Genomic DNA, 42,803 nt, shown 5'->3' with positions numbered 1-42,803 from the left:
AGGACTAGAGCGAGGAAAACTAGAGGCTAAACTGGAATCTATTCCCCGTTTGCTGGCTTTGGGTTTAAGTGTGGAACAAATCGCTCAAGCTTTGGATTTAGACTTAGAACAAGTCCGACAAGTGGCGCGAGAGTAAAGGTGGAGAGTTAAAACGCAAAAATGCCACAATGGATAAAATAGGCATTTTCTGACTAACTGACATCTTCTATGAGTAACCACCTAAGCGGAAGCGAGATTCGCCAGCGATTTTTAGACTTTTTTGCGGCCAGAAACCATAAAATTCTCCCTAGTGCCTCCCTAGTTCCAGAAGATCCCACCGTTTTGCTGACTATTGCGGGAATGCTCCCTTTTAAACCGATTTTCTTAGGGCAAAAGACCCCAGAATTTACCCGCGCTACCACTTCCCAAAAATGTATTCGCACCAACGACATCGAAAATGTCGGCCGGACTGCCAGACATCATACTTTTTTTGAGATGTTGGGCAATTTTAGCTTTGGTGATTATTTTAAAGAACAAGCGATCGCCTGGGCCTGGGAATTGTCCACAGAAGTTTTTAACCTTCCCCCCGAAAGATTAGTCGTTAGTGTCTTTAGGGAGGATGAGGAAGCTTTCGCTATCTGGCGCGATAAAATCGGTATTCCTGCCCATCGTATCCAAAAAATGGGCGAAGCGGATAACTTTTGGGTATCGGGTCCCACGGGTCCCTGTGGTCCCTGTTCGGAAATTTACTACGATTTTCACCCGGAATTAGGGGATAAAACCATCGATTTAGAGGATGATAGCCGTTTTATCGAGTTTTATAACCTCGTCTTCATGCAGTATAACCGCGACGCGGATGGCAATCTGACACCCCTGGCCAATAAAAATATCGATACGGGGATGGGTTTGGAACGGATGGCGCAAATCCTGCAAAAAGTCGCCAATAACTACGAAACTGACCTAATTTTCCCGATTGTCGCTGAAGCGGCCCGGTTAGCAGCCATAGACTACCAGAAAGCGGACGAAAAAACGAAAGTTTCCCTGAAAGTCATCGGCGATCATGTGCGTTCGGTAGTACACATGATAGCGGATGGTATCTCAGCATCGAATACTGACAGAGGTTACGTCCTGCGTCGTCTGATTCGCAGAGTAGTACGGCACGGGCGTTTAATCGGTATTGAAGGTCAATTTATCACCAAAGTGGCGGAAGTTGCGATCGCTCTTTCCGAGTCCGTCTATGGCAATGTTCGGGAACGAGAAACGGTGATCAAGGCAGAATTAGAGCGAGAGGAAGCGAGATTTTTAGAAACCCTAGAAAGAGGCGAGAAACTGCTCGAATCGATTCTAGAAAAAGAAAAAAGCCAGATTTCGGGAGTCGATGCCTTTACCCTTTATGATACCTATGGCTTCCCCCTGGAACTCACTCAAGAAATCGCCGAGGAGCAGGGTTTAAGCGTCGATACGGCGGGTTTCGAGCAGGAAATGAAAAAACAGCAGCAAAGATCAAAAGCCGCCCACGAAACCATAGATTTGACGGTACAGGGCAGTTTAGATAAGCTGGCGGAACATATTCACCCGACGGAATTTCTCGGTTATACGGATTTGCAAGCAACCGCAACAGTAACAGCGGTTTTAGTCGCCGGTAAAACGGTGGAATCAGCCGCAGCAGGCACTGAGGTGCAGGTAGTTCTCGATAAAACCCCTTTTTATGCCGAATCGGGTGGACAAATCGGTGACAAGGGTTATTTAACCGGCGATAATCTGCTTATCCGCGTGGAGGATGTGCAGAAAGAATCGGGGATTTTTATCCATTTTGGTCGGATTGAGCGGGGAATTGTCACCACCAGCGATACAATTAATGCACAGATCGATCGCTCCTGTCGTCGTCGCGCTCAAGCTAATCATACCGCCACCCATCTGCTACAATCGGCCTTGAAAAAGCTTGTCGATGGGGGGATTTCCCAAGCAGGTTCCCTCGTCAGTTTTGAGCGCCTCCGTTTTGATTTTAACTGTCCTCGTCCCCTGACTAGCTCTGAATTGCAACAGGTGGAAGAACAGATTAACACTTGGATTGCCGAAGCGCATGACACCGAGATAGCGGTGATGGGATTGGAAGAAGCGAAGCAAAAGGGAGCTATTGCCATGTTTGGCGAGAAATACGGCTCAGAAGTGCGCGTCATCGATATTCCTAGCGTTTCTATGGAATTATGCGGGGGAACTCACGTTAAAAATACCGCCGAGATCGGTTTATTTAAAATCATCTCCGAGACGGGAATCGCCGCGGGAATTCGTCGCATCGAAGCGGTGGCCGGCCCTGCCGTGTTAGCATACCTGAATGAACGGGATCAGGTGGTGCGGGATCTTTGCGATCGCTTTAAGGTCAAACCTCTGGAAATTCCTGATCGCATCACGGCCCTACAATCGGAGTTAAAAGGCACACAAAAGCAGTTAGAAGCGGTTAAACAGGAGTTAGCCCTAAATAAATCGGACGCTTTGCTATCTCAAGCCGAATCTATCGGCGAATTTAAGCTATTAGTCGCTTCTTTGGGCGATATTGATGCTAATGCTTTGATGGCCGCAGCCGAAAGACTACAGCAAAAATTAGGGGAAGGGGCAGTGGTTTTGGCCTCGACTCCCGCAGCTGATAAAGTGAGTTTAGTGGCCGCTTTTAGTCCCCGGGTGATTAAAGATCGGGGTTTACAAGCGGGTAAATTTATCGGTGCGATCGCTAAAATCTGCGCTGGTGGTGGTGGTGGTCGTCCCAATTTAGCTCAAGCTGGGGGACGGGATGCTAGTAAGTTAAACGAAGCTTTAGCTAAGGCCAAAAGTCAATTAACTAGCAGTTTGCAATAGTTTTAAAGGTGGGCATTTTGTCCACCTTTAAAAAATTAGTTATCCTCTCGGTGCGATTGGTAAAAATAATATGGAACTACTGATCAAGAATTTGGGATCAATTAGAAATAATAATCAAACTATAGATTTAACCAAGAATTTTTATACTTTTATTGACTACAATAATAGTGGCAAAACCCTATTTTCTCAGCTTTTATGGACAATTTTTAATCATGACAATATTAGAAAGTTTTCCGAAAAGACCCAAATTGATTCTTTAGTAATTGACTCTGAAAAACCTATTAAAACAACTACGATCAATCAAGAATTAATCGATGAGATTCTCAATAAATTTAGCCAGTTTATTGAAAAAGAAGTGGAATGGCATTTAAAACAGTCCTTAGCTCCTTTATTATTTGAGGATGAAGAAATTGATGATAGTTCTCTGGATGTGATTAAAGCGAGTCGCAGTGAATCGGTGCAGTCTAAAGAGAGAAAAAAACGGAATCAAGAGAACATCCCTGTGCATAGTTTTCGGACTTTGTTGGAAGACCTGGGGACAATTTGCTTGAATACAGTAGAATGTACGATTAGAGAGGGAAGTTATCGTTTTTCTAAGATAACTCGACCGACCCAACTGCAACAATCATGCGTTAGATTTATTAGGGGTTTCCCTGATTTGTACCCAGTAACGGGGCATCAGAAATTCTCTTAATCCCTCCTACAGCATAGGTTATGGCCTTTTGTCAACGGGGAAGTCCAGTTATTAAGCTGACGTGGAGATGCTTAAAGGGAGCATCTTGCTTTTCCAAATAAGTTTTTGGACAATTCACAGTAAATATCTACAGATTTGACCGTTGGGCGGGTCTAGGCTTAACCATAGTCTCTGTATCGGTTTCAGGCTTTTCTTCTCATTTTAACTCTCTTAGATTGATGAAAGAGAGATAAGTTGTGTTGAGAAATGTGTAGAGTTGCGGCCGACCCTTGACTGGAACCCAAGCTCTCGTGATAACTTGTAAAGGAGTTATCGACAAGACACCATCAGCTAGACAACCCTTCCAGTTTCTCTATGTTTCATCCTAACCAATCGGAAACCCGTGAAGATATCCGCGAGTATGTAGCTCAACTACAGCTTCACATGGCTTTACAAGCTCGTAATCTCGTGCCTAGTCTGACTAATACTAGCGATAGTCGCGAGAAACTGCTGCAGGATACCCAAGCAACCATCGAAAAAATCGTTTCCCGTCATTTCTAGTTGACCGATTTTACCATAGTCAATTGAGCGGCAGGACAGGCAATACAATTGCCACTGCGCCAAGGGATTATCTAATGCAACCTGGGGAGTATTTTCGCCTCTCTTGGGTTTATGGTGATGGGCAAATCTTATGCAAGAGGGGGATTATAGGCCCCCACCAATCATAGCAGCCGCAGTGCAGGGTCGCAAAGTGGTCAGTGCTTGCGCCCATAATGTGATGCGGTCAACATTTTTCACCCAAGGACCCAGAGGGCCATCTTTTCTTGATTAGGTAAAAATTTCCCGACTGTCCCCTCAATTCTAGTCTCAACTTTACCATCGCTCTCGGGAATCTTATCTTTAGAATGACTGCCTAGCTAAACGGCTGCCCATTTATTGACTTAAATCTGTAATATGCCAGCAATTTTTTTCATTATTAACCACATGACAAAGTGGCCACTGCTGTGGTATTAATTTAGGATAGGAAGTTTTCGGGAGTCAGTCGTCGGTCGTTCATACCAAATTAGCCTACACTTCATCTTGATAAGAAAGGCTAGGTTTTTTGCAGCTTCTTAGGGAAATTATGACCACTAATCCTCTTAACTCGCTCATTTTAGAGCAGATTATAGCGTTTTTCAGTCGGCTGAGGTACAAAAGTTATGGTTTTTAGGCAAAAGGCAAGGGGCAAAAGGCTTCGGCCGTTAGCTCAGCATTCGACTTAGCTCGCCGAACGTCCGAAGTCTCACGCCGAAGTCCGAACGGCAAAAGGGAAGAAAAATAGGCGTACCTCACTAGCTTAGGAAACGCTATAAGATTTTTTTTAAAGGTCTAAAAAAACTATTTACCAACGATATATTATAGATAGAAAAACTGCGTGGATATTAGAAAGTAAAATGGAAGAGCTAGATGAGGATCGGCTTGAACTTTTAGAACGACGGCTTGCTGATCGGGTGACGGAGCGAGTTCGTTCAGACTTGTTCAGTTGGTATGCGGCTATCGGGACAGCAGTGATTACCGTATGCGGTATCTTAGGCGTGAATGTTGTCCTGAGTATTAGGACAGAGATTAAGTCGGAAATTAAGCAAGAATTTGAGCAAGAGCTTCAGGTAAAGCGTGATGAAGTTAGAGAGCTTATTAGCGAGACACGATTGAAAGCAAAAGAGGCAAAGGTTATAATTGAGCAAGTGCAGCGAGAATTAAGAGCTTTCCGTCCCCAAGCTAAGGGACTAAATGATAACATTCAAAAGGTAAAAATACTGGATGACAAAATACAAAAGCTCGATAAAATCTCGACAAGTTTGGACATCGCAAGTCAAAGACAGCCGCTCGACTCAAGCGTAAAGTCTCTTCAACGCCAACTGATAGAGTTAGCTATACAGGTAGATAAACTGAATACTATCGTCACAGTTAGTGTACAAAAACCGGGGGGCGAATCAGCACAGGCTGCCCAGCAAAGGAAAGCTGCTATTCAGTCCGTGATTTCAGCAACCCAGAAAGCAGAGCAAAGTTTAGCAAAAAAACGTGAAAGGACAACGGTGTTCTTCCAGTTCGCAGGGGGGAAACGTGAGCAGGCAGAGGCTCTATCGGAGGACCTCAAAAAAGCAGACTATATTGTTCCTGGAGAAGATAGGGAGGGTGGAGCCGCTGGTAAGCACCAAGTTCGATACTTCTACACTCAAGATAGGGTGGCAGCAGAAAGTCTCGCCCAAGATGCGACCCGTGCTTTGCGGAATCTCGGATATTCTATTAGTCAAGTTCCTAATATTGAAGCAAAACCTTTTGTATCTTATAGCGGGAAAAAGCCTAGTCAGGGAACTGTTGAATTATGGTTAGAAATTCCTTCAAGGTAGATTATTTATCGACGATAGGATATTCCTCTTTGCTGATAAGCATATTGTGTTGTTTGTCAACGAATCGGGCTATTTTCACTTAATGCGGCGTGCAGTGCCATTGTAAGGACTCTTAACCACAGGTAGGAAAGCGATCGCTTCTTATTGGGCGATCTGGCTCTGAGGTTGGGGAGGGCGAGTGCCAACGCAGTCAGACTGGCAATGCTACAGTCAGGAGGTTGGCAAAGTTCATGGCATAGGCGAGATGCTGAGAGGTTTATATCATTTCTCTAAATGAAAACTACATATCGAATTTAAGTCCCCCTAAATCCCCCTTAAAAAGGGGGATTTAGGGGGATTAAACTTCTGTAGTCAGACTTTGGAGAATTGGTATAAGAAAAAACTGGAAAAATTAGCTAAATAATCATTCAATTTCGGGGGGTGAATAGCTCCAAAGTGATTATCCATTTTTTTAGGGAAAGAACGACCAAATTTCATCCCGATCGATAATTAATTTATCTTGAGGTTTTGCCAAAACCTCGATCTGACGAGGAACAGCTGCATCTAAATCATTGGCAACTATTGTCAACTCCGCCCATAGTATATATGATAGTTGAACTCTAATTTAGGATCTAGCTGGGTCTAGAGAGGATAACATGGATAAGATCAAGGTAGGATTGTTGTTTGGTGGTCGATCGGGAGAACACGAGGTATCTATCAATTCGGCTCGATCGATCCTGCAAGCTTTTAATTATCCCGAAAATCTTGACAAATACGCAGTTATCCCCTTCTATATCGATAAAAATGGCTGTTGGCATTCGGCAGCAACTGCTAGACAAATTTTAACCTCTGGGCAACCCCTAGCTATTGAGAGTAATATAAAAGTCAATATCTGGCAATTTCCCCCGGAAGTGAGGGAAATGGAGGTTTGGTTTCCAATTCTCCACGGACCGAATGGAGAAGACGGCACTTTACAAGGATTACTCACTCTCATGCGGGTTGCTTTTGTGGGTAGTGGGGTACTGGGTTCATGCCTAGGCATGGATAAAATTGCCATGAAAACTGCTTTTGCAGCCGCTGGATTACCCCAAGTTAAGTATAAGGCCATAACCCGCTCGCAAGTGTGGTCAAATGCCTGTGTTTTTCCGCAATTGTGCGATCAAATCGCCGAGGAAATAGGTTATCCTTGTTTTATTAAACCGGCTAATTTAGGTTCTTCGGTGGGTATTAGTAAAGCACGCAACCGGCAAGAATTAGAGGCTGCTTTAGATAGTGCTGCTAGTTATGATCGACGGATTATTGTTGAAGCAGGAGTAACCGCAAGGGAGATCGAATGTGCGGTTTTAGGTAATGATAATCCCCAAGCTTCTTTGGTGGGAGAAATTACTTTTGATAGTGATTTTTATGACTATGAAACTAAATATACTGACGGGCGATCGAGTATGGTGATTCCCGCTAATATTCCTGATAAAATTGCTAATCAAGTGCGAGAAATGGCTGTAGAAGCATTTAAAGCTGTGGATGCTGCGGGATTGTCGCGGGTGGATTTTTTCTATGTGGAAAAGACTGGGGAAGTGTTGATCAATGAAATTAATACTCTGCCGGGGTTTACTAATTTTAGTATGTATCCCCAACTCTGGAAAGCCACCGGTTTAGAGTTTGATAAATTGGTCGATAAGTTAGTACAATTAGCCTTAGAAAGACAGGAAACATAAGGTTAAATTACCAACATTTCTAGGATAGGAATTACCTATCCTAGAGATATTTATCAATTAGATAGTTTCGGGATCAATGCCCAATTCTCGTAATTTTTGGCCTAATTTTTCCTTTTCTAAGATAGCTTGTTCTTTTTCGAGGATAGCCTGTTCCTTCGCTTCTCGTTCCTGTTCCCTTTCTAAAAGAATCTGTTCCTTTGCTTGTCTTTGCTCTAATTCAGCTTCTTGGGGAGTGGGAACCAATTGACCATCGGTGGTAAAATAACGTAATTTCCTCTCAAATATGCCTAAATATAGTTCTAATTGTTCACTCCATAGATAACCCTGGTCATTAGCAGCAATAGCCTGATATTGTCCCGCAATTAGTCTAAATCCTTGCAGTTCTAAGGTATTAGGATCAAACCAAAAATAATTAGGAGTGCGAAAGGTATTTTGATAGAGAATTTTCTTGTTAGTGCGGTCAATATTGGCCGTAGAATCGGAAAGAATCTCCACGATCACATTGGGATATTTACCCTGTTCTCCCCAGACTACCCAACTTTTGCGGGGACGTTTTTCTGTATCTAAAACCACAAAAAAATCAGGACCACAAAAATCACGTTTTTTCAGTTGTTCTTCGTTATAGTAGATAGTCAGATTACCAGAAGCGTAGTAATCGTTTTTCTCTTGCCATAATAATTCTAGACAACTGAGGAGAATTATGATCTGTTGCAGGTGTAAATCACTTTCCAAGGGTGGTTCATCACTCCATAAATCGGTGGGGGGACAGGTAACTTCCGGTAAAATGTCGAGAGTTGTCATAGTTTTTCCCCGTTATACTAGCTTTGTTTAATTATAACTGTTACGCTCTTTTCTGGTCATAAAAAACTAATTTTTTGCTGACTCACGAGTAAAACTGTAGATAATTTGGGTAGCTAATTGTGGTAATTGTGAGAAATCTTCATCGGACATTTTTTGACGATCGAGTTTCATTTGTAATCCCGTCATCGAATCGTCTCCGTCGGAAATTAAAAATTCTAGGCGTTCAATTTCCGACCAATCTTTAATGTCATTTAATATCTTGTCAATAACCAGAAGATAAGGATGGGAAGGATTTTTATACCAATTACTGCTAACACCCTGACGAATATCTAAACCTAAATGTACGATCAAAGGGGCGCGATCAAAAAGGGCATTGGCTACCGGTCGGGTTTCTTCTTGGAGAGATAATTGATTAGCGCGACTTAACTGCCGTAATTTCTCTAATTGATGATATCTTTGGGAAATTGACGGCGGATTTTCCCCCCAACTGAGAGCGATGGTGACTAGATAGGTTTGTAGGAATAGATGTCCTAACTTTTCCGCTTTTGTGGCCAGATAATTGGAATTATAATCATTAGCCTCGATCAGCAAAGGTACTCGCTCGACTATTTCCAAACCATAGCCTTTTAATCCGGCAATTTTACGGGGATTATTGGTAATTAAACGAATATTTCTCACCCCCAAATCGTTGAGCATTTGCGCTCCCATGCCGTAATCGCGCAAATCGGCGGGAAATCCTAACCTTTCGTTGGCTTCCACCGTATCTAGTCCCATATCCTGTAAAGAATAGGCTTTTAGCTTATTAATTAAGCCAATTCCCCGTCCTTCCTGTCGCAGGTAAACCACCACCCCCAAACCGTTTTTTTCGATCATTTTTAGGGCAGTTTGTAACTGTTGGCGACAATCGCAACGCAAGGATCCCAAAGCATCCCCGGTCAGACATTCTGAGTGCATTCGTACCATTACAGGTTGATCGCCAAAGAGAGCGGGATCGCCTTTCACAATAGCGATGTGTTCGGTTTGATCTAATAAATTTCGGTAGGCATAAAGCTGAAAAGTGCCGAATTGACTGGGAAAATCACAGACCGTTTCCCGATGGACAAAGCGATCGTGTTTTAAGCGATAACCGATCAGATCGGCAATGCTAATTAACCTGAGATTATGTTGACGAGCGTATTCAAATAGTTGCGGTAAACGGGCCATGGAACCATCGGGATTTTGGATCTCACAGATAACTCCCGCCGGATACAACCCGGCTAACCGAGCTAGATCCACGGCCGCCTCCGTATGACCGGCACGTTTTAAGACCCCACCGGCTTTAGCACGAATCGGGAAGACATGACCGGGACGGGTGAGATCGTCGGGACGAGTGACCGGATTAATGGCAACTTGCACGGTTTTCGCCCGATCTTCTGCCGAAATGCCAGTTTTAACCCCTAAATGGGGAGCGGCATCGATGCTAACAGTAAAAGCGGTTTGATTGCTATCGGTGTTTTTTGTCACCATCAAGGGTAATTCGAGAGCATCAAGACGCTCTCCTGTCATGGCCAGACAGATTAAACCGCGAGCTTGCACTGCCATGAAGTTAATCAGATCGGGGGTGGCAAATTGGGCCGCACAGATTAGATCTCCTTCATTTTCGCGATTCTCATCATCAACTACGACAATGGCACGTCCGGCTTTGATTTCCGCTAAGGCAGTATCGATAGAGTCAAAAGCGATCGAAGTGACAGTCACAGGCATTAAAACGAGGGAATTATTTTCATTCTACAGGTTTGCTCGATCTGCTGAGGGTCAATTTCTGCCAGTTCCCTAGAAAAAAGTCTCCCGGTGAACCTGACGGCTGCCCGGGAGACTTTTAGTTATCTTAAGCTAGAAAATTAGTTCAAACTAGCGGGGGTGATGCTGGCAACTTTGCCACCGAGACGGTTGATCTGTTGCAGGGTGTTATTTAACTGTTCAAAGGGGACGATAACCGCTTTGCTACTGCGACGGACACTGGGATAACCCGGTTTGCTGATGGCGGCAATTTCCACGCGATAGAGCTTACCCACATTACCATAGGCCACACTACCACCAAGAGCTTTACTGGGGGTGTTGCGTTGACCGGAGGGACGATAGGCCCAACCATCGCTGCCACCAGAGGGACCGACCACTGCCGAAGCGCCGTTTTGAGCTAATTCCACCGCTAAACGGGAGGTTTTGCCGGCAATCTGAGAGCGATCGCTGTTGGCATAACCGCGATAGAGTTGGAACATCCGGGTAAATCCCACGGTTTTTTGACCGGGTTGGCTGGCAAAACCGCGATAGTAGGGAACGATGCTATCGCCGAAGTTTTCGGTATATTCGGCGGAATCGATGTAGGAGTCGATATCGGCCTCGAATCCTTTGTTTTCGTAGAGATCGAGGTGATAGACCACTTCCGACTCATCGTAGGGAGCGCGACCTAAAAGATGTTTGATATTAAGTTCGATGACGCGGGTTTGGAAGTTACCGTAGAAGAATTTGTTCTTATACAGTTCCGATTTGGCCACGGCGCGGACGAATTCCCGCACGGTGATCGAACCATTGCAGAGTAACGATTCGGCACTGGTAAGGCGCTCGGAACGCATGATATAGTCATTGCCTAGCACCTGACGATAGACAGCGCGAATAACCGCCTGTGCGTCGTCACGGGACCAATCGGGACGTAATTCCACGGGAGCAACCTCGCTAAAAGCGGTTGTCCCTAAACGGGAAGCTGAGGTAGTAATTGCCACTAAAGTTCTCCTACAAAAAAATGATCATTTTCTGACCGCTCAAAGCTAGGCGAGGATCAGTTCGATTACCTGGCCGCCTTGACGGTTGATTTCTTGCAATTTGTTCGATAGTTGCTCGTAGGCAACGAGATACTCGCTCACACTGCGACGCACACGGGTTTTTCGTCCCGCTTTTGCGCCACTCACCACGCGCAAGCGATAGAATTTGCCCCGATCGCCCCCAGCTAATCCGGTTAAGGATTGACCAGTTCCGTTAATATAAACGGGGGAAGCACTGTTATAGGCTAGTTCCCTGGTCAGTTTTCCCTCTTTTAACGGCGCCCGATCGCTGGTCGCATAACCGCGATAGACTTGGAACAGCCGACTAAAACCGACGGTTTTCTGACCGGTTTGGCTGGCGAAACCGCGATAGTAGGGGACAATGTTCTCACCGAAATGTTGGTTGTATTCGGGGGAATCGAAATAGGAATTAATTTCTGCTTCGTAACCCTGTTGATTGTAGAGATCGGTGTGGAAAGCGATCTCAGCTTGATCGTAGGGAGCGCGACCGAGCAGGTGTTTATAATTCAACTCGATCAAGCGATTTTGGGGATTGCTGTGGAAAAATTTCTGCCGATATAATTCTGATTGAGCGATCGCCCGAACAAAATCCCTGACGCTAATCGAACGATTGCGTAAGAGGGATTCTAGGCTGATCAGGCGCTCGCTGGACATCAGATGCTCGTTGCCCAAGATCTGTCGATAGGCCCCGCGGATCACCACTTCTACCTGTTCATCACTGTCGGTGGAGCGTAATTCCAAGCGGGGGGAACCGTTGTAGGGTTCAAATCCCAGTCTTTGGGCCGCTATCAAGCTAGTCATCGTCGATCCTCCTGAAACTAACCTTTAATGGATATAACAAGGTCTGGAAGAACAGGTGATTGCTAACCCTTTTGCTAACAACCTCCTGTCTTTCCAGACCAGCAGTTTTTTCGATCGGACTAGCTGAGAGCGTTGATAGCGTAGTCGATATAGGAGTTGGCTTCTACCGCAGGGTCGCCACTTAAACCATGGTTGGCTTTGATGTATTTGAGGGCTTCGATGTACCAGCTAGGAGACAGGTCGAAGGTGCGGTTGATTTCGTCGATACCAGCGATGAGGTACTCGTCCATCGGACCGGTTCCACCAGCAACTAAGCAGTAGGTCACCATGCGGAGGTAGTAACCGATGTCACGAGCGCATTTGTCTTTACCGCGTTGATCCGCCGCAAAGTTAGCCCCTTGCATTTGGGTGGTGTAGGGGTACTTGTTGTACACGGCTTGAGCAGCACCAGAGATCAAAGAACTGGCTCTTTCGGTCAACACTTTAGCGGCGCTGAGGCTGGCAGAAGCTTGACGAAAACGACCGAAAGCAACTTGGATTTCGGTGCTGCTTAAGAAACGTCCTTGAGAATCAGCGGCTGCTACGGCTTCGGTAAGGGGGGTTTTCATTGTTTGGTATCTCCCAATAATCTTGCAATAAGTTTCCTACGGTTCAATTGAGACTAGCCCCAGGGACTAGGCGACAGCAGCGGCGGCGCGGTCGAAGTAGCTGGCAATTTCAGACATTAAAGCACTGCAATCGCCGGGGGTGACACCGTTGCGATCGTTAGCGATGGACAAAGCAGCTTCTTTCATTTTGCTTACGCCAGCAGCTACGGAAGCTCCTGGTACTCCTAAAGCTACATAGGTTTCGCGCAGACCATTTAAGCAACGATCATCGAGAACACTGCCGTCGCCAGAGAAGGTAGCGTAGGTGACATAGCGCAAGATGATTTCCATGTCCCGTAAGCAAGCGGCCATACGACGGCTGGTGTAGGCATTACCACCGGGGGTGATCAGTTGGGGCTGTTCAGCGAACAGGCTACGAGCGGCGTTGGCAACGATGGTGGAAGCGTTACTGGTGATCCGGTTAACAGAGTCCATCCGTTTGTTGCTGTCGGCAACCATGGCGCTGAGAGCGTCTAGTTGGGAAGAGCTTAAATATTCGCCGCGAGCATCAGCTTGGGATACTACCCGGGTGAATGCGTCAAACATTGTGACAATCTCCTAAATTTAAATGGGATTTGCTTGCAATTAAAAGGTTTTCCCTCTTAAGGGATTTCACGGTGAGCCTAGACTAGCCTTGACCGCGATTGTTGCGACCTACTTTAAGAAACCTGAAAAAACTTCATGGCTCTCTCATAAATCACCTAAGGAGGTTAAACAAGTATCCAGCTTAACTTTTGTCTGTTATCTTGGCCCCTCAAATTAAATTTATACACTGCTGTCGAAACTTTGTTTGTTACATATTATTAAGTTTTTTGCTGTCTTTTTGTAACAGTCACTTAACAATAACTCGATCGAGTTGGTCATCAATTCCTGACCATGGCTCAAAGCCTCTCACCGTCGGGAAATCAGAGACAGCAAGGCTTTAAGGGTATAAAGGGCAGCAAGATAAAAATTTTAAGTTTTTTTTAATATTTCCCCGCTTTCCCTTCCCCTATTGCCCAAGGATTGCCCTTTCCGGCGCTCAAATTACGATGAAGTTTTGTAAAGAAGGGTGTGGGGAGTGGGGAGTGGGGGAGTGGGGAAGTGGGGAGCGGGGAAGTGGGGGTGTGGGGAAGTGGGGAGCGGGGAAGTGGGGGTGTGGGGAAGTGGGGAAGCTGTCTCATCACCCTATCACCCCAAAACCCTATCACCCCAAAACCCTATCACCCTATCTCCTGACGACCAACGACCGACGACCGACGTTAAACTAGAAATCGGTGCTCAAAAAATCTAGCCGTCCGAACCCGATGATTTCCTCCTTTCCCGTTCCTAATAGCTTAAATTGCCCTCAAATTCGCCTTGCCATTCGTTGCCTGCAGCCGCAATTAGTCCACTGGCGCCGACAAATACACCAAAAACCAGAACTAGGCTTTCAAGAACATCTCACCGCCTCCTTAATCAGTCAAACCCTGACTAAATACGGAATTGAGCATCAAACCGGCATCGCCGGCACCGGAATTGTCGCCACCATCGAAGGCAGTCAACCGGGGCCAGTTTTAGCCCTGCGGGCCGATATGGATGCACTACCGATCGCCGAAGAAAACCAAGTCCCCTATCGTTCCCAACATCCGGGCCAAATGCACGCCTGTGGTCACGATGGCCACACAGCGATCGCCCTCGGCACAGCAGTTTACATAGCACAAAACCGTCACGATGTCAAGGGGACAGTAAAAATTATTTTCCAACCCGCCGAAGAGGGGCCGGGGGGGGCGAAACCGATGATCGAAGCGGGAGTGCTGAAAAATCCCGACGTGGAGGGAATTATCGGGCTGCATCTCTGGAATAATCTGCCTTTAGGGACAGTGGGCGTGAAAAATGGTCCGTTAATGGCGGCGGTGGAATGTTTCGATCTCCAGATTCAAGGCCGGGGCGGCCACGGGGCAATTCCCCATCAAACCGTCGATTCACTACTGGTGGCGGCCCAAATCGTCAACGCCTTGCAAACCATCGTCGCCCGCAACCTCAACCCCCTCGATGCTGCCGTGGTGACTGTGGGTAAATTAGCAGCGGGAACCGCTAGAAACGTGATCGCCGATAGTGCTAATCTCAGTGGGACGGTGCGCTATTTCAATCCCCAGTTAGGGGGCTATTTCCGACAACGGATGGCAGAAATTATCGCGGGCATCTGCCAAAGTCAGGGGGCTAGTTATCAATTCGATTACTGGCAATTGTATCCCCCGGTAATCAATCATGATCAGATGGCGGAATTAGTGCGCTCAATCGCCGCACAAGTGGTGGAAACCCCGGCCGGAATCGTTCCCGAATGTCAAACCATGGGAGGGGAAGATATGTCATTCTTTTTACAGGAAGTACCAGGCTGTTATTTCTTCTTGGGGTCTGCCAATCCCGAATTAGGATTAGCCTATCCCCACCATCATCCCCGCTTTGATTTTGATGAATCGGTGTTAGCGATGGGAGTCGAGATTTTTGTCCGTTGCGTCGAAAAATTCGGCAACTCTAGGACTTTCTAGAAATCCGTTCAAGGTGAACAGTTTTTGTCAAACCTGAAACCGCTAAACTGATCACTGAATCAGACGAGTAAAAAAACGCATGAATAATAATATCCAGGAAAACGATGCCCAACGGGTGAAAATCCTCAGCGAGGCCCTACCCTATATACAAGAATTTCGCGGTCGTACCGTAGTGGTTAAATACGGTGGTGCGGCCATGAATAACAGCGATATCAAAGACACGGTCATGCGAGATATCGTTTTTCTCTCCTGTGTGGGGGTTCGTCCCGTTATTGTCCACGGCGGCGGTCCAGAAATCAATAGTTGGCTGGATAAATTAGGCATTGAACCCCAATTTAAAGACGGTTTACGCGTCACCGATGCCGACACCATGGATGTGGTAGAAATGGTGCTGGTGGGACGCGTCAATAAAGAAATTGTTGCCCTGATCAATCAAGCCGGCGGTAAAGCGGTAGGATTATGCGGTAAGGATGGCAATCTGATCACTGCTCGTCCCGTGGGTAAAGAGGGCATTGGTTTTGTTGGAGAAGTCAGCAGTGTCGATACTAGCGTCGTCGAATCCTTGGTCAATAGTGGCTATATTCCCGTGATTTCCAGTGTGGCCGCCGATGAAACCGGCCAAGCTCATAATATCAATGCCGATACGGTAGCCGGAGAAATAGCGGCGGCTTTAGGGGCAGCTAAACTGATTTTGATGACCGATACAGCCGGAATTTTAGAGAATTACAAGGATCCTTCCACTTTATTGGCTAAATTAGATATCCAACAGGCCCGGGAGTTGATTCAAAAAGGCATCGTTGCCGGCGGGATGATTCCCAAAGTTGGCTGCTGCGTGCGATCGCTAGCCCAGGGAGTTCAGGCTGCTCATATTATCGATGGTCGTCTTCCCCACGCCCTTTTACTGGAAATTTTCACCGATCAAGGCATCGGTTCCATGATTGTGGCCTCCAGTTATACTAATCTATAGTAGTAATTACCGTACTTTTGGTTAAAAAGACTTGCCTAAAACCAGAGATCTGGTGTACAAGTAAGTTAATAAACGCGCTTCTCGCTCCTTTGTAATGGCAAAAGTCTTAGTCTTGAGTTAGTTTAGCTGGGAAGCGCAAAATCCGAAGTTTTCATAGCAATTGAATTTATGACCAAACAAGCTGTAGCTCACCCGATGGTGAAGTTTCAACGCAAGGTTAGCAAGTGGATAGATGCAAAAGTAGTCAAACCTAGCGATAGTATCTGGAAACTGGCTCTTTTATACGGAGATGAGTGGGGATACTGGAAGCAAGAGTTGCTCGATTTCGGTTTCTCCATGCAAGACCCTCTCAGCGAAGTGGTAGCGGTAGAAGCTTGGGACGAGGAATAAGCGACCATCGACTCAAAAGCCGCTTTCTACCAAGATTATCGCCATGGGATCGACTCCGATTATCCTTTCCGCTCTGGTTATCTTATCCTTAAGCGCGAGTTGTTCTCCCGGGACCGAAACCCAACCACCGCCACCGGCGGCCCGTACTACTACCGTCAACGTCACCAGGGCTAAACCAGCAACCATCGAACGCAATCTCGATTACACAGGAACCACCCGACCTTTAAAAGTCGTTTCTCTGCGATCGCAAGCCACGGGTCAGTTACTCAATCTCCTCGTCGATGTGGGAGATGAGGTGCAATTAGGGCAAATCCTCGCCCGTGTTGATGATCGTCTCCTCGCCACCGTTGTCCTGCAAGAAAAAGCCGCCTTGTCGGCCTTAGAAGCGGAATTAGCCCGGGCGAGAATTGAAGTCAGTAACGCTGAAATTGAAGTGGAGCGCCTACAACTACAATACCAACAGACCAAAAATGATGCCGAGCGCCTGCAAAAATTAGCCCTAGAAGGGGCGATTCCCCTGCAACAGGGCGAAACAGCCCAAACCACGGCGGCAGTAGCTTTAAAAGCCGTTAATAGCGGGCGATCAAGAATTAAAGTCGAGGAGCAGGTAGTGGCGGCAATTATCGGGAGAATTGCCGCCCAAAAATCGGTCATCGCTCAGGAACAACAACGTCAGGCCTACGCTATTCTTAAATCACCAGCGACGGGGATAGTTATCGAAAAACTGAAAGAGCCGGGGGATTTAGTCAGTATCGGCGATGAAGTCCTCAAAATTGGCGATTTTCAACAGGTCAAGGTGGTAGTATTATTATCGGAATTGGATTTAAAAACGATTAATTTAGGACAAAAGGTTAATGTCAGCCTTGATGCTTTCGGTGAGAGAAATTTTTCCGGTCGCATCACCAGGATTTTTCCCCTCAGCCAAGGCACGGCCCGGCGGATTCCCGTGGAGATTGCTCTACCCAATGGGGATGGTTTAATCAAAGGGGGATTATTGGCCCGGGTACGGTTTAATAATAATTCTGCCCCTCAGGTGATTGTTCCCGAAACAGCAATTGTCAGTCAAGGGGAATCCTCGGCCATTTTCGTCCTTTCCGAGGAGAACTCGCAAGTAGAAAAACGTCCCGTTCGTCTCGGTCAAGCGCTTGACGGTCAAGTAGAAATTATCACTGGACTCGAACCGGGGGAGCGTTTCGTCGTTAATAGTAGTAAACCTTTGCAAAATGGTGAAAAAGTCCGGGTCAGTATCCTGAGTAATCCTTGAGCAAACCATTGGAGATACCTTTGAAGAGGTTCAGGAAAATATTAAAGAAGCGATTGAACTTTACCTTGAGGTTTTGCAAGAACGCGGGGAAACCATTCCAGAACCCACAACTAAAGTCGGTGGTTGGAGTGGCTGCAGGAGGGTTCTTGCCGACTACCCAAAAACTGCTGGGGTTTCACTGACGAAGAACAAGGGCGACCTGATCAGCTACGATTGACAGGGCAATCGCACGGGTTGTCTTGCTCTTTTTTCTCACAAATTTAATTTTCGCACAGGTCTAAGTAGGGAGGCACAATTATTTGTAGGATGGGTTAGCGGTAGCGTAACATGAGCAGGCGTTGGGTTTCATGCTTCAACCCAACCTACGTTCATCTTATATTTAATTCCACCCACCCACTTAATTGGTCTATAGTAGTGATTGTGGCTGTCCTTCTAGGTTGAGCCAAAATGGGGGGGGTCTTTTTGGCGCCAAAAATGTCCTTAAAGATGATAACCATCTCCCTTGATCTTTAGGGTCAATTATTGCCAGAAATAACCAAAATAAAGTAATTTCTTGCCATCCCCTTGCATATTTTCTCGATCGAGCGGCTTTTCAGTCCCGAAAATCCTTACAATAGGAGATGAAGATAGCCTGAAAAGTTGGAGAATATGAATTATCTCATTGCCGTGTTAGCTGATCGCATAGAAGCAGAAGAAGCTGCCGTTGCCCTCGAAAAAGCGGGAATTCCCCAATCTCAAGTGACCATTCTCGGTCGCGGCTATAAAAGTGCCGATGAGTTCGGTTTGATCGATCCCTTCCAACAGGCCAAAAAACGGGCTACTCTCATGGCTTTTTGGCTAATTCCCTTCGGTTTTGCCGGTGGCTACCTTTTTAACCTGATTACGGGATTGCATACCTTTGATTGGGCCGGAGAACCGGGGAATCATATTGTTGGCGGCATTGCTGGGGCGATTGGGGGGGCGATGGGTAGTATTTTCGTCGGTGGTGGCGTGGGTTTGTCGTCCGGCAGTGGCGATGCACTTCCCTATCGCAATCGTCTCGGCGCCGGAAAATATATTATTGTCGTGCAGGGTTCCGAAAACTTGAAAAATCAAGCGACTCTTATCCTCCGTCAATTTAACCCCGAAAATCTGCAAGGATACGCCCTAGAACAGTGAACGGTTATCGGGAATAAGTTATCGGTCATTTGATTTTTTCCTAAGAATTTTTGATTAATTACCAGAAAACAATGTCACCAAGAGAAGAATTACTAAAGGGTGTCGAGAATCGCGAGGAGATAGCGAAAGTTATTGATAAAGCCGAACAAGCGATCAAGACTTGGGAAGTGACGGTGACAGACTTTCTTTCTCCCGCGGTTTTAGCGGAAGTAGAACGGGTTTTTCAGCGTTTAACCGATGTGTCAATGCAAAAATGGGGCGGTTATCCCCAAGCAGAAAGACAGCGCCTCGGTATTGCTAGAGTTGATCTACCTTTGACAGTAACAGATATTCCCCTATCTGCCCTTGATATTGCCGGTAATTTTCTTTTTGATACCGCTAACCACCGGGATTTTTTAGGGGCGATGTTGGGGACGGGTATCGTCCGGGAAAAAGTCGGCGATATAATCGTTTTAGGTGAGCGAGGAGCGCAGGCGATTGTAGTGCCTGAATTGGCAGATTTTTTATGTGCTAATTTACTACAAGTGCGTTCAGTTCCCGTGAAAACTAGCCCGATTCCTTTGACGGAATTAAAAGTTAGACCACCGCAAAAAAAAGAAATTAATACGGTGGAAGCTTCCTTGCGTTTAGATGCGATCGCCTCGGCGGGTTTTGGCATTTCTCGCAGTAAAATGGCCGAAGCAATTAGCGCTGGGGATGTGCGAGTTAACTGGAAAGATATCAGTCAATCTAGTTATAATGTTAAAACCGGTGATTTGATTTCTTTTCGGGGAAAAGGTCGTCTAGAAGTGGGTGAGGTTACTGTGACAAAAAAAGAGCGCTATCGGGTTCATTTAACTAGATTTATTTAGTTTTTTCTGTCTCTAGAATTTGTGATTAGACAGATTAATTGCCATGGCTGAGAATTTCGCCGTAATCGTGCAACTGTGTCAAGTTAGTCCCATCGGTAAACTATTACCGGGGGCGCTTTATGTTCATCGAGAAGCATTACATCAACTGGATCCTATCCTCCAGAATTACGAACAAAAAGCAAGAATTAATCAGCATTTATCCGAGGCAACAATAATTAAATTTAGCACCGATAAACCGAAAATATCCTATCTTTTTTATCCCGATTTTGATCGGGAACCTCACCCAGCTTTAACTAAAAGTTTAGTGGTAGATATGGGGACATTAATCTTAAGTGAATGGAATTATCAAAATGCCGATAATCCGCCCATTTTACACCGAAAAGAAACTTTTGTTACTAGGGACTATCCCCTTTATCAAGAATTCGAGCATCTCACAAAAATCGAGAGTGCTTTAGGACTTTTAAACAGTTCTTATCCCATCGGTACTAAACAGGAATGGCAACGGCTTTTAAGAAAGCATAACCTTGATTTTGCAGGAGATTATTTAGTTTGTAATCTAGAGGGAAAAAAGGAAAAATCGATAATAATTGATCGCCACAAAGCCGCTCTTGTTCGCAAAACCCTTTCTCGTCCGACAAGATTAGCATTAGCGGCGGGATTATTCCTTCCTGAAACCACTTTTTTTGATTACGGTTGTGGTTATGGAGGTGATATAGAACGCATAGCCGAACAGGGTTATCAAAGTGAAGGTTGGGATCCTTATTATCGTCCCGATAGTCCTTTAATTGAATCTGATATTGTTAATTTAGGCTATGTAATTAATGTTATTGAATCCGCCGAAGAACGGCAGGAAGCCTTATTAAAAGCTTGGCAACTAACCCGTCAAGTTTTAATTGTTTCGGCACAGATCCTAATTGATGATAGCGAACGGGGTTTAATGGCTTATGAAGATGGAATTATAACCCGTCGTAATACTTTTCAAAAATACTATCAACAGGAAGAACTAAAACAGTATATTGATAGCACTTTGGGGGTTGATTCTATTCCGATAACTTTGGGAGTTTATCTAGTTTTTCGAGAGGAAGAAAAAGCGGAAGCTTTTCGTTTATCCAGATGGCGTTCCCGCGCTACCACTCCTAAAATTAAAACCCATCTCAAATGCTTTGAAGATTACGAAGATTTATTGACTCCCCTGATGGAATTTTACACCCAGCAGGGACGTTTACCCGTCGCGGGAGAATTATTACAAGAGGAAGAAATTAAGGCAGAATTTGGCACTTTTAGACGAGCTTTTCAAGTGATTTTACAAGTAACAGAAGCGGAAGAATGGGAGATAATTGCCGATAAAAGACGCGCCGATCTTTTACTTTATTTAGCTTTAAGTCAATTTAGCCACTGTCCGAAAGTACGGGAATTATCTCCCGCTACCCGTGCCGATTTTAAAGCTTTATTTGGCAGTTATCGCAATGCTTGCGCTTTAGCAGAAGAAGTGTTAATAAGTGCGGGAAATCTGCCAGCGATCGCTTGTACTTGTGAAAATAGTTCTTTAGGCAAACTTTCCCGTTATTCCCTAACTATTCATATTAGCATTCTGGAAAAATTACCGATGTTATTACGCTTATATGAAGGTTGTGCTAGTCAAACTATCGGACGGTTAGAAAATGCTAATGTTATTCGTTTATCCTTTCGTCAACCCAAAATTTCCTATCTCTATTACCCCAATTTTGATACAGAAATACATCCGATTTTAGCCACTAGCATGGATGTATATTTAGGTTCGGCTGATTTTAGTTTTCGGGATTATCGGGATAGTCCTAATCCGCCAATTCTACACGAAAAAGAGCTTTTAGTAACGGCGGATTATCCTAACTATGATAAATTGCTTCGCTTAACTAAATTAGAAAAGGATTGGGGATTGTTAGAAGATCGAAAAGCGATCGAACGTTTACAGGGTTGGCAAAAATGTTTAGAGGATCATTGTGCTACAATCAAGGGCCATCAGATCCTGTGGCGAAAAGATGCTGATCCCTATAAAGTTAGGATTTTACGCGCTAAAATTCAGACCAGAAGAAATCAAAATAAGTCTTCCTGAGTAATTAAGTAAAATAGATGAGGTAATTAATTTTATGATGACTACGATTCGGTTACAAGGATTAGAAGGTTTCGAGTTAAAAGCTAATGATCCTGAACAAAGAATCTTTATTTCTGGGGTGAATTGGCAACAGTACGAAACCCTCTTAAAACATTTAGAAGATAGTTCCAGTTATCGCATTACTTACTTAGATGGAATGGTAGAAATTATGGCTCCTAGTCGTCGTCACGAAGTTAGCAAAAAAAATATCGGTAGATTGGTAGAAGTTTATTTAGAATATGCTGAAATTGATTTCTGGGGATTAGGTTCCACCACTTTGCGAAAACAGGAAAAAGAAGCGGGAAAAGAACCAGATGAATGTTTTTGTTTATTCACAGAAAAAGAGTTTCCTGATTTGGCGATCGAAATAATTTTAACCAGTGGCAGCCTGAAAGTCTTGGAAGTTTATAAAAGATTGGGAACTCAAGAGGTTTGGTTTTGGCAAGATAATCAGTTAAAAATCTATTCTTTGCAAGAGAATGGCGAATATATTTTAATCCCTAAAAGTGCTTTATTACCGGATTTAAATTTAGAATTATTAGCCGAATATGTCAACCATCCTAATCCCCGTCTTGCTGTCAAAGAATTTCGCTCGCGTTTACCAGAAAATTCCTAGTTATAATAACTATTATCTTGCCGTGAATTCTCAAGTAAAATTTAACCTATCTATCCTAGCAATATTTTTATTTTCTCTGGTGATAAGATTCTGGAATCTCAGTCAGTTTAATACTCTTGTTTTCGATGAAGTTTATTATGCTAAATACGGCAATGAATATCTAATCGGTAAAGAATTTTTCCAGTCTCATCCACCGTTAAGTCAATATTTAATTGCTATTAGTATCTGGATTGGTTCCCATTTTCCTGCCGATCCTGAAACCATTAATAATTTAACAGGTTCCCCGCGCTCAACTTTTAGTTATCGCTGGTTAAATGCTTTCACTGGTTCTTTTATTCCCCTAATTATTGGCGCAATTGCTTATCAATTAACCCAGAGAAAAACTGTATTTTTAATCACAACTTTTCTGGCTAGTTTAGACGGATTATTTCTGGTGGAATCCCGCTATGCTCTCAATAATATTTACTTAATTTTATTCGGTTTGTCTGGACAATTATTTTTTTTATTAGCGCTCCAGAAAAATCAAAAACTCAATTGGTTATTATTATCGGGGGTTTGTTTCGGTTTAGCGGCAAATATTAAATGGAATGGCTTAGGATTTTTACTGGGAATATTTATTTTTATCGGTATTGCTTGGTTAATAAAATTATTGAAGCAAGAGCAGTCAAAAGATAATCTTTGGACAAAGGCAACTAACCTGAGATTAGAGGACATTTTTATCGCCTTAATTGTCTTTCCCCTAGTCACCTATAGTTTGCTGTGGATACCGCATCTTCTCGTCAACCATCAATATAATTTTTGGCAAGTACATCAAGAAATTTGGTCATTTCATCAGAGAATAAAAGGTAATCAATCTGATGTTCACCCCTATTGTTCTCCCTGGTATAGTTGGTTAGTAATGGGGCGACCTGTGGCTTATTATTTTGAGAGAGTAGGTGATAAAATTTATGATGTTCACGCTATGGGAAATCCGTTTTTATGGTGGTTTTCTACGGGAGCAATTCTAGTAGTTTTTAGTCGATTATTTAACCGAAAAGAGCGAGTAATTTCCGCCTATCTTATCTGTAACTATATTGCTAATCTGCTGCCTTGGTTAAAAATTAGTCGCTGTACCTTTCTCTATCATTATATGGCTGCCTATAGCTTCACTTGGATTGCCCTAGCTTGGCTCTTAGCCGATGGTTTAGAAAGTTCCAGTCCTATTTATAAAAATTGCTCGCGCTACCTCATAATTTTGATAATTTTTGCTTTTATCCATTGGCTACCAATTTATTTAGGCATTCCCCTGTCAGTGCGGGATTATTATCTGAGAATGATTTTTCCCAATTGGATTTAGGATGAAATTAGCGGCAAAAACTGATACAATAAAATCATGAAAAAAAGCGATCGCAAGAGTTATGGGTAAACAAAGAATCTTATCTGGTGTGCAACCAACCGGCAATTTACATTTAGGCAATTATCTCGGTGCGATCCGCAATTGGGTGGAGGGACAAAAAGACTACGATAATTTCTTTTGTGTGGTCGATTTACACGCGATCACCGTTCCCCATAATCCCGCCACTCTTGCGGAGGATACTTTAGCAATTGCCGCTTTATATTTAGCCTGCGGAATTGATTTAGAATACGCGACTATCTTTGTCCAATCCCACGTTAAAGCTCATACAGAATTAACTTGGTTATTGAATTGTATCACCCCTTTAAATTGGTTAACTGATATGATTCAATTTAAAGAAAAAGCGATTAAACAGGGGGAAAATGTTGGCACGGGTTTACTCGATTATCCCGTGCTGATGGCTGCCGATATCCTACTCTACGATGCCGATAAAGTACCCGTGGGAGAAGATCAAAAACAACATTTAGAATTAACCCGCGATATAGCCGTTAGAATTAATCATCTTTTTGGGCAACCGAAACAACCAATTTTAAAACTGCCTGATCCGATGATCCGCAAGGAAGGAGCGCGGGTGATGAGTTTAACCGATGGCCGGAATAAAATGTCTAAATCCGATCCTTCCGAGATGAGTCGGATTAATATTCTCGATAGTCCCGATGTCATTGCCAAGAAAATTAAACGCTGTAAAACCGATCTAGTTAAGGGTTTAACTTTCGATGATCCGGAACGTCCGGAATGCCATAATTTATTAACTCTCTATAGCATTTTATCGGGAAAAAGTCAAGACGTGGTTGCGGGAGAATGTGCCGAGTTAGGTTGGGGACAATTTAAACCGATGTTAACAGAAGTCACCATAGAATCTCTGCAACCTATTCAGGAAAAATACACCGAAATTAGAGATGATAAAGATTATTTAGGCACAGTTTTGCGGCAAGGTCGTCTCAAAGCAGAAGCGGTGGCCAATCAAACTCTCGATCGAGTCAAAAATGCCATGGGTTATTTACCACCATTTTAGGGATAATTTTCGGGTGCATCCCCTAATTATCAATCTACTCAGTTGAGATTTTTCAAGGAAAACTCGCTGCTTTATCAGTCAATCTTTAACTCTTGGTGGGGTTCTACCTCCCCATCCAGGGTAAGGGAAGGAGAATGATTACAAAAGTTATTAAATTAAGCACAACTCCAGTGATATTTTGGTAAAATAAGGGCATAATTGAAACTATCAAAATACTTACCTGTCCTTTGAGATTATGGTTGTAGAGTCCCAGGGGAAACAAAAAAAACTATCGTCTAGGGAAGATGAGTCTCGTCCAATTGCCAGCAAGGAACAAAACTCTTATCTAGCAGAGGGAATTGTTGATCATCAATCAACTCAGATTGCTCCTTCCTCCTTACTACAGCCATTTTCTCCAGAGTTAGAAAAAGATAGAGCCAACAAATTTAATTCTCTTAAAGAAATTCTGGTTAGTCATCTTGGTCAACCTTTTTACTCGGACAACGGCTTTATTCTTTATCAAGGAGATGCCACAGACTTTTTGTCTAAACTATCTCATAGTGACATAAAAATTGACCTCACTGTTACATCACCACCTTATAATATTGGCAAAGAATATGAACGAGTTCTTTCAATCAATGACTATGTTGATTGGTGTGCTAATTGGCTAGGGCAAATTTATCAAATTACTCAAGATAACGGTGCTTTGTGGCTAAATGTTGGTTATTTAGAAGTACCAGAAAAGGGATTATGTGTTCCGATTCCCTATCTTCTTTGGGATAAGTCTCCCTTTTATCTTTTACAAGAAATTGTCTGGAAATATGGGGCAGGTGTTTCTACAAAAAATCGTCTTAGTCCTCGCAATGAAAAATGGCTTTTTTATCTCAAAAATTGCCAAGAATATACTTTTAACTTAGATAATATTCGTGACCCTAACGTTAAGTATCCCAATCAAAAGAAGATCGGTAAAAATCCTTCTGATGTGTGGGAAGTTCCTAAAGTCACTACAGGAGAAACGCGCAGTTCTAAGGAAAGAACTGGACATCCCGCACAATTTCCTTTAGCAATTGTCGAGAGAATTATACAAGCTTCATCTAACCCCGTAGAAATAATTCTTGATCCCTTTGCTGGTTCTTGTTCTACAGGAATAGCGGCCTTGGGATTAGGAAGAATTTTTGTGGGTTTTGAAATTCGACCAGACTATTGCGAGATAGCTGCAGAGAGATTTAAAAGATTTAAAAAAGAAAGAAGCAATACTTATATTCAAGGATCATTATTATAGTATTAAAAACGGATTTAGTATGATTAGCCTTTTTAAACTTGTTTTCGCAGTTGCAATCCTTGGCAATGCGATCGCCAATAAAAATAGCAGAGTCCGGCAGTTACCCCAAGACTAAGAATTGTTATCCCCGTGAGAATTTACCACATCCCCGACTCGGTTGCTAATATGTTGTACTATTGTAATAAGAGGATTTTTTTCCTGAAAAATTGTCATATTTGAGGTTTTGATTATGCCTTATACAAACGAAGAAGGTGGACGCTTAAATAATTTCGCCGCCGAACCGAAAGTTTATCAAGCGGCTCCCCCGACTAAATCGCAACAACGTAATTATCTTGTCTGGGGCGTTGCTGCGATCACACTTGTGGGTGGACTGTTAGCCGTCGCTTTTTACGCATCTCAAGCTGGCTAAAATTTAGTCCCTCGTAGTTGCGATTTAGCCCCTTTCACTCCTCTTTACCGCTAATATCACAACTACTCCCTATTTTAAGGCTTTTGACCCTGAATTAATGCCACTGCTGACTGAGACTTAGCCGCAGTCCCCTGTTTACCCTGAGATAACGCTAGACGGGCTGCTTCCTCTAAATCAGCGATCGCTTTTTCCCTGTTTCCCAATTTATAATAGGTCAAACCCCGATTGTGGTACGCTTCGGCAAAATTAGCATTGATTTTCAGACTCTCATTATAGTCCCTTAAAGCCATTTCCTGCTGTCCGGCTCGGTTATAGGACAGGGCGCGATTATAGAAAATGCGATCCTGTCCTCTAGTTCCCTGTAAACTCAAAGCTTTTGTGTAATCCTCGATCGCTTCTAGGTGTCTTCCCAAGTCATCCTTAGCATTACCGCGATAAATAAAGAAATCAGCAAAATTTCCGTTTAAAGCGATCGCTTTTGTGCAATCTTCCACCGCTACCTCGTATTTTTTCGTCAGATAATGCACATAACAACGATTACCGAGAGCATTAACATAATTGGGGTTGATTGTCAAGGCCTGGGTATAATCTGCGATCGCTCGCTCGTACTGGCCGAGAACTAATTCCGCGTAGCCGCGATTATAATAAGCATCGGCATCCTTCGGTTCTAATTGTAGAGCTTGAGTAAAATCAGCGATCGCCCCTGAGTAATCCCCTGCGGTTAAACGATCCACCCCCCGATTATAAAATTCTACAGCTTTCACGGGGTTAGCGGTAGTTTGAGCGCTTAGGGGAGAGATAGTCAGTAAAAAAGTCGCTATAGCTATAATAATTGTCAATTTTTTCTTAATTTTCATAATCCGTTCACCTAAACAATTCAAGGTAAAATTAAACAGCCCTACTTACAGGTCAAAATATCATGATTAAATCTCTTTTGGCGACTTTCCTCCTAATTACCACCCTTCTCTTAACCGGTTGTGCAACTCCCATCGCTGGACTGCAAGGATACACCAGTGGCAGCCAAGGCTATCAATTTTTATATCCTAAGGGTTGGACGCAGGTGGATGTGAAAAAAGTTGCAGGAGTAGATGTGGTTTTTCATGACCTGATCGAAACGAGCGAAAATTTAAGCGTTATTATCAACCCCGTCCCCGACAATAAAACCTTAACAGATTTAGGGACTCCCTCGGAAGTTGGCTATCGTCTCCTGAAAAATAACAGTCTTAACCCCAATCTCGATAAGGAAGTAGAATTAATTCGCTCAGAATCCCATCAAATCGACGGTCAAGATTATTATATCCTCGAATATCAAGTTAAATTAGCCAACGGCCAAGAACGTCATAATCTGGCCAGCGTCACGGTTAATAATAATAAACTCTATTCTTTTAATCTTTCCACTTCCCAAAAACGTTGGACGCAAATTCAAGAACTCTTTGAAACTATCGTTGATTCTTTCTCGGTTAGTTAGGGAAACTGGCAACAGGCAATAGTAAAACGTAGGGTGCGTTAGACGGCAAAAATTCCTGTTTTGACTTCAAGGTAAAAATCCGTCGTAACGCACCACTGGCAATAGGCAATAGTAAAACGTAGGGTGCGTTAGACGGCAAAAATTCCTGCTTTGACTTAAAGCTAACAATCCGTCGTAACGCACCACCTATCATCAACTAGCTAGTAAAATGTAGGGTGCGTTAGACGGCAAAAATTCCTGTTTTGACTTAAAGGTAAAAATCCGTCGTAACGCACCACTGGCAATAGGCAATAGTAAAATGTAGGGTGCGTTAGACGGCAAAAATTCCTGTTTTGACTTAAAGGTAAAAATCCGTCGTAACGCACCACCTATCATCAACTAGGTAGCCGGTCACAATTAAAGATAAAATACTTACTTAATCAGTAATCAGTAATCAGTAAACAGTGAAAAGACAGTAGGAAACTTCTATTTAATACTGTCACCTAAAACTCAAATCTAATAACTGGTAACTGATAACTGATAACTGATAACTGATAACCGGTAAATGAATATGAGTAACTCGGAAGAAAATAGACTAGATAGACTCGAATCTCTTGCTGAAAATACCCTAACAGAACTACGGGAGATTAGATTAGGATTACAGGAGATTAAATTAGGACTACAGGAAACCAATCAGGGATTAAAAGAAACTAGAGCGATCGCTAATTCTAACGCCACATCGATCGAAGCGTTAACTAATAGTCTTGCTGAGTCTAAAAAAGAATGGGAAAAAGATAGACGGGGACTTTATCAACTGCTAGGACAATTAACTCGATCGAGGTCGGATTTTTATGAGGTTCAGTCGGATTTTTACAATCGATTTGACAAGGAAGAAAGACAATCCCGCATGGTTGAGATTTTAGATCGTTATTTTCCCCCCTAAAATCCTGCCAATTCCTAGCAGAAATAGCTAAAAATCTGATAACTGATGGTGGGTTACGGCAAATAGATAAATTGATAATTAAGTCTAATAATTTGCCATTGCCTAACCCACCCTACCTAACTTTTATCCTTTTGACTTTTTACTTTAAAAATTATGTCCATTCCCTTGATTCTTGCTTCCGCTTCTCCTGCGCGTAAAAAACTATTACAAATGGTCGGAATCGATCCGATTGTGCGGGTGAGTAACTTTGATGAATCGACAATTAATGCTGATGATACTCTCCATCTTGTCCAAACTTTAGCCCAATGTAAAGCACAAACGATCGCCCCCCAATTTGATTCAGGATTAATTCTTGGTTGTGATTCCGTCTTAGAAGTAGCGGGGGAAGTCTATGGCAAACCCAAGGATAAATCAGAAGCGATCGATCGTTGGCAAAAAATGCGCGGTCAGGTGGGTACACTCTATACAGGTCATGCTTTAATCGATCGAGTTAATAATCGAACTTTGACTCGTTGTGGGATCACTAAAGTTCACTTTGCCAATATCAGCGATGAAACAATTATTGCCTATGTTGACAGCGAAGAACCCCTCAAATGTGCTGGCTGTTTTGCCCTAGAAGGAAAGGGGGGTCTATTCGTGGAAAGATTGGAGGGATGTCACAGTAATGTTATCGGTTTAAGTTTGCCCCTATTTAGGCAGATGTTAACGGATTTTGGCTACCAAATCACTGACTTTTGGTGATCTTTTTGCCGATGATTTCCCCAAATTTATTGACAAAAAGACTTGACAAATTCTCAGATTTGTGTTAACCTTTTATTATAATGGGAATCCGTGTCGCCCTGCGAACCCCTCTTTTTTCTATCCGATAGCTCCAAAATTTTTAACCCTTTCCTTGTCACTTTTTCCCGAAAAAACTATGTCTTGCTTGCGCGTGGGAATTGCCGGTCCGGTGGGTTCAGGAAAAACAGCCCTGCTCGATGCCCTGTGTAAAAATTTGCGGGATCAATATCCGATCGCCGTAGTCACCAATGACATTTATACTCAAGAAGATGCCCAATTTTTAGTGCGATCGCAAGCTTTAGCTCCGGAAAGAATTTTAGGAGTAGAAACGGGAGGATGTCCCCATACAGCTATTCGCGAAGATGCCTCAATTAACTTAGTTGCCATTGAACAGTTAGAGAGAAAATTTACTAACTTAAAGCTAATTTTTCTGGAAAGTGGTGGTGATAATTTAGCGGCAACCTTTAGCCCCGAATTAGTAGATTTAACCATCTATGTGATTGACGTGGCAGCCGGAGATAAAATCCCTCGCAAAGGAGGACCAGGTATCACCAAATCGGATTTATTGGTAATTAATAAAATAGATTTAGCCCCGATGGTGGGGGCAGATTTAGGAGTGATGGATAGAGATGCAAAAAAAATGCGCGGGGATAAACCCTTTATCTTCACCAACTTGAAAACACGGGAAGGATTAGAGCGAGTGATTGCCTTTATCGAAAAGAATTTATAATAACTATTACTAGGAATAAAAAAGAGAGCGCCAGAAAAATTTAGGTAAAGCTAACATTCTTTTCCAACGCCAAGGTTCCTGATAGAGTCGATACAACCACTCTAAATTATTGTCACAGAAAAAGCGAGGGGCGCGGATTTTTGTCCCAGACCAGATATCAAAACTACCCCCCACACCTACCCAGATAGCTTGGGGACAGAGATGGCGATGTTCCCTAATCCAATATTCTTGTCGGGGTACTCCTAAACCAACTAAAATTAACCGCGGTTGTTGATCTTTTAATACCTCGATCCAATCGGACATTTCCTGGGAGGATAGATAACCGTGGTTAGACAGAATACGGATATTAGGTATCTTTTTTTGCCAATTACTTGCCGCTTTTTCCGTAATCCCCGGTTGACCACCAAAAAAAGCAATAGGAAAACTCTCTCCCTGCATTCCTAACTCAGTAATTAAGGATTCTGATAGTTCAATACCGGGGCAGCGGGTTTGTTTTCTGCCCCTTAATTTTAAGTAAATAACAATCCCCGCGCCGTCGGGAATAACTAAATCTGCTTCCCGAATAACTTGGGCTACTTTAGCATCATTTTCCCCTAACATTGCCATTTCTGCATTGAGAGTGACAACGTGGGAACCAAAACCTTGATAGAGGCGATCAATTAGCCAACGACTGTAGTTATCGAGGAGATGAACTGGTAAACCAAGAACAGAATATTTGGGGGGAGTTTCTAACATATAAGTCATCTTGATTTAGTTGTCATTTTATCGAGAAATTGGCACAAAATCCACCCCAAAACTAGAACGAGAACCGGGTTGAACTACCACTAATTGCACGGATTGATTGCGATCGCCAGAGGGTAAAAATCGCACGGGATTAGTCGCCCCAGGCACAGAAAAATCACTGCTTCTTAACGCCTGTTGAACTCCCTCTCGGCTAGATTCTGCCTTAATTCCAGCGATTAAAGCCTGGGTAGCGTCATAGGCGGTGGCAGTGCGCCAATTTACGTCTCCTTGCCACAATTGGCGGGAATTATTCACAAAAGTACTGTTCGGATTAGCCCCTAAATGCCAAGCGACAGCGACAATCATGCCAAGGGCATTTTTTCGGCCTAGATCCAGAGTTTTGGGGCTATAAACGTCATCACCCGCCACAATCGGTAATTTTTGACCATTGATTTGAACCACCTGCAAAGCCTTATCTAGGGTACCACTATCCCCAAGAAGGGCGATTAGATTTGCTCCCTCCTGTTGAGCTTGTTGGAGGCTTTTAGAAGGGGTAAAAGTGAGGGAAGATAGATCAAATTCACTCACCGCTTGACCTCCTCCTAATCCTAAAGCGGTGATAAATTCAGATTTTAGGGATTGACTATAATTACTTTGGGAGTTAAAAAATACCACTGCCTTGACGTTAGGAATTTTTTGCAAGCTGGATTCGGCTAATGCCCGTGCCGCCACAAAATCACTGGGAACAGAACGAAAGATATAGTCACCAAAATTGGAGAGTTTAACTGAGGTACTGATGGGGGAAATCATTACTAATCCTGCTTTTTGATAGATAGCGGCCGCCGCTAAAGAGGTGTCACTGCTAGTGTGTCCTACTACTCCTAAAATGCTGTTGTCAGCCGTTAATTTTTGGGCAATTTGAGCGGCAATTTCGGGACTATCAGCATCATCAGCAATGAGAACTTTTAAAGGAATGCCATTAATTCCCCCAGCTTGATTGATTTGATTTTGAGATTGGGCGACTCCTCGTAAAACTTCTAGGGCAGTGTTGACATCGCTCCCAATTGGCACGGAAACGGCGATAGTATAGGACTTAGCTTCACCAATACGGGCGTTATTTAAGTAGATGAGAGCTTCCGGATCATTTTGATTAGCTCGCAGGGATTTTTCTAGGAGGTAAACTGCTTGCTGAAAGTCTCCTTTTCCGAGGGCCTGTATAGCAGCTTGTTTGTCAGAAGAAGCCCCGTCAACTATTAATAAGTTTTCCCCTTGACTAAATTTTGCTTGTGCCGATACCGATTTTTGCTCTGGTGATATTTTCTCGATTTCAGAACGATTGATTGGGTTATTTTTTCCTTGAAAACGATTGTATAACCACCAACTACCTACCCCAAAAAATAATAGGGTAATCAGCAGGGATAAAAGCAGGGTAACTGTATCATTTTTCTGGCTCATGGGCTGATCAACTAAGATTAAATTAATGGTTTAATCGAGATTGATAGTTAATAAAAACACCAATTCAATTCTGAATTGCACCACTATCCGATCTACCTTGATAGAATACCTCATTTGGGGTCTGATAGTCAAGACATTGTTTAAATGTGTCTTAGCTTATTAGCCATATTTTACCTTTTTGTTTGGGATTGTTCAAAATGTTTTATTAAAACATTCGAGGATAAAGGACCGTGTAAATGACTCCAGGGTAAAACCTGTTCTAAACGCCATTGCTGATGGACGTAATAATCTAGAGGGGGAATTTGTCCTTTTAGTTCCTTAAAAGCCCGTTTATAACTGCCTAAAGAATCACCGTAGCCACGGGTTAATTCTAACAGGGAAGTTAAGCGGCGATCGCCTCTAGATAATAAAGCTTGAATCACTGACCAATTATAACTTTCTGGTCGAAATTCTATGCCCTGTTTACCTAATTGTTTCTCTAGATATTTTAATCTTTTTTCGGCCATTTTATTAACGCCAAACCACTGAAAAGGAGTATGGGATTTAGGCACAAAGGTGCTGCAACCGAAAGAGATTCGCAGTCCAGAGGCGGCTTTTTTTAAGGCTATTAACATTTCCACAGTTGCCCCAATATCTTCAGTTTCTTCTCCCGGTATTCCCACCATACCATAGAGTTTTATCCCTTTTAAACCGCCAGCTTTGGCATTAATAGCAGCTTGGATAATTTCATCATTGGCTAACTTTTTGTTGATAATTTCCCGCAAGCGATCGGAACCACTTTCTACGGCAATAGTAATTGATTTGGTGTCTCTTTGGGATAAAATTCTAGCTAATTTTTCCGTGACGGTATTAGTTCTAACTGAAGCAATCGAGAGTCTAACTCCCTCAAATTTTGGTTGAAAAAGATAATCGAGTAAGGTGTCAAATTCGGGATGTTGACTGACGGAAGCACCTAATAAACCCAGGCGATCGGTCACTTTTAAACCTTTTTCAATGGCAGGGATTAAAGATTCTAAACTAGCGGTACGAAAGGGTAAAGTTAGATAACTAGCTAAACAAAAACGGCACATTTCTGGACAACTTCGCACCACCTCTACCATATAAATATTCTCCCATGCCGCTTGTTTTGTTACCACCGTAGAAGCAGAAAGGGTATTACTGCGATAGGTTTGTTTACTAACAAAGGTAGGAACATTATTATCTATGGGTAGAATTGCTGTAATTTCACCTTCAGAACTATCATAATTAACGGTATATAAACTAGGAACATACACCCCCGGAACCTGGGCCAAATGACGGAGTTTGGTCGGTCGATCGGCGTTTCTCACCTCTTGATAGGCATTAATAAAATCGGCAATTAAATTTTCACCATCTCCCAATAAAATTACATCAAAAAAAGCGGCAAAAGGTTCGGGATTAGCAGTTAAAACTGGTCCCCCTCCAAAAATTATCGCTTGCCGATCTTGCCGTTGATGACTGTGGCAAGGAATTTCTAAAGATTCTAACAGCGAGAGGATATTAACATAGTCTAATTCCCAAGAAAAGGAAAAGCCGACTAATTCGGGATAACGGGGTAAAGATTCTTGAAAATCCGTAAATAAACGACTAACTTGTATATCCGATCGCAGGGCTAAAGTTGCCCAAACAATTTGATAACCTAAACTGGTTATACCCACAGAATACTGATTAGGAAAGGCAAAAATAGTTCTAAGGGCATCACTGTGGGGTATTGCGGGAGTAAAGAGGAGTTTTTCGTCTTGTAAGATGGTCATTTCAGTTATCAGTTATCAGGTATCAGTTATCAGTTATCAGAACGTAGGTTGGGTTGAAGAATGAAACCCAACGCCCGCATGGGTTACGCTACTGCTAACCCATCCTACAAATAATTGTGCCTCCCTACTTATAAGTTTAATTTAATCCGGAGGTGAAGGAGGGGAAAATATCTCAATATACAGTTCTAGGATCATATCTAAGGTTATGATCCTAGGGAGTCGGTGGTCAAGAACAAATTCAAGTTATACTTCCTCCCTAGGGATAGCTATTGTATTTACAGGAGATTTTCTCTTATATCCTAGCAATTTTCACAGCTTAACTAGGTGTCGATTTTATTCCTGAGCGCTGCTTTCAAGCAACTCTTTATCTCCTTCACCCCAACCAGAACGAAATCTATGAATAACCCAGAAGAATACGTTATAATCATGGCGAAAATCCTAGATTTAACCATTCCCGATCGCTATTTAAATTCTGTGGTTGAAAACTGGCAACGCTTGCAAGAAATCGCCAGTTTAGTGACAGAATTTCCCTTAGAGGATGACGGGGAAAGCGCCCTCAGCTTTGAACCATGACTATTTCTGTGTGCAATTTAGCTCGATCGATCCAAAATCGTCAAACTAGAGCCTTAGAAGTTATTAGCCAGACTTTGGCGGAGATAGAGGCGAAAAATCGCCATTTAAATTGCTTTACCGACATTTTACAGCCTAGGGCGCTCGCTCAAGCCCAAAAAATCGATCAAGCGATCGCTAATGGGGAATCCGTCGGTGTCTTAGCAGGAGTCCCCTTCGCCGTCAAAAATCTCTTTGATATCGAGGGTATTGTCACCCTTGCCGGCTCCAAAATCAATCGAGATCACCCTGCCGCCGGACAAGATGCGATCGCTATACAAACCCTAGAAGCAGCCGGGGCGGTTTTGGTGGGGGCGACCAATATGGATGAGTACGCCTACGGTTTTGTCACCGAAAATGCCCATTATGGAGCCACTCCCAACCCCCGCGATCCTAGTCGCGTCTCGGGGGGAGCCTCCGGCGGTTCCGCCGCTGCCGTTGCCGCTAATTTAGTCCCTCTCGCCCTCGGTTCCGACACTAATGGTTCCGTGAGGGTTCCCGCCGCTTGCTGTGGCGTGGTGGGGCTAAAACCCACCTTTGGGCGCGTATCCCGTCAGGGCCTATTTTTGTTCGTTAATAGTTTGGATCATCTGGGATTTTTTACCGCCAATGTGGCGGATATGGCGGCTATTTGGAGTCTTTTTGCCAAAAATAACCTTAAAGCTTCTTTAAATGGCTTAGAGGGCGTAAAAATAGCCCTTGCCGATGATTATTTTCAGCAGGGAGCCGAACCGGAAGTAATCGAGGCGGTGACAGCGATCGCCGAACGTTTAGGAGTTACCAAAAAAATCACCATTCCCGAAACCGTCCGCGCCAGGGCAGCCGCCTATATAATTACCGCTTCCGAGGGCGCAAATTGGCATTTACCGCGTTTACAGACCAGATTAGAGGATTTTGACCCCGCAACCCGGGATCGCTTCTTGGCGGGGGCATTAATTCCCTCTAGCTGGTATTTACAGGCTCAACGTTTTCGCCGTTGGTATCGCGATCGTTTGCGAGAGATCTTCACCGAAGTCGATATTATCCTCACCCCGACAATTCCCTGTATTGCACCACCGTTAGGAGTAGAAAAAATGATTATTGACGGGCAAGAGCTATTAATTAGACCTAATTTAGGCAGATTTACCCAACCTTTTTCTTTTATCGGTTTACCTGCCCTTTCGTTGCCGATTAAACGCCCATCCCGACTACCGTTAGGTTTGCAAATCATCGCCGCACCCGATCGCGAAGAGTTAATGCTAAGCGTAGCAAGGGTTTTAGAGGAAATGCTCATAGATATCCCGCACAAGTGAGATTTCAAGAGCTTACTTCCTCTTAAAATCCCTAATTTAGGCACTTATTAAGCGAAAAGGTTACTTTTATAGTCTGAGTAGGGTTGGCTGAATAAATGTGAAATATAGACGAGGTAAGGGGTTTGAGGGAATGTTTGGCGAAGCAGCTGCAAGATTTTCAAGCTAGTGGCTCAAAAACCTTGCATCTTGAGCGGCTGGTGTCCTGGTAGGTCTTCAAATAATATCTGTAGGGGCGAAGCATTCGGGCAATAACCTATCGCTGAAACCGTAGATTTTCTATCCGAATGCTTCGCCCCTACTTTTTCAGCATACCCTAAGTAAACAATCTACTGACTGGGAGACTCCTTTTCAATCACATCTAACCAAGCGGCAGCCGATCGCTCCCAAGTGTCAGTTAGGGCAATTTGACGACATCTTTCGCGCTCTTGGGCTAAAAGCTGGGGATTTTTCAGTAATTCGACAATTTTCCAGGCTATAGCTTCCTGAGTAGCCGGATCGGTTACTTCCCCCGCTACTTTCACACAGTAGTCTTTTTCTCGAAAAACGGCAAAATCCGTCACCACTGGCAGACAACCCACCACTGCCGACTCGCGCACAGAAATACAATCGATCTCACGATAGGTGCAACCGTAGTAATGAATAGCAGAGCGCGCTTTTTCCTCGATTAGTTGACGATAACCGATCATTCCGCGATCAACTACCCCCGCACTAGCTTTAATCAAAGCCATTAATTTATCCCGCCATTCCTTGCGATCGCCAATTTCATCCCGTTTAGTAAAACCATAGTAGAGATGTAACTCGGCTGCGGGAATTGCCGCCTTGATCATCGGCCAGCCATGCTTTAACATCGACTCTAGTCCGCGATAATAACGAGAGGCATAGACTAGACGATAGGGAAGATACTCACTTTCTGGCACCGTCTCGCTTACAGCCAAAAGGGAAGTATCGATACCATTAGGAACAATCGGACATTGATGATCGGGGCAGAAATCCAGTAAATCTCTTTGATATTGGCTTTTACAGAAAATTTTGTCGTATCTAGCCAAAATTTCGGGGGTATAGGAGGCTGCCGGCACTTTAATATCTTGCCAATCAAAAAAAATTCGTTCTGCCTTGGTACCGGGACGGCAATAGGTGGGATGACGAGAGATCACCAATGTCTCAAAGCGATCCTGCCAATTCATCTGGTAATAATTAACATAGCGAATACCGTCCTCTTCCCCTTCCATACCCTCACAATTGCCAAAAATCGTCACTTTATAGCCGCGTTTCGTCCATTCCTGCGCTAAAAAAGCCACCGATGCCTGGGTACCACTGGCCCCCCGTTGCCAAATTTCCGCCGGAAGCATGGGACGATATTTTTCTGTGTAAATAACGATCGATTTTTTCGGCCAACGACGGGCGCTCAAACGCTGTTTAATTTGCAATAGGGAAGGTGCGCTGGACCGTAGCCATTGTTTGAGATTAGATTGTAGGGATGGAGTAGCTTGTGACACTCTTTTTCTCCAAGATCGAGGGAAAATAGGGGCGATGGGTGATAGAGTCTTAGTTTATCGAATTTAACTCGATTTCTCGACTCAGTAGAACAATTCGAGCCTATCATATAATGGGTTCAAGTCAAAAATCAATCTTTTTATTGCCAGCTATCGACAAGGAAATCTATGAAAATTGTCATCCCGATCGTGTTTTATCGCAAAGGAGGAGTAGAAAGAGTCATTATCTCTTTAATACCTAGCTTATTAGAATACGTCGAACAAATTATTATCGTCCTCCCTCCTAATGACATTGAATATTTTAAGTCTTTAATGCACGATTCCGATAAACTTATCTACGAAGATTTTAATTTTTACCCCCAGAGTTCTGAAACAAAATTAATCTATTTTTATGGTCTTCTAGCGAATTTTTACAAAACCCTAAGACTGAATTCTATTCATCGTCTTTTCTCTCGTAGAATTGAACTTTTACGCATCGAAGCAAGAATTAATCAGATTATCAAGCGTTACCAAGCTGATCACTGTTTGTATGGGATGACTAATCGGATTTCTCCCCCCAATGTTAACGTTACTTTAAGTGGCATTATTTATGATGTCTTTTGGGAATTTGCTCCCTTAACTTACTCAGAATCCTATCAAGAACCCTACAATGAAGTCTTAAAAGAATGGTTAGATAGGGCCGATCTACTGTTCACAATCTCCCAAAAAACTAAAGACGATGTTTTAAAAGTTTTTCCCAATGCTACCTATGCTAGTAAGTTAAAAGCTGTACCCTTAGCCGGATTTATCGATCAGTCTAATCCCAAGATTGATTTAGTCAAAAGTGAGCTAGTTACATTCTATTTTCCCTCCTCTTTTGGTATCTACAAAGATCATCTGACTTTGCTCAAGGCAGCAATTACACTAGCGAAAAAAGGTTTAAAATTTCAAATAGTTTTTATCGGGAAAGAAACCGATAATCTAGTTAATGGAAATCTGCAATTGTCTCAACAGTCCAAAACCCAAGAATACCAAGATTATCTCAAAGAATGTACCCGACTTTATCGGGAAAATCAAGAAATTTTCCAGAGTCATATCAAGGGATTAGGTTATCAAGACTATGAAACCTTACAATTTTATTATCAAACCTGTTCCTCTGTGGTATTTCCCTCAAAATACGAAGGTTTTGGATTGGCAATAGCAGAAGCAATTTTACAAGGTATTCCCGTTATTGCTTCCGATTTAGAAGTGTTTCAAGAACAGGTAGAATTATATAATTGTCCTGAAAGGGTTCAATTCTATCCCAGGGGAGATGCGGACAGTTTAGCCAACTGTTTAGAACAATTTATCCTCAATCCAATTCCTCGCTTGTTACCCGAAGATATTCCCAATAAAATTAATCTCTGGACGTGGGAAGATGTGGCTAAAAAATATGTAGAACTACTGAAAGAAAATGCAGGTTACTGATCTCTATATCTACCCGATTAAATCCTGTCGAGGTATTCAATTATCCCAAGCTGAAGTGACTCCTAAAGGTTTACTCTGGGATCGAGAAATGATGTTAGTGGATGGCAAGGGTAAATTTATCACTCAAAGGGAATATCCGCAATTAGCCACCGTTTCTATCACGATGACAGGAGATAATTTTTCTCTGAAAACATCTCAAGATTCCCTGACTTTTCAGCCTAATTTCACAGGAGAAAAAAGAGCGGTTCAAATCTGGGAATCTCAAACCATAGCCATAGATCAAGGGGATGAAATCGCCGAATGGTTCGAGAAAATTCTCGACATTCCTTGTCGTTTAGTGCGACAATCTCCCGATTATCCACGTCCCGCAAATCCTCGCTATGCGGGGAATGATCATACTCCCGTCAGCTTTGCCGATGGTTATCCAATTTTATTAACTAATACTGCTTCTTTAGAGGACTTAAATCGGCGTTTAGTTGCACCAGTGCCGATGAATCGTTTTCGTCCTAATATTGTTATTAGTAGCGATCGAGCTTTTAGCGAAAGTAGTTGGCAAAAGATCACAATTGGAGAGATAAATTATGCCCTAGTTAAACCCTGTAGTCGCTGTATTATCACCACCACCGATCAAGAAACAGGTAGGAGAAATCCCCAACAGGAACCTTTAAAAACCTTAAGCACTTTTCGCCGTTTCCCCGGGGGCATCATGTTCGGAGAAAATGTCATCCCCGAAAAGACAGGTACAATTAAAGTCGGCGATCCTATTACCGTAATCTAGAGATATAGAGATATAGGGGGAATTGGGGAATGGGGGTTATCAGTTATCAGTTATCAGTTATCAGTTATCATTGAACAGATGTGAGTTTTCAGTTCACTGATTACTGTTCACTGTTCACAGCAAAAAACTCCCCACTCCCCACTCCCCACTGATAACTGTGCCGGCATCAAGGTTAAGATAAATAACCATAAGAACAATACTTAACTAGAGACACTGAAACCATGCCCCTTGATACCGCATCGATTTTAGAAGTATTACGTCCCGTTCAAGATCCGGAACTGCAAAAAAGCCTAGTGGAATTGAACATGATCCGCAATGTGGCGATCGATGGCGGAAAAGTTAGCTTTACCCTAGTTTTGACCACTCCCGCCTGTCCTTTGCGCGAATTTATCGTGGAAGACTGCCAAAAAGCCGTTAAACAGCTGCCCGGGGTGGAAAGTGTCGCTGTGGACGTAACTGCCGAAACCCCGCAACAAAAAGCTTTACCCGATCGCCAAGGTGTGGAGGGGGTTAAAAATATTATCGCCGTTTCCAGTGGTAAGGGCGGTGTGGGAAAAAGTACCGTGGCTGTCAATATCGCCGTCGCCTTGGCTCATTTAGGGGCAAAAGTGGGGCTATTAGACGCGGACATCTACGGCCCCAACGCCCCAACAATGTTGGGCTTAAATGACGCACAAGTGACCGTACAGGGCGCAAATGGCGAGATATTGGAACCCGCTTTTAACCATGGCATCAAAATGGTTTCCATGGGCTTTTTGATCAACCCCGATCAACCGGTCATCTGGCGCGGTCCGATGTTAAACGGCATTATCCGTCAGTTTCTCTATCAAGTCAATTGGGGCGATTTAGACTATTTAATCGTCGATATGCCTCCCGGTACCGGGGATGCACAATTGACTTTAATTCAATCGGTCCCCCTAGCGGGTGCGGTGATTGTCACCACTCCCCAGACGGTTTCTTTAATTGATGCGCGTCGGGGTTTAAAAATGTTCCAACAGCTAGGGGCGCGGGTTTTGGGTATCGTGGAAAATATGAGTTATTTTATCCCTCCCGATCAGCCCGATCGCTCCTATGATCTATTTGGGTCCGGTGGTGGGGAAAAAACCTCGCAAGAATTGGGCATTCCTTTACTGGGATGTGTGCCTCTGGAGATATCCCTCCGGGAGGGCGGTGATACTGGTGTACCAGTGGTTTTGGGGCAACCGGAATCGGCCTCAGCTAAAGCCCTGATAGCGATCGCTCGTCAGGTGGCGGCGAAAGTATCCGTGGCAGCCTATAGTTAATAAATTTGGGGAGAGAAATGGTGAGAAGACAGTCCCTTGTTAGTAGGAAACTAAGGGGTTTTAGTGAGCAGTTTAGCTTCATTTTCCGTGATATAGCCCAAATTGATTGGCTTTTGTTCGTTTTAGTGACGGGTTTAACCGTTTTCGGTGGTTTAATGATTCGTAGTGCCGAAAGACATACCACTGCTCTCGATTGGTGGCAACACTGGTTATTCGGATGCGTGGGAGTGGCGATCGCTTTATTTCTAGCCCGTTGTCGTTACGAAAGTCTGTTGAAATGGCACTGGTTAACCTATCTTCTCACTAATCTCTCCCTAATTGCGGTAATTGTCCTGGGGGTGACGGCGAATGGGGCGCAAAGTTGGATTAATATCGGCAGTTTTAACGTGCAACCGTCGGAATTTGCCAAGGTAGGTTTAATTATCACCCTAGCAGCCCTCCTACATCATCGTCCCGCCGATAATCTTTTTGCGATCGCTCGTGTCTTTGTCGTCACTGCCATCCCCTGGGTGTTAATTATGGCGCAGCCGGACCTGGGGACGGGATTAGTCTTTGGGGCAATTACCCTAGGCATGATTTACTGGGCTAATGCGAAACTGCCTTGGATGATTATCCTCTTATCTCCCCTCGCATCGGTTTTTCTGTTTAATTTACTTTTTCCTGCTTGGATTGTTTTAGCAATTATCATCGGTGTACTTGCTTGGTTTACCCTTCCCTACCGTTTTTTATCCACCTTCATCGTGGTGGCAACTAATCTGGCAGTGGGTAAATTAGGCGAGGTTTTTTGGGGTTTATTAAAAGAATATCAAAAAGATCGTTTAACCCTATTTCTTGACCCAGAAAAGAATCCTTTGGGGGGAGGTTATCAATTAATTCAATCCCGCATTGCCATCGGATCGGGAGAATTATTGGGACGGGGATTACACCAAGGCACCCAAACCCAATTAAATTTTATTCCCGAACAACACACGGACTTTATCTTCTCCGTAGTCGGGGAAGAATTCGGTTTTGTCGGCAGTATTCTAGTTTTAATAGCTTTCTGGTTAGTTTGTTGGCGTTTGTTAGTCATTGCTAATACTGCTAAAGAAAACTTTGGTTCTTTAATAGCGATCGGTGTTCTCTCGATGATCGCTTTTCAGGCAATTCTTAATATTAGCATGACCGTGGGATTAGCCCCGATTACAGGGATTCCTCTACCTTGGTTAAGTTATGGACGTTCATCTTTATTAACCAATTTTATCGCCTTGGGTTTAGTGGAATCCGTGGCTAATTATCGCCCCCGTAAGCGTTTGTACTAAGTAGTCGTGCAGCAGAAATGTTGAATCTCGTAACAAAACTTTACATTTAAGAACATGACAACCCCAGAACGCCATTTTTCAGATTGAATAGACAATTTTCCTAAACCAGTGTACATAGCTGATATGTTGACA

At 43.5% G+C, this 42,803-nt stretch carries 39 protein-coding genes and 4 pseudogenes; 30 read left to right on the top strand and 13 right to left on the bottom strand.

Features of this window, described 5'->3' with window-relative positions; all coding sequences use genetic code 11:
- The 7 genes and pseudogenes from H6G48_RS26405 to H6G48_RS15455 all read left to right on the top strand — a co-directional run.
- A pseudogene (locus H6G48_RS26405) lies at nt 1–136 on the top strand (flagellar assembly protein H); the annotation flags it as partial.
- A 71-nt stretch (nt 137–207) separates the two neighbouring features.
- On the top strand, nt 208–2,832 hold the full coding sequence (gene alaS, locus H6G48_RS15475) for an alanine--tRNA ligase (RefSeq protein ID WP_190722408.1): 2,625 nt from the start codon (nt 208–210) through the stop codon (nt 2,830–2,832).
- A gap of 70 nt (nt 2,833–2,902) precedes the next feature.
- Nucleotides 2,903–3,190: pseudogene (locus H6G48_RS27515) on the top strand (AAA family ATPase); the annotation flags it as partial.
- Nucleotides 3,188–3,503 (top strand): annotated as a pseudogene (locus H6G48_RS27230) (IS1634 family transposase); the annotation flags it as partial. The pseudogenes H6G48_RS27515 and H6G48_RS27230, both read left to right, overlap by 3 nt.
- A gap of 377 nt (nt 3,504–3,880) precedes the next feature.
- Nucleotides 3,881–4,066 (top strand): hypothetical protein, encoded by a 186-nt coding sequence (locus tag H6G48_RS15465; protein WP_002759041.1) that lies wholly within the window; start codon nt 3,881–3,883, stop codon nt 4,064–4,066.
- A gap of 872 nt (nt 4,067–4,938) precedes the next feature.
- Nucleotides 4,939–5,895 (top strand): hypothetical protein, encoded by a 957-nt coding sequence (locus H6G48_RS15460; RefSeq protein ID WP_190722407.1) that lies wholly within the window; start codon nt 4,939–4,941, stop codon nt 5,893–5,895.
- 635 nt (nt 5,896–6,530) lie between these two features.
- Nucleotides 6,531–7,589: a D-alanine--D-alanine ligase family protein gene (locus H6G48_RS15455; RefSeq protein ID WP_190722406.1), complete on the top strand. Its 1,059-nt coding sequence runs from the start codon at nt 6,531–6,533 to the stop codon at nt 7,587–7,589.
- Between the two features lie 57 nt (nt 7,590–7,646).
- Here the strand turns inward: H6G48_RS15455 and H6G48_RS15450 are convergent, their stop codons facing one another.
- The 6 genes from H6G48_RS15450 to H6G48_RS15425 all read right to left on the bottom strand — a co-directional run bounded on the left by H6G48_RS15450 (nt 7,647) and on the right by H6G48_RS15425 (nt 13,203).
- On the bottom strand, nt 7,647–8,390 hold the full coding sequence (locus tag H6G48_RS15450) for a Uma2 family endonuclease (RefSeq protein WP_190722405.1): 744 nt from the start codon (nt 8,388–8,390) through the stop codon (nt 7,647–7,649).
- A gap of 66 nt (nt 8,391–8,456) precedes the next feature.
- Nucleotides 8,457–10,133, bottom strand: a complete 1,677-nt coding sequence (ribBA, locus tag H6G48_RS15445) for a bifunctional 3,4-dihydroxy-2-butanone-4-phosphate synthase/GTP cyclohydrolase II (RefSeq protein WP_190722404.1) — start codon at nt 10,131–10,133, stop codon at nt 8,457–8,459.
- A gap of 137 nt (nt 10,134–10,270) precedes the next feature.
- Complete coding sequence (locus H6G48_RS15440; protein ID WP_190722403.1) at nt 10,271–11,149, bottom strand: phycobilisome linker polypeptide; 879 nt, start codon at nt 11,147–11,149, stop codon at nt 10,271–10,273.
- 45 nt (nt 11,150–11,194) lie between these two features.
- Nucleotides 11,195–12,010, bottom strand: coding sequence for a phycobilisome linker polypeptide (locus tag H6G48_RS15435; protein ID WP_190722402.1), 816 nt, complete (start codon nt 12,008–12,010; stop codon nt 11,195–11,197).
- Between the two features lie 119 nt (nt 12,011–12,129).
- Nucleotides 12,130–12,618 carry a phycocyanin subunit alpha gene (cpcA, locus tag H6G48_RS15430; RefSeq protein WP_190722401.1) on the bottom strand — a complete coding sequence of 163 codons (489 nt, stop codon included), beginning with the start codon at nt 12,616–12,618 and terminating at the stop codon, nt 12,130–12,132.
- A 66-nt stretch (nt 12,619–12,684) separates the two neighbouring features.
- Nucleotides 12,685–13,203 (bottom strand): phycocyanin subunit beta, encoded by a 519-nt coding sequence (locus H6G48_RS15425; protein ID WP_002771747.1) that lies wholly within the window; start codon nt 13,201–13,203, stop codon nt 12,685–12,687.
- 740 nt (nt 13,204–13,943) lie between these two features.
- Here H6G48_RS15425 and H6G48_RS15420 point away from each other — a divergent pair.
- The 13 genes and pseudogenes from H6G48_RS15420 (at nt 13,944) to psb34 (ending at nt 26,622) form a co-directional block, all read left to right on the top strand.
- Nucleotides 13,944–15,167, top strand: a complete 1,224-nt coding sequence (locus H6G48_RS15420; RefSeq protein ID WP_190722411.1) for a M20 family metallopeptidase — start codon at nt 13,944–13,946, stop codon at nt 15,165–15,167.
- 79 nt (nt 15,168–15,246) lie between these two features.
- Nucleotides 15,247–16,134, top strand: a complete 888-nt coding sequence (gene argB, locus H6G48_RS15415) for an acetylglutamate kinase (RefSeq protein ID WP_190722400.1) — start codon at nt 15,247–15,249, stop codon at nt 16,132–16,134.
- A 168-nt stretch (nt 16,135–16,302) separates the two neighbouring features.
- Entirely contained in the window at nt 16,303–16,524 is a 222-nt protein-coding gene (locus H6G48_RS15410) for a DUF4327 family protein (protein WP_002759020.1), read from the top strand.
- A 43-nt stretch (nt 16,525–16,567) separates the two neighbouring features.
- Entirely contained in the window at nt 16,568–17,788 is a 1,221-nt protein-coding gene (locus H6G48_RS15405) for an efflux RND transporter periplasmic adaptor subunit (RefSeq protein ID WP_190722399.1), read from the top strand.
- 4 nt (nt 17,789–17,792) lie between these two features.
- Nucleotides 17,793–17,970: pseudogene (locus H6G48_RS15400) on the top strand (type II toxin-antitoxin system HicB family antitoxin); the annotation flags it as partial.
- Nucleotides 17,971–18,436: 466 nt separating this feature from the next.
- Nucleotides 18,437–18,946 carry a hypothetical protein gene (locus H6G48_RS15395; RefSeq protein ID WP_002796683.1) on the top strand — a complete coding sequence of 170 codons (510 nt, stop codon included), beginning with the start codon at nt 18,437–18,439 and terminating at the stop codon, nt 18,944–18,946.
- 71 nt (nt 18,947–19,017) lie between these two features.
- The gene (locus H6G48_RS15390; RefSeq protein ID WP_061430251.1) at nt 19,018–19,797 is read left to right on the top strand and encodes a photosystem II electron transport protein, Sll1252 family; all 780 of its coding nucleotides are present in this window, start codon (nt 19,018–19,020) and stop codon (nt 19,795–19,797) included.
- Nucleotides 19,798–19,840: 43 nt separating this feature from the next.
- Nucleotides 19,841–21,889 (top strand): DNA phosphorothioation-associated putative methyltransferase, encoded by a 2,049-nt coding sequence (locus H6G48_RS15385; protein WP_190722398.1) that lies wholly within the window; start codon nt 19,841–19,843, stop codon nt 21,887–21,889.
- Between the two features lie 34 nt (nt 21,890–21,923).
- Nucleotides 21,924–22,544 carry a Uma2 family endonuclease gene (locus H6G48_RS15380; protein WP_190722397.1) on the top strand — a complete coding sequence of 207 codons (621 nt, stop codon included), beginning with the start codon at nt 21,924–21,926 and terminating at the stop codon, nt 22,542–22,544.
- Nucleotides 22,545–22,566: 22 nt separating this feature from the next.
- Nucleotides 22,567–23,880 carry a dolichyl-phosphate-mannose--protein mannosyltransferase gene (locus H6G48_RS15375; protein WP_190722410.1) on the top strand — a complete coding sequence of 438 codons (1,314 nt, stop codon included), beginning with the start codon at nt 22,567–22,569 and terminating at the stop codon, nt 23,878–23,880.
- Nucleotides 23,881–23,941: 61 nt separating this feature from the next.
- Nucleotides 23,942–24,952 carry a tryptophan--tRNA ligase gene (gene trpS, locus H6G48_RS15370; RefSeq protein ID WP_002759008.1) on the top strand — a complete coding sequence of 337 codons (1,011 nt, stop codon included), beginning with the start codon at nt 23,942–23,944 and terminating at the stop codon, nt 24,950–24,952.
- Nucleotides 24,953–25,187: 235 nt separating this feature from the next.
- Nucleotides 25,188–26,213, top strand: a complete 1,026-nt coding sequence (locus H6G48_RS15365; RefSeq protein WP_190722396.1) for a DNA-methyltransferase — start codon at nt 25,188–25,190, stop codon at nt 26,211–26,213.
- Nucleotides 26,214–26,442: 229 nt separating this feature from the next.
- Entirely contained in the window at nt 26,443–26,622 is a 180-nt protein-coding gene (gene psb34, locus H6G48_RS15360; RefSeq protein ID WP_002759001.1) for a photosystem II assembly protein Psb34, read from the top strand.
- A gap of 74 nt (nt 26,623–26,696) precedes the next feature.
- Here the strand turns inward: psb34 and H6G48_RS15355 are convergent, their stop codons facing one another.
- Entirely contained in the window at nt 26,697–27,479 is a 783-nt protein-coding gene (locus tag H6G48_RS15355; RefSeq protein ID WP_190722395.1) for a tetratricopeptide repeat protein, read from the bottom strand.
- A 62-nt stretch (nt 27,480–27,541) separates the two neighbouring features.
- On the opposite strand from H6G48_RS15355, the gene psbP reads away from it, so the two are divergent.
- Nucleotides 27,542–28,090, top strand: a complete 549-nt coding sequence (gene psbP, locus H6G48_RS15350; protein WP_190358493.1) for a photosystem II reaction center PsbP — start codon at nt 27,542–27,544, stop codon at nt 28,088–28,090.
- Here the strand turns inward: psbP and H6G48_RS15345 are convergent.
- Complete coding sequence (locus H6G48_RS15345) at nt 28,083–28,283, bottom strand: hypothetical protein (protein WP_190722413.1); 201 nt, start codon at nt 28,281–28,283, stop codon at nt 28,083–28,085. The genes psbP and H6G48_RS15345 overlap by 8 nt on opposite strands.
- Entirely contained in the window at nt 28,283–28,465 is a 183-nt protein-coding gene (locus H6G48_RS15340; protein ID WP_190722412.1) for a hypothetical protein, read from the bottom strand. Before H6G48_RS15340 ends, H6G48_RS15345 begins: the two co-directional genes overlap by 1 nt.
- A gap of 175 nt (nt 28,466–28,640) precedes the next feature.
- On the opposite strand from H6G48_RS15340, the gene H6G48_RS15335 reads away from it, so the two are divergent.
- The 3 genes from H6G48_RS15335 (at nt 28,641) to ureG (ending at nt 30,522) form a co-directional block, all read left to right on the top strand.
- Nucleotides 28,641–29,012 (top strand): hypothetical protein, encoded by a 372-nt coding sequence (locus H6G48_RS15335; RefSeq protein WP_190722394.1) that lies wholly within the window; start codon nt 28,641–28,643, stop codon nt 29,010–29,012.
- Nucleotides 29,013–29,165: 153 nt separating this feature from the next.
- Nucleotides 29,166–29,753, top strand: coding sequence for a Maf family protein (locus H6G48_RS15330; protein WP_190722393.1), 588 nt, complete (start codon nt 29,166–29,168; stop codon nt 29,751–29,753).
- Between the two features lie 175 nt (nt 29,754–29,928).
- A complete protein-coding gene (gene ureG, locus H6G48_RS15325) occupies nt 29,929–30,522 on the top strand; it encodes an urease accessory protein UreG (RefSeq protein ID WP_190722392.1) in 594 nt (197 codons plus the stop codon).
- A 9-nt stretch (nt 30,523–30,531) separates the two neighbouring features.
- Here the strand turns inward: ureG and H6G48_RS15320 are convergent, their stop codons facing one another.
- From H6G48_RS15320 to H6G48_RS15310, 3 genes are all read right to left on the bottom strand, one after another.
- The gene (locus tag H6G48_RS15320; RefSeq protein ID WP_190722409.1) at nt 30,532–31,257 is read right to left on the bottom strand and encodes a WecB/TagA/CpsF family glycosyltransferase; all 726 of its coding nucleotides are present in this window, start codon (nt 31,255–31,257) and stop codon (nt 30,532–30,534) included.
- 27 nt (nt 31,258–31,284) lie between these two features.
- Entirely contained in the window at nt 31,285–32,700 is a 1,416-nt protein-coding gene (locus tag H6G48_RS15315; protein WP_190722391.1) for an ABC transporter substrate-binding protein, read from the bottom strand.
- Between the two features lie 170 nt (nt 32,701–32,870).
- Nucleotides 32,871–34,472, bottom strand: coding sequence for a B12-binding domain-containing radical SAM protein (locus tag H6G48_RS15310; protein ID WP_190722390.1), 1,602 nt, complete (start codon nt 34,470–34,472; stop codon nt 32,871–32,873).
- 396 nt (nt 34,473–34,868) lie between these two features.
- Between H6G48_RS15310 and H6G48_RS15305 the strand changes: the two genes are divergently transcribed.
- Together H6G48_RS15305 and H6G48_RS15300 are read left to right on the top strand one after the other, a co-directional pair.
- Entirely contained in the window at nt 34,869–35,045 is a 177-nt protein-coding gene (locus H6G48_RS15305; protein WP_002740449.1) for a DUF4089 domain-containing protein, read from the top strand.
- Nucleotides 35,042–36,373, top strand: coding sequence for an AtzE family amidohydrolase (locus H6G48_RS15300; RefSeq protein WP_190722389.1), 1,332 nt, complete (start codon nt 35,042–35,044; stop codon nt 36,371–36,373). Before H6G48_RS15305 ends, H6G48_RS15300 begins: the two co-directional genes overlap by 4 nt.
- Before the next feature lie 326 nt (nt 36,374–36,699).
- Here the strand turns inward: H6G48_RS15300 and H6G48_RS15295 are convergent, their stop codons facing one another.
- On the bottom strand, nt 36,700–37,869 hold the full coding sequence (locus tag H6G48_RS15295; protein ID WP_190722388.1) for a glycosyltransferase family protein: 1,170 nt from the start codon (nt 37,867–37,869) through the stop codon (nt 36,700–36,702).
- A gap of 165 nt (nt 37,870–38,034) precedes the next feature.
- On the opposite strand from H6G48_RS15295, the gene H6G48_RS15290 reads away from it, so the two are divergent.
- The 4 genes from H6G48_RS15290 to rodA all read left to right on the top strand — a co-directional run bounded on the left by H6G48_RS15290 (nt 38,035) and on the right by rodA (nt 42,671).
- Nucleotides 38,035–39,312, top strand: coding sequence for a glycosyltransferase (locus H6G48_RS15290; protein WP_190722387.1), 1,278 nt, complete (start codon nt 38,035–38,037; stop codon nt 39,310–39,312).
- The gene (locus H6G48_RS15285) at nt 39,299–40,090 is read left to right on the top strand and encodes an MOSC domain-containing protein (RefSeq protein ID WP_190722386.1); all 792 of its coding nucleotides are present in this window, start codon (nt 39,299–39,301) and stop codon (nt 40,088–40,090) included. The genes H6G48_RS15290 and H6G48_RS15285 overlap by 14 nt, the downstream gene beginning before the upstream one ends.
- A 221-nt stretch (nt 40,091–40,311) precedes the next feature.
- Complete coding sequence (locus H6G48_RS15280; RefSeq protein ID WP_002740457.1) at nt 40,312–41,373, top strand: Mrp/NBP35 family ATP-binding protein; 1,062 nt, start codon at nt 40,312–40,314, stop codon at nt 41,371–41,373.
- A gap of 17 nt (nt 41,374–41,390) precedes the next feature.
- Nucleotides 41,391–42,671 carry a rod shape-determining protein RodA gene (gene rodA, locus H6G48_RS15275; RefSeq protein WP_190722385.1) on the top strand — a complete coding sequence of 427 codons (1,281 nt, stop codon included), beginning with the start codon at nt 41,391–41,393 and terminating at the stop codon, nt 42,669–42,671.
- The last annotated feature ends 132 nt before the right edge of the window (nt 42,672–42,803 follow it).

It is taken from the genome of Microcystis flos-aquae FACHB-1344 (assembly GCF_014698375.1).
Classification (GTDB): domain Bacteria; phylum Cyanobacteriota; class Cyanobacteriia; order Cyanobacteriales; family Microcystaceae; genus Microcystis; species Microcystis aeruginosa.
Note: the sequence above shows the minus strand (reverse complement) of the source record. Positions and strands in the feature narration are given on the sequence as shown.

Excerpts from the sequence above, each read along its gene's own strand:
- H6G48_RS15455 (WP_190722406.1), top strand. The coding sequence starts at position 6,531 with ATGGATAAGATCAAGGTAGGATTGTTGTTTGGTGGTCGATCGGGAGAA.
- H6G48_RS15300 (WP_190722389.1), top strand. The coding sequence starts at position 35,042 with ATGACTATTTCTGTGTGCAATTTAGCTCGATCGATCCAAAATCGTCAA.
- ribBA (WP_190722404.1), bottom strand. The coding sequence starts at position 10,133 with ATGCCTGTGACTGTCACTTCGATCGCTTTTGACTCTATCGATACTGCC.
- H6G48_RS15465 (WP_002759041.1), top strand. The coding sequence starts at position 3,881 with ATGTTTCATCCTAACCAATCGGAAACCCGTGAAGATATCCGCGAGTAT.
- H6G48_RS15385 (WP_190722398.1), top strand. The coding sequence starts at position 19,841 with ATGGCTGAGAATTTCGCCGTAATCGTGCAACTGTGTCAAGTTAGTCCC.
- psbP (WP_190358493.1), top strand. The coding sequence starts at position 27,542 with ATGATTAAATCTCTTTTGGCGACTTTCCTCCTAATTACCACCCTTCTC.
- H6G48_RS15425 (WP_002771747.1), bottom strand. The coding sequence starts at position 13,203 with ATGTTTGACGCATTCACCCGGGTAGTATCCCAAGCTGATGCTCGCGGC.
- alaS (WP_190722408.1), top strand. The coding sequence starts at position 208 with ATGAGTAACCACCTAAGCGGAAGCGAGATTCGCCAGCGATTTTTAGAC.
- H6G48_RS15330 (WP_190722393.1), top strand. The coding sequence starts at position 29,166 with ATGTCCATTCCCTTGATTCTTGCTTCCGCTTCTCCTGCGCGTAAAAAA.
- H6G48_RS15335 (WP_190722394.1), top strand. The coding sequence starts at position 28,641 with ATGAGTAACTCGGAAGAAAATAGACTAGATAGACTCGAATCTCTTGCT.
- H6G48_RS15305 (WP_002740449.1), top strand. The coding sequence starts at position 34,869 with ATGAATAACCCAGAAGAATACGTTATAATCATGGCGAAAATCCTAGAT.
- H6G48_RS15435 (WP_190722402.1), bottom strand. The coding sequence starts at position 12,010 with ATGACTAGCTTGATAGCGGCCCAAAGACTGGGATTTGAACCCTACAAC.
- H6G48_RS15355 (WP_190722395.1), bottom strand. The coding sequence starts at position 27,479 with ATGAAAATTAAGAAAAAATTGACAATTATTATAGCTATAGCGACTTTT.
- H6G48_RS15310 (WP_190722390.1), bottom strand. The coding sequence starts at position 34,472 with ATGACCATCTTACAAGACGAAAAACTCCTCTTTACTCCCGCAATACCC.
- H6G48_RS15380 (WP_190722397.1), top strand. The coding sequence starts at position 21,924 with ATGATGACTACGATTCGGTTACAAGGATTAGAAGGTTTCGAGTTAAAA.
- ureG (WP_190722392.1), top strand. The coding sequence starts at position 29,929 with ATGTCTTGCTTGCGCGTGGGAATTGCCGGTCCGGTGGGTTCAGGAAAA.
- H6G48_RS15450 (WP_190722405.1), bottom strand. The coding sequence starts at position 8,390 with ATGACAACTCTCGACATTTTACCGGAAGTTACCTGTCCCCCCACCGAT.
- H6G48_RS15395 (WP_002796683.1), top strand. The coding sequence starts at position 18,437 with ATGAATTATCTCATTGCCGTGTTAGCTGATCGCATAGAAGCAGAAGAA.
- H6G48_RS15320 (WP_190722409.1), bottom strand. The coding sequence starts at position 31,257 with ATGTTAGAAACTCCCCCCAAATATTCTGTTCTTGGTTTACCAGTTCAT.
- H6G48_RS15340 (WP_190722412.1), bottom strand. The coding sequence starts at position 28,465 with ATGATAGGTGGTGCGTTACGACGGATTTTTACCTTTAAGTCAAAACAG.
- H6G48_RS15345 (WP_190722413.1), bottom strand. The coding sequence starts at position 28,283 with ATGATAGGTGGTGCGTTACGACGGATTGTTAGCTTTAAGTCAAAGCAG.
- H6G48_RS15460 (WP_190722407.1), top strand. The coding sequence starts at position 4,939 with ATGGAAGAGCTAGATGAGGATCGGCTTGAACTTTTAGAACGACGGCTT.
- cpcA (WP_190722401.1), bottom strand. The coding sequence starts at position 12,618 with ATGAAAACCCCCCTTACCGAAGCCGTAGCAGCCGCTGATTCTCAAGGA.
- H6G48_RS15285 (WP_190722386.1), top strand. The coding sequence starts at position 39,299 with ATGCAGGTTACTGATCTCTATATCTACCCGATTAAATCCTGTCGAGGT.
- H6G48_RS15405 (WP_190722399.1), top strand. The coding sequence starts at position 16,568 with ATGGGATCGACTCCGATTATCCTTTCCGCTCTGGTTATCTTATCCTTA.
- trpS (WP_002759008.1), top strand. The coding sequence starts at position 23,942 with ATGGGTAAACAAAGAATCTTATCTGGTGTGCAACCAACCGGCAATTTA.
- H6G48_RS15315 (WP_190722391.1), bottom strand. The coding sequence starts at position 32,700 with ATGAGCCAGAAAAATGATACAGTTACCCTGCTTTTATCCCTGCTGATT.
- H6G48_RS15280 (WP_002740457.1), top strand. The coding sequence starts at position 40,312 with ATGCCCCTTGATACCGCATCGATTTTAGAAGTATTACGTCCCGTTCAA.
- H6G48_RS15365 (WP_190722396.1), top strand. The coding sequence starts at position 25,188 with ATGGTTGTAGAGTCCCAGGGGAAACAAAAAAAACTATCGTCTAGGGAA.
- H6G48_RS15390 (WP_061430251.1), top strand. The coding sequence starts at position 19,018 with ATGTCACCAAGAGAAGAATTACTAAAGGGTGTCGAGAATCGCGAGGAG.
- rodA (WP_190722385.1), top strand. The coding sequence starts at position 41,391 with ATGGTGAGAAGACAGTCCCTTGTTAGTAGGAAACTAAGGGGTTTTAGT.
- psb34 (WP_002759001.1), top strand. The coding sequence starts at position 26,443 with ATGCCTTATACAAACGAAGAAGGTGGACGCTTAAATAATTTCGCCGCC.
- argB (WP_190722400.1), top strand. The coding sequence starts at position 15,247 with ATGAATAATAATATCCAGGAAAACGATGCCCAACGGGTGAAAATCCTC.
- H6G48_RS15420 (WP_190722411.1), top strand. The coding sequence starts at position 13,944 with ATGATTTCCTCCTTTCCCGTTCCTAATAGCTTAAATTGCCCTCAAATT.
- H6G48_RS15410 (WP_002759020.1), top strand. The coding sequence starts at position 16,303 with ATGACCAAACAAGCTGTAGCTCACCCGATGGTGAAGTTTCAACGCAAG.
- H6G48_RS15290 (WP_190722387.1), top strand. The coding sequence starts at position 38,035 with ATGAAAATTGTCATCCCGATCGTGTTTTATCGCAAAGGAGGAGTAGAA.